The sequence below is a fragment of the Rhodoferax sp. U2-2l genome (assembly GCF_020594515.1).
Classification (GTDB): Bacteria; Pseudomonadota; Gammaproteobacteria; order Burkholderiales; family Burkholderiaceae_C; genus Rhodoferax.
The window spans coordinates 113,938-171,608 of record NZ_JAJCTH010000008.1; the positions used below are offsets into that span (position 1 = coordinate 113,938).

General features: G+C 60.0%; 53 protein-coding genes, 1 pseudogene and 1 riboswitch (1 of these 55 running past the window's edge). Of the genes and pseudogenes, 24 read left to right on the forward strand and 30 right to left on the reverse strand.

Translation table 11 applies throughout. The features are described 5' to 3' along the window. Positions 1–13: 13 nt before the first annotated feature. The 19 genes and pseudogenes from LHU53_RS09305 to LHU53_RS09400 form a co-directional block, all read right to left on the reverse strand. Positions 14–466: a DUF2147 domain-containing protein gene (locus tag LHU53_RS09305; RefSeq protein ID WP_227332365.1), complete on the reverse strand. Its 453-nt coding sequence runs from the start codon at positions 464–466 to the stop codon at positions 14–16. A 97-nt stretch (positions 467–563) separates the two neighbouring features. Beyond that, complete coding sequence (locus tag LHU53_RS09310) at positions 564–2,360, reverse strand: acyl-CoA dehydrogenase C-terminal domain-containing protein (protein ID WP_227332366.1); 1,797 nt, start codon at positions 2,358–2,360, stop codon at positions 564–566. Between the two features lie 19 nt (positions 2,361–2,379). Next, on the reverse strand, positions 2,380–3,054 hold the full coding sequence (locus tag LHU53_RS09315; protein ID WP_227332367.1) for a TetR/AcrR family transcriptional regulator: 675 nt from the start codon (positions 3,052–3,054) through the stop codon (positions 2,380–2,382). Between the two features lie 226 nt (positions 3,055–3,280). Beyond that, a complete protein-coding gene (gene argB / locus LHU53_RS09320; RefSeq protein WP_227332368.1) occupies positions 3,281–4,171 on the reverse strand; it encodes an acetylglutamate kinase in 891 nt (296 codons plus the stop codon). 66 nt (positions 4,172–4,237) lie between these two features. Further along, positions 4,238–6,112 carry a nucleoside-diphosphate sugar epimerase/dehydratase gene (locus LHU53_RS09325; protein ID WP_227332369.1) on the reverse strand — a complete coding sequence of 625 codons (1,875 nt, stop codon included), beginning with the start codon at positions 6,110–6,112 and terminating at the stop codon, positions 4,238–4,240. Positions 6,113–6,163: 51 nt separating this feature from the next. Further along, positions 6,164–6,478: an H-NS family nucleoid-associated regulatory protein gene (locus tag LHU53_RS09330; RefSeq protein ID WP_227332370.1), complete on the reverse strand. Its 315-nt coding sequence runs from the start codon at positions 6,476–6,478 to the stop codon at positions 6,164–6,166. 56 nt (positions 6,479–6,534) lie between these two features. Further along, entirely contained in the window at positions 6,535–7,095 is a 561-nt protein-coding gene (locus tag LHU53_RS09335) for a sugar transferase (RefSeq protein WP_227332371.1), read from the reverse strand. Continuing rightward, positions 7,092–8,048: an SDR family oxidoreductase gene (locus LHU53_RS09340; RefSeq protein WP_227332425.1), complete on the reverse strand. Its 957-nt coding sequence runs from the start codon at positions 8,046–8,048 to the stop codon at positions 7,092–7,094. The genes LHU53_RS09335 and LHU53_RS09340 overlap by 4 nt, the downstream gene beginning before the upstream one ends. Then, positions 8,045–8,977 (reverse strand): glycosyltransferase, encoded by a 933-nt coding sequence (locus LHU53_RS09345; protein ID WP_227332372.1) that lies wholly within the window; start codon positions 8,975–8,977, stop codon positions 8,045–8,047. The genes LHU53_RS09340 and LHU53_RS09345 overlap by 4 nt, the downstream gene beginning before the upstream one ends. A 4-nt stretch (positions 8,978–8,981) precedes the next feature. Continuing rightward, positions 8,982–9,983, reverse strand: coding sequence for a hypothetical protein (locus LHU53_RS09350; RefSeq protein ID WP_227332373.1), 1,002 nt, complete (start codon positions 9,981–9,983; stop codon positions 8,982–8,984). 9 nt (positions 9,984–9,992) lie between these two features. Further along, positions 9,993–11,297: an oligosaccharide repeat unit polymerase gene (wzy, locus tag LHU53_RS09355; protein WP_370632265.1), complete on the reverse strand. Its 1,305-nt coding sequence runs from the start codon at positions 11,295–11,297 to the stop codon at positions 9,993–9,995. Then, a complete protein-coding gene (locus LHU53_RS09360) occupies positions 11,290–12,345 on the reverse strand; it encodes a glycosyltransferase family 4 protein (RefSeq protein ID WP_227332375.1) in 1,056 nt (351 codons plus the stop codon). The genes wzy and LHU53_RS09360 overlap by 8 nt, the downstream gene beginning before the upstream one ends. A 5-nt stretch (positions 12,346–12,350) precedes the next feature. Continuing rightward, a complete protein-coding gene (locus tag LHU53_RS09365) occupies positions 12,351–13,328 on the reverse strand; it encodes a hypothetical protein (protein WP_227332376.1) in 978 nt (325 codons plus the stop codon). A gap of 190 nt (positions 13,329–13,518) precedes the next feature. Next, positions 13,519–15,051, reverse strand: coding sequence for a lipopolysaccharide biosynthesis protein (locus LHU53_RS09370; protein WP_227332377.1), 1,533 nt, complete (start codon positions 15,049–15,051; stop codon positions 13,519–13,521). A 10-nt stretch (positions 15,052–15,061) separates the two neighbouring features. Beyond that, the gene (locus LHU53_RS09375; RefSeq protein WP_227332378.1) at positions 15,062–15,631 is read right to left on the reverse strand and encodes an acyltransferase; all 570 of its coding nucleotides are present in this window, start codon (positions 15,629–15,631) and stop codon (positions 15,062–15,064) included. Positions 15,632–15,633: 2 nt separating this feature from the next. Then, on the reverse strand, positions 15,634–16,740 hold the full coding sequence (vioA, locus tag LHU53_RS09380) for a dTDP-4-amino-4,6-dideoxy-D-glucose aminotransferase VioA (RefSeq protein WP_227332379.1): 1,107 nt from the start codon (positions 16,738–16,740) through the stop codon (positions 15,634–15,636). A gap of 64 nt (positions 16,741–16,804) precedes the next feature. Next, positions 16,805–17,008, reverse strand: a pseudogene (locus tag LHU53_RS09385) (GDP-mannose 4,6-dehydratase); the annotation flags it as partial. A 252-nt stretch (positions 17,009–17,260) separates the two neighbouring features. Further along, a complete protein-coding gene (locus tag LHU53_RS09395) occupies positions 17,261–18,124 on the reverse strand; it encodes a hypothetical protein (protein WP_227332380.1) in 864 nt (287 codons plus the stop codon). A gap of 120 nt (positions 18,125–18,244) precedes the next feature. Continuing rightward, complete coding sequence (locus tag LHU53_RS09400; RefSeq protein WP_227332381.1) at positions 18,245–20,242, reverse strand: SDR family oxidoreductase; 1,998 nt, start codon at positions 20,240–20,242, stop codon at positions 18,245–18,247. Between the two features lie 284 nt (positions 20,243–20,526). Between LHU53_RS09400 and LHU53_RS09405 the strand changes: the two genes are divergently transcribed. Genes LHU53_RS09405 through LHU53_RS09420 form a run of 4 tightly spaced genes read left to right on the forward strand, consistent with a single transcriptional unit; the run spans position 20,527 to position 23,961 of the window. Beyond that, positions 20,527–21,228: a phasin family protein gene (locus LHU53_RS09405; RefSeq protein WP_227332382.1), complete on the forward strand. Its 702-nt coding sequence runs from the start codon at positions 20,527–20,529 to the stop codon at positions 21,226–21,228. A 32-nt stretch (positions 21,229–21,260) separates the two neighbouring features. Then, complete coding sequence (locus LHU53_RS09410) at positions 21,261–22,508, forward strand: patatin-like phospholipase family protein (RefSeq protein ID WP_227332383.1); 1,248 nt, start codon at positions 21,261–21,263, stop codon at positions 22,506–22,508. Continuing rightward, on the forward strand, positions 22,502–23,158 hold the full coding sequence (locus LHU53_RS09415) for a TetR/AcrR family transcriptional regulator (RefSeq protein ID WP_227332384.1): 657 nt from the start codon (positions 22,502–22,504) through the stop codon (positions 23,156–23,158). Before LHU53_RS09410 ends, LHU53_RS09415 begins: the two co-directional genes overlap by 7 nt. 29 nt (positions 23,159–23,187) lie before the next feature. Continuing rightward, complete coding sequence (locus tag LHU53_RS09420) at positions 23,188–23,961, forward strand: hypothetical protein (RefSeq protein ID WP_227332385.1); 774 nt, start codon at positions 23,188–23,190, stop codon at positions 23,959–23,961. Between the two features lies 1 nt (position 23,962). On the opposite strand, the gene LHU53_RS09425 is transcribed toward LHU53_RS09420, so the two are convergent. Continuing rightward, on the reverse strand, positions 23,963–25,453 hold the full coding sequence (locus LHU53_RS09425; protein WP_227332386.1) for a wax ester/triacylglycerol synthase family O-acyltransferase: 1,491 nt from the start codon (positions 25,451–25,453) through the stop codon (positions 23,963–23,965). A gap of 109 nt (positions 25,454–25,562) precedes the next feature. Between LHU53_RS09425 and LHU53_RS09430 the strand changes: the two genes are divergently transcribed. Then, a complete protein-coding gene (locus LHU53_RS09430) occupies positions 25,563–25,817 on the forward strand; it encodes an acyl-CoA-binding protein (protein ID WP_227332387.1) in 255 nt (84 codons plus the stop codon). Between the two features lies 1 nt (position 25,818). Here LHU53_RS09430 and LHU53_RS09435 read toward each other — a convergent pair whose 3' ends face one another. Together LHU53_RS09435 and LHU53_RS09440 are read right to left on the reverse strand one after the other, a co-directional pair. Continuing rightward, positions 25,819–26,142, reverse strand: a complete 324-nt coding sequence (locus tag LHU53_RS09435; RefSeq protein WP_227332388.1) for a polyhydroxyalkanoic acid system family protein — start codon at positions 26,140–26,142, stop codon at positions 25,819–25,821. Positions 26,143–26,196: 54 nt separating this feature from the next. Continuing rightward, positions 26,197–27,342 carry an aminopeptidase gene (locus LHU53_RS09440; protein WP_227332389.1) on the reverse strand — a complete coding sequence of 382 codons (1,146 nt, stop codon included), beginning with the start codon at positions 27,340–27,342 and terminating at the stop codon, positions 26,197–26,199. 92 nt (positions 27,343–27,434) lie between these two features. On the opposite strand from LHU53_RS09440, the gene LHU53_RS09445 reads away from it, so the two are divergent. After that, complete coding sequence (locus LHU53_RS09445; RefSeq protein ID WP_227332390.1) at positions 27,435–27,770, forward strand: DUF1840 domain-containing protein; 336 nt, start codon at positions 27,435–27,437, stop codon at positions 27,768–27,770. Here the strand turns inward: LHU53_RS09445 and LHU53_RS09450 are convergent, their stop codons facing one another. The 7 genes from LHU53_RS09450 to LHU53_RS09480 form a co-directional block, all read right to left on the reverse strand. Then, entirely contained in the window at positions 27,771–29,027 is a 1,257-nt protein-coding gene (locus LHU53_RS09450; RefSeq protein WP_227332391.1) for a phenylacetate--CoA ligase family protein, read from the reverse strand. It lies immediately after the preceding gene. A gap of 234 nt (positions 29,028–29,261) precedes the next feature. Further along, a complete protein-coding gene (locus LHU53_RS09455) occupies positions 29,262–30,071 on the reverse strand; it encodes an ABC transporter ATP-binding protein (RefSeq protein ID WP_227332392.1) in 810 nt (269 codons plus the stop codon). A 245-nt stretch (positions 30,072–30,316) separates the two neighbouring features. Next, positions 30,317–31,642, reverse strand: coding sequence for an ABC transporter substrate-binding protein (locus tag LHU53_RS09460; RefSeq protein ID WP_227332393.1), 1,326 nt, complete (start codon positions 31,640–31,642; stop codon positions 30,317–30,319). A gap of 59 nt (positions 31,643–31,701) precedes the next feature. After that, complete coding sequence (locus LHU53_RS09465) at positions 31,702–32,778, reverse strand: branched-chain amino acid ABC transporter permease (RefSeq protein WP_227332394.1); 1,077 nt, start codon at positions 32,776–32,778, stop codon at positions 31,702–31,704. A 12-nt stretch (positions 32,779–32,790) separates the two neighbouring features. After that, on the reverse strand, positions 32,791–33,720 hold the full coding sequence (locus LHU53_RS09470) for a branched-chain amino acid ABC transporter permease (RefSeq protein ID WP_227332395.1): 930 nt from the start codon (positions 33,718–33,720) through the stop codon (positions 32,791–32,793). A gap of 184 nt (positions 33,721–33,904) precedes the next feature. Next, the gene (locus LHU53_RS09475) at positions 33,905–34,690 is read right to left on the reverse strand and encodes an ABC transporter ATP-binding protein (RefSeq protein WP_227332396.1); all 786 of its coding nucleotides are present in this window, start codon (positions 34,688–34,690) and stop codon (positions 33,905–33,907) included. Between the two features lie 14 nt (positions 34,691–34,704). Beyond that, the gene (locus LHU53_RS09480) at positions 34,705–36,651 is read right to left on the reverse strand and encodes a long-chain fatty acid--CoA ligase (protein WP_227332397.1); all 1,947 of its coding nucleotides are present in this window, start codon (positions 36,649–36,651) and stop codon (positions 34,705–34,707) included. A 191-nt stretch (positions 36,652–36,842) separates the two neighbouring features. On the opposite strand from LHU53_RS09480, the gene LHU53_RS09485 reads away from it, so the two are divergent. From LHU53_RS09485 to LHU53_RS09545, 13 genes are all read left to right on the forward strand, one after another. Beyond that, a complete protein-coding gene (locus LHU53_RS09485; protein ID WP_227332398.1) occupies positions 36,843–37,550 on the forward strand; it encodes a Crp/Fnr family transcriptional regulator in 708 nt (235 codons plus the stop codon). A 160-nt stretch (positions 37,551–37,710) separates the two neighbouring features. Beyond that, on the forward strand, positions 37,711–38,109 hold the full coding sequence (locus LHU53_RS09490) for a DUF305 domain-containing protein (RefSeq protein WP_227332399.1): 399 nt from the start codon (positions 37,711–37,713) through the stop codon (positions 38,107–38,109). A 93-nt stretch (positions 38,110–38,202) separates the two neighbouring features. Next, positions 38,203–39,180, forward strand: coding sequence for a pseudouridine synthase (locus LHU53_RS09495; RefSeq protein WP_255631973.1), 978 nt, complete (start codon positions 38,203–38,205; stop codon positions 39,178–39,180). Between the two features lie 326 nt (positions 39,181–39,506). Then, complete coding sequence (locus LHU53_RS09500) at positions 39,507–39,920, forward strand: TRAP transporter small permease (RefSeq protein WP_370632268.1); 414 nt, start codon at positions 39,507–39,509, stop codon at positions 39,918–39,920. Next, a complete protein-coding gene (locus tag LHU53_RS09505; protein ID WP_227332401.1) occupies positions 39,917–41,215 on the forward strand; it encodes a TRAP transporter large permease in 1,299 nt (432 codons plus the stop codon). The genes LHU53_RS09500 and LHU53_RS09505 overlap by 4 nt, the downstream gene beginning before the upstream one ends. 33 nt (positions 41,216–41,248) lie before the next feature. Further along, positions 41,249–42,286, forward strand: coding sequence for a DctP family TRAP transporter solute-binding subunit (locus tag LHU53_RS09510; protein WP_227332402.1), 1,038 nt, complete (start codon positions 41,249–41,251; stop codon positions 42,284–42,286). Positions 42,287–42,342: 56 nt separating this feature from the next. Then, positions 42,343–42,567 (forward strand): zinc ribbon domain-containing protein, encoded by a 225-nt coding sequence (locus LHU53_RS09515; protein WP_227332403.1) that lies wholly within the window; start codon positions 42,343–42,345, stop codon positions 42,565–42,567. A gap of 90 nt (positions 42,568–42,657) precedes the next feature. Continuing rightward, complete coding sequence (locus tag LHU53_RS09520) at positions 42,658–43,656, forward strand: Gfo/Idh/MocA family protein (RefSeq protein ID WP_227332404.1); 999 nt, start codon at positions 42,658–42,660, stop codon at positions 43,654–43,656. Positions 43,657–43,742: 86 nt separating this feature from the next. Continuing rightward, a riboswitch (S-adenosyl-L-homocysteine riboswitch) is annotated at positions 43,743–43,813 on the forward strand. Positions 43,814–43,838: 25 nt separating this feature from the next. Continuing rightward, entirely contained in the window at positions 43,839–46,652 is a 2,814-nt protein-coding gene (gene metH, locus LHU53_RS09525; protein ID WP_227332405.1) for a methionine synthase, read from the forward strand. 159 nt (positions 46,653–46,811) lie between these two features. Then, positions 46,812–48,002: an ABC transporter substrate-binding protein gene (locus LHU53_RS09530; protein ID WP_227332406.1), complete on the forward strand. Its 1,191-nt coding sequence runs from the start codon at positions 46,812–46,814 to the stop codon at positions 48,000–48,002. A 138-nt stretch (positions 48,003–48,140) separates the two neighbouring features. Further along, the gene (locus tag LHU53_RS19815; RefSeq protein ID WP_227332407.1) at positions 48,141–49,751 is read left to right on the forward strand and encodes an ABC transporter permease; all 1,611 of its coding nucleotides are present in this window, start codon (positions 48,141–48,143) and stop codon (positions 49,749–49,751) included. Position 49,752: 1 nt separating this feature from the next. Further along, the gene (locus LHU53_RS09540; RefSeq protein WP_227332408.1) at positions 49,753–50,397 is read left to right on the forward strand and encodes an ATP-binding cassette domain-containing protein; all 645 of its coding nucleotides are present in this window, start codon (positions 49,753–49,755) and stop codon (positions 50,395–50,397) included. Then, entirely contained in the window at positions 50,390–51,001 is a 612-nt protein-coding gene (locus tag LHU53_RS09545) for a CDP-alcohol phosphatidyltransferase family protein (RefSeq protein WP_227332409.1), read from the forward strand. The genes LHU53_RS09540 and LHU53_RS09545 overlap by 8 nt, the downstream gene beginning before the upstream one ends. Here LHU53_RS09545 and LHU53_RS09550 read toward each other — a convergent pair. Beyond that, on the reverse strand, positions 50,993–52,528 hold the full coding sequence (locus LHU53_RS09550; RefSeq protein ID WP_227332410.1) for a YifB family Mg chelatase-like AAA ATPase: 1,536 nt from the start codon (positions 52,526–52,528) through the stop codon (positions 50,993–50,995). The genes LHU53_RS09545 and LHU53_RS09550 overlap by 9 nt on opposite strands. Positions 52,529–52,780: 252 nt before the next feature. Here LHU53_RS09550 and glnK point away from each other — a divergent pair, with 252 nt between their 5' ends. The 5 genes from glnK to glcE form a co-directional block, all read left to right on the forward strand. Further along, positions 52,781–53,119, forward strand: a complete 339-nt coding sequence (glnK, locus tag LHU53_RS09555) for a P-II family nitrogen regulator (protein WP_227332411.1) — start codon at positions 52,781–52,783, stop codon at positions 53,117–53,119. 30 nt (positions 53,120–53,149) lie between these two features. After that, a complete protein-coding gene (gene amt / locus LHU53_RS09560; RefSeq protein ID WP_227332412.1) occupies positions 53,150–54,730 on the forward strand; it encodes an ammonium transporter in 1,581 nt (526 codons plus the stop codon). Positions 54,731–54,943: 213 nt separating this feature from the next. Further along, positions 54,944–55,441: a hypothetical protein gene (locus tag LHU53_RS09565; protein ID WP_227332413.1), complete on the forward strand. Its 498-nt coding sequence runs from the start codon at positions 54,944–54,946 to the stop codon at positions 55,439–55,441. A gap of 105 nt (positions 55,442–55,546) precedes the next feature. After that, entirely contained in the window at positions 55,547–56,497 is a 951-nt protein-coding gene (locus LHU53_RS09570; protein ID WP_227332414.1) for an SMP-30/gluconolactonase/LRE family protein, read from the forward strand. A gap of 122 nt (positions 56,498–56,619) precedes the next feature. Beyond that, on the forward strand, positions 56,620–57,671 hold the 5' portion of the coding sequence (gene glcE, locus LHU53_RS09575; protein ID WP_227332415.1) for a glycolate oxidase subunit GlcE. Its footprint extends 76 nt past the window's final position; the window shows 1,052 of its 1,128 coding nt (coding positions 1–1,052); it begins with the start codon at positions 56,620–56,622; its stop codon lies off the right edge, out of view.

Here is a 57,671-nt window from a genome sequence, read left to right on the forward strand (position 1 = left end):
TGTTTCCCTGAAATTACTGAACACGTTGCCAGGTCTGGGTGCGACCAATGAACAACACCGAACCGCGCACTTCGAGCTTTTTACCCTCTTCAATGGGCGTGAGCTTGAGCGTGTACTCCTTGCCGTTTTCGGGGTCAAGGATCTTGCCGCCTTCCCACACGTCTTTGCCCTCGACCTTTTTGGCCCCGCGGATGATTTCCATGCCCAGCACGGGTTTGTCTTTGCGGTCGTCGGTGCATTCGGTGCAGAGTTTTTTGGGGTCGGCATTTTTGCGCAGCAGTTGTTCGATACGACCGCTCAATGCGCCGCCACTCTCCGTGATGACGATCAAACTTTTGAGTTCGCCCGTTTTTTCATCAAAGCTGTGCCAACTGCCTACAGGGCTCATCTGGGCGTGGGCCAGACTGGCGCCCAGCAAAATCGCCGCGCCCAGCAATTGACGGGCGAATGTTCTGATATGTGCCATCTGTTGTCTCCTCATCAGTTGATGTTGTTGTGAAAAATCAAGGCATAACGCCATGGTTCAGGGTGCGGGGTGGCTGGGCCATGACCGCTGGGCACTTTCACGCCAACGCCGCATCGGTATCCATCAGCACCTTGCTACCAGTGCGCGCAGTGCGCATCAATGTCGCGGTTTCGGGGAACAGTTTGGCGAAGTAAAACCGTGCTGTTTGCAACTTGGCTGTGTAAAACGGGTCGGTGCTACCAGCGGCAATTTGCCTCAACGCCACTTGCGCCATGCGCGCCCAGAAGTAGCCAAACACCAGGTGCCCGGCCACACGCAGGTAGTCCACCGCGGCAGCGCCCACTTCGTCGGGGTTCTGGAAACCCTTGAAACCGATCTCGGTGGTGAACTTGGTCATCTGATCACCCAGGATGGCGATGGGCGTGATGAATTCGGCCATCTTTTCGTTGACACCTTCTTCAGCCACCAGCGCGCCGATAAGTTTGCCGAACTTCTTCAGCGTGGCGCCCTGGTTGCCCAGCACCTTGCGGCCCAGCAGGTCCAGGCTCTGGATGGTGTTGGTGCCCTCATAGATCATGTTGATGCGGTTGTCGCGCACAAACTGCTCCATGCCGTTGTCGCGAATAAAACCGTGCCCGCCAAACACCTGCATGCAGGCGTTGGTGGCGATGTGGCCGTTGTCGGTGATAAAGGCTTTGACGATGGGGGTGAGCAGCGCCAGCAATTCGCCAGACTCCTTGCGGACCTTTTCATCGGGGTGGTTATGCTCTTTTTCAAGGAGCATGGAGCTGAAGCACATCAAGGCACGTCCACCTTCGGCATAGGCTCGTGCCGTGAGCAGCATCTTGCGCACATCGGGGTGCACGATGATCGGGTCGGCGGCCTGGTCTTTGGCTTTGACGCCGCTCAGGCTGCGCATCTGGATGCGCTCCTTGGCGTAGATGAGCGCATTCTGGAAGGCCACCTCGGTCAGGCCCAGGCTCTGGTTACCCACCCCCAGGCGGGCGGCGTTCATCATCACAAACATGGCTTGCATGCCCTTGTTGGGCTGGCCAACCAGGGTGCCCACGGCGCCTTCCAACTCGATCTGCGCGGTGGCGCTGGCCTTGATGCCCATCTTGTGCTCCAGCCGGGAAGCAAAAACGCTGTTGCGCGCGCCCAGGCTGCCGTCTGCGTTCACCAGGAATTTGGGCACGATGAACAAGCTCACGCCTTTGATGCCGGGGGGCGCATCGGGCAGGCGCGCCAGCACCAGGTGGACGATGTTGTCGCTCAGGTCGTGTTCGCCGGCGCTGATGAAAATTTTGGTGCCGGTGATCTTGTAGCTGCCATCGGCCTGCGGCTCGGCCTTGCTGCGCATCAGGCCCAAGTCGGTGCCGCAATGGGGTTCGGTCAGGCACATGGTGCCGGTCCACTCGCCGCTGGTCATTTTGGGCAAATACGTGGCTTGCTGCTCGGGCGTGCCGTGGGCGTGTAACGCGGCGTAGGCACCATGCGTCAGGCCGGGGTACATGGCCCAAGCCTGGTTGGTGGAGTTCATCATCTCGTAGAAGCACTGGTTGACGATCAACGGCAGGCCCTGGCCGCCAAACTCGGCGTCACAGGCCAGCGCGGCCCAGCCAGCGGCCACATACTGCTGGTAAGCGGCCTTGAAACCAGTGGGGGTGGTGACCTCATGGGTGCTGGTGTTGAGCACGCAGTGCTCCTCATCGCCGCTGCGGTTGATGGGTAGCAGCACCTCAGCGGCGAACTTGCCACCTTCTTCCAGCACGGCGTTGATGGTGTCAGCGTCCATGTCGGCGTGTTTCGGGATCTGCTGCAGATCGGCGGTGACGTTGAGCACTTCGTGCATGACAAACTGCATGTCACGCAGGGGTGGGGTGTAGATGGTCATGAGGGGTCTCCTGGAAAAATTAGCGTGATGGGGTGGCCGACTGGCCGTAGCGCAACAAAATGTTCTCGAACCCGGTATGGGCGCGCTCGATGGCACCAGGGTTTTTCAAAAAACGGGCTTCGTAGTGCAACGACAGGATCAGGCCGTGGATTTCAAAGCACATCTGCGCCGCATCGGCATCAGCGGCCAGGTGGCCGCCATCACGCGCCTGCAGCACAGCGCGTTGCAGCGCGTTGAGCCAGGTTTGCACCGAGTTGGCCAGCGCATCACGCACCGGGCCGGGGCGGTCATCAAAAGCCACCGCGCCGCTGATGAAGATGCAGCCCGACTGCAGCTCGATGGCCACGCGCTGCATCCAGTTATCAAACAAGGCCCGCAGGCGCGGCAGGCCGCGCGGCGCGTTCATGGCCGGGGAAAACACTTCATCTGTAAAGCGGCGGTGGTATTCGCGCACCACCGAGATCTGCAGCTCCTCGCGCGAGCCAAAGTGGGCAAACACGCCCGACTTGCTCATGCGGGTGATCTCGGCCAGCACGCCAATGCTCAAGCCTTCTAACCCGATCTGCTGCGCCAGCCCGAGCGCGGCGTCGATGATCAGTTGCTTGGTCTGCTGCCCCTTCTGCAGGGCACGCTCACCCCGCGTTTTGCCTGCGGCGGCTACCGACAAGGGTTTGACAGGGGAAAGTGAAGGCATGGTGCTGCGTAAAAAGAACGATCGTTCTATTTTGCAGCATTTCGATGAACCGTGTGCCAAGCCCTTGGCGCCAGAGACTTTTCTAGGGGCTAGTTTCTAAGTTACGCGCGGGTTAACCCGATGCGGATGGGGCGGTATTACCCCCTCTCCCTCAGGGAGAGGGGATAAGTCCATGCCTCCCCGAATTCATGAATCCCGGGTCAAGCCCGGGATGACAGGCACCTTCTCAGTGCGATCGGATCATGGTCCCAAAAGCCTGATCCGTGAGGATTTCGAGCAGCAGCACATGCGGCACCCGGCCGTCCACGATGTGCACCGCGTTGACACCGCTCTTGGCAGCATCCAGCGCGCCCGCAATCTTGGGCAACATGCCGCCGGAAATGGTGCCGTCGGCAAATAACTCGTCGATGCGCCGCATGGTCAGGTCGGTGAGCAAGGTACCGGCCTTGTCGAGCACGCCGCTGATGTTGGTGAGCATCAGCAGCTTTTCAGCTTTCAGCACCGTGGCCAGCTTGGCAGCGACCACGTCGGCGTTGATGTTGTAGCTCTCGTTGGCTTCGCCAAAACCGATCGGGCTGATGACCGGGATGAACGCGTCGTCTTGCAGCGCCTTGACCACGCTGGGGTCGATGCTGACGATGTCGCCCACCTGGCCCACGTCGTGCTCCTTGCTGGGGTCGGCGTTGTCGAGCATCTTGAGCTTTTGCGCGCGGATCATGGCGCCGTCGCGCCCGGTCAGGCCCACGGCCTTGCCACCGGCCTGGTTGATCAGGCCGACGATGTCCTGCTGCACCTCCCCCCCCAGCACCCACTCGACCACTTCCATGGTCTCAGCATCCGTCACGCGCATACCCTGGATGAATTCGCCTTTTTTACCCAGACGCTTGAGCAGGCCTTCAATCTGCGGGCCGCCGCCGTGCACCACCACCGGGTTGATGCCCACCAGCTTCAACAGCACCACGTCTTCGGCAAAGGCTTTTTGCAAAGCCGGGTCGGTCATGGCGTTGCCACCATATTTGATGACCATGGTTTTGCCGTGGTACTTGCGGATGTAAGGTAGGGCCTGCGCCAGGATCTGCGCCTGCGCGGGAGGGGTGACGGGTGAGGTTTCGGTCATGGATGGCTCGGTAGGAAGAAGTTGGAGAGCGTTGACCAACAAATTGTGCCGCATGTCGGCATAGGTTCAGTGCGTCACCCCTGATGGTGTGGTGTAGCCATGCACGCAGGTCTGAAGCACCGCCTTGATGGCAGGCACATCACCCGCTTCGGCGGCCTGTTGCAAGGTTTGCAGGTACGGCGCCAGCGTGGGCCAATCCAGGTAGTCTTCATGCGCTTTCATGATGCGCGGGTGGTCGGTGGGGGCGGGGTTGTCGCCAATCAACAATTCTTCATAGAGCTTTTCACCCGGGCGCAGGCCGGTGATGACGATCTCGATGTCCCCATCGGGATGCGTGGCATCACGCACGCGCAGGCCGGAGAGCTCCACCATGCGCCGCGCCAGGTCCACAATTTTGACCGGCTGACCCATGTCCAGCAAAAACACGTCGCCGCCCTGCCCCATGGCCCCGGCTTGCAACACCAACTGCGCCGCCTCGGGGATGGTCATGAAATAACGGGTGACCTCGGCGTGGGTGACCGTCAGCGGGCCACCAGCGGCCAACTGCCGGCGAAACAGCGGCACCACGCTGCCGCTGGAGCCCAGCACGTTGCCAAAACGCACCATGCAAAAGGTGGTGGCCGGGTTTTGCGCGGCCAGTGCCTGCAACACCAGTTCGGCCATGCGTTTGGTGGCGCCCATGATGTTGGTGGGGCGCACCGCCTTGTCGGTGCTGATCAACACAAAACGCCGTGCACCACTGCTAGCGGCAGCCTGCGCTGCGGTGAGCGTGCCCAGCACGTTGTTGCGCACGCCCTCGCCCGGGTTGTCTTCCACCATCGGCACATGTTTGTAGGCGGCCGCGTGGTACACCGTGGCGGGGCGATAGCTCTCACACACCGCCTGCAGGCGCTGCGCGTTGGTCACACTGCCCAGCAGCGGCACCAGCTCCACCGGCAGGCTGGCGGCGCAGCAAATGGCTTGCAGCTCCTGGTGGATGGTGTACAGGCCAAACTCGTTGTGGTCCAGCAGCAGCAGCTGGCGCGGGCGCTGTAAAACAATTTGCCGCGTCAACTCGCTGCCAATGCTGCCGCCCGCGCCTGTCACCAGCACCACCTGGCCTGCCAGGTCACGCGCCAACAAATTTTGGTCGGGGGGTACAGGCTCGCGGCCAAGTAGGTCTTCAATGTCGAGCTCGCGAAAGTCTTGCACGCTGATGCGGCCACTGGCTAGGTCAGACAAGCCGGGTAGCGTGCGCACATGCACCGGTAGATTGCGCAGGCTTTCCAGAATGCCGTTACGCCGGTCGCGGGAAACACTGGGGAGGGCCAGCAGAATGTCAGTGACACCGCGCGCCGAGACCACTTGCGGCACCTCGGCCGAGGCGTAAACGGGTATGCCATTGATACTACGGCCAGCTTTGGCAGCGTCATCGTCCACAAACCCGATCAACGCGTATTGTTGTGACAGCCGCAAAGCCTCTGCCGTCTGCACCCCAGACGTACCTGCTCCATAAATCAACAAATGGCCTTCTATCCTGGCTTGGGCGCTGCGCAAATCAGCCAGCCAAAACCGCGCCACAGCACGGCTTGACCCCACAAGAAAGAGAAACACCAAGGGCTGCAAAACACCCATGCTGCGCGGCACGCCAGGCCAGCGCATCCAAAGCAAAATGGCGGTCAAAAGGCAAGCGTAAATCAAAACGGCCATGCCTGTAGCGTGCAAGGCCGCCTGCCCGGAATACCTGAAAATAGCCCGGTACAACCCAAACCTGATGAAGATGGGAACAGCCAGCACGGGCGCCAAAATGAACACCGTCCACTGTGCCCCTACAGGCCAATAGAAGCTATCCAACCGCAAGGCAAACGCCGCCCAGGTGGCCAGCAGCGCTAGCACAACATCCAGCGCCACCACCACCAGCCGCTTCACGGCCAGCGGCCACCCCAAAACCCGGCTTTGCATCACACCCCCTTATTCCACTTGGCGTGTTGAACAGCGCGGTTTTGAGCTGGTTTAAACAGCAAACGACTCCTTTGCCTGGCCCTCCGCCACCTTGGCGGCGAGCCAACGCGGCATCAGGCCACGGCCCGTCCAGGTTTCGCCATTGGGGCCACGGTATTTGATGGGCGCCGGGTTGCCTGATTTGGCAGCTGCAGCAGGCTTGCGAGAACGACCCTTGGCACGGTCCAGGTCATCTACTGTGATACCAAAGGCTTCCATCTTGGCCAGAATATCGGCAATGGTGGCAGCCAATTCGGCAGATTTGATTTCTTCAGCCTGCTTTTGCAGCAGGGCAATCTGGTTCTGGATTTCAATCAATGAAGACATGGTAAACACCTATTAAATAAAAAATTGACACCCCTGAACACACGTTGACCGTGTTTTTAGTGGGTGACATTATCCCTTGCCAACACCTTCCACGCTGTCAGGAAAATAATTTTTATATCAAAAATAAGCGATTGGCGGTGCATGTATTCAATATCCAGCGCCACTTTTTGGGGAATGGGCAACTCATCACGCCCATTGATCTGTGCCCAACCCGTCAGGCCTGGTGTCAAGCGGTGTACCCCCGCGCGTGTGCGCAAGTCCATCAAGTCATTCTGGTTGAACAAAGCTGGCCGCGGGCCGACAAAACTCATATCGCCTTTGAGAATGCTCCATAACTGGGGCAATTCATCCAGGCTGGACTTGCGCAGAAAGCTACCCACCGGCGTCAACCAGGCATCCGGGTTGCTGAGCAAATGCGTGGCCACGGCCGGTGTGCCCACCTGCATACTGCGAAACTTGGGCATCTTGAATATCTGGTTATTGCGGCCCACACGGTCTGACCAATACAGGATGGGACCTTTGGAAGTGAAGCGAACCAACGCAGCAGTCAGCATGACTGGAATCAACAATATAACGGCAGCTAAAACCGCCACCACCAAATCAAATATCCGCTTCATGGTTGAGCACTCCCCAGCATGACCCGCCGCAACCCCTCTTGTACAGATACTTTAGGCTCCCAGCCAAGAAGATCCCTGGCCTTGCTGCTATCAATCTGCAGGTTTCCACACAAACGCTGAATGGCGTCTCCCTTGCCCACCAATCGTCCTGCCCATTCCAACACCCACACGGGTACTGGCAGCAATCGCGCAGGCACCTCGGCTGCTTGCGCCATACGACGCACCAACTCAGTGGTGGACAGGTCTTGCCCGTCGCTGATCAGAAAGGTCTGATTGGCTGCTTTAGGGTGGGTGACGCAGGTGATGATGAAATCGACCAGGTTGTCTAAAGCGATTAGGCTGCGCTGGTTGTGAATAGCACCAAGAGGCAAAGGCCAGCCGCGCTGCACCGCGCGCATGAGTGCGGCAAAGTTGGCCTTGACGCCCGGGCCATAGACCAAGGGCGGGCGGATGATGACCACCTCCATGCCGGTTTGCGCGGCCAACTCGCGCAGGCCCTGCTCAGCCTCCATCTTGGACACGCCGTAGGCATCCATCGGTGCCGGGGCATCGTCTGGCTTGAAAGCGGTGCCCGGTTGCGTTGCTTCGCCGTTGACTTTGACAGAGCTGATGAATACAAAGCGACGCACGCCGGAAGCAGCGGCCTGCCGCGCCAAGTTCAGGGTGCCTTGGACATTGACTCGGCGAAAATCGGTCAGCGGGTCGGCAGTGGTTTCTTGCATCACATGTACGCGAGCGGCGAGGTGGACAACCACGCTACAGCCAGTCAGTGCAGTGCACCAATCTGTCCTGCCGTCAATGCTGGAAACGACAACGCCCTCAACTCCTTTTGGCAGATCACAGGGTGTGCGGGTAGCACCTTGAACAGCAAATCTGGGCAAGATAGCTTCGACACTCAAAGCGCGTCCGACAAAACCATTGGCACCGGTCACCAGCATTTGAAGCTGCCTCATCGACGACTGCGCCACGTCACACTCAACACCAAAGACGACAAACCGAAGATAAATTTGTCTCTACTACGTCGTCGGCATTGCCCGGCTTGCAGGGCCAGATACAGCAGTCCCAACCGCCTACCGCCAGCCCAACGCGATACAAAGGGATCGTCGTTTAACCCCACTAAGCGCGCAATCAATGCCGACTGCGCCAACCCCCACCCGCTCAAAACCTTATCGGCCCGATGCATAAAAGCACGCCACCCAGCATTTACACCCACCTGGTTGCTTTCATGTTGGCGATACAGCATGCTAGAAACATCATCAATAAACCATTTGCAACCATTGGCACGGGCGAATGCATAAATAAACCAGTCATGCAAGCCAACATCTTGCATCTCATCCCAACGACTTCTCACTACATCCTGAACAGCACAAGCTAACTCCTTGCGCATCACATAGGTGCAACCAGGCCCGGCAGCTTCAAACAAGAAATCCCATTGAACTTGCTGATGAGACTTTTCAATTAGCGCCATACGCCCATCCAGCCAAAAGGCTGTGACGTTACTTGAATAGGCATCTGCACCGGTGCTTGACAACATCTCATGCGCTCGCAATAACTTGTGTGGCAACCAAATATCGTCTTGGTCCGCAAAGCTAACGTAATCATATTCAGAGAAATCTACTTCTCGCACAATTCGAAAGAAATTTCGAGAGGCTCCGCCGAACCGTTCTCCGTGTGGAAGCAAGACAATACGACTATCGGAATGGGCACGCTTGTCACACCACAGTTCTGTTCCATCAGTTGAACGATCAACGCTAACAAACACGGTAACGTTCACTCCCATTTGCTTCAAAATAGAATTCATTTGCTCCGGCAACCAGACAACACCGTTGTAAGCTGCGAGACAAATAGCTATGTTGGGTTGCCTTTGCAATTCATGATTCATTAAACTATCCTGCAACGACTGACTGTGCTTGCAAGTAGACGACAGTTTCGCGATAAGCGGTCACCATCGAAACTGGCGGAGTATATGTAACGGCTTCTACTTTTCCAGCCGTCTGAATTTCTACCATTTTTTTGATCAAGGTGTTGACATCCGGGAAAAACTGGGCTGCCCCCTCAAAGAACTCACGAAAGACAGGCCGCTCTATCAGGAGGCACGGCACTCCCGCAGAGAGGGCTGCCGCAATCGGTCTACCAAATCCTTCGTGGTCAGCAACCGAAGCTATTAAATCGATTTGACTGAAAAAAGTATCCAGGGAACAGTGGTCGCTCTCAACTAATCGTTCATTAATATCTGGAAACTGGTGAACTAGGTCATGGTAGTACTGAGTATGGTGACCGTACAAAAGAAAGTCGATAGAACCATTATTATTCGTCGCTAGCGTCGCGGCAAAAAGCGTGGGGTAGTTCTTCTTTATAGAATCAGTACCCATCAAACCGACCGTTATACGGGACATTTGATCAAGCCTATTTTCAGGAATGGACCGGTGGGCTACTGGGAATTTGTTTGGGGCAAATATCTGTCGGGATGCTGTTACACCCAGACTTTGGATAAAAGGTTGCGCGTCGCATTTATTAATATAACCGACCTTGCATTGTGACGTAAAGAGGGACATGCGCAATAAAAACCTTTTCAATCGTCCAAGACGGCCAAGAAACGGAAAAACATCGTGAACGACCACCATCTGTTTTGACAGGAAAGGCATTGGATGTGAGGAAGGCGCATACACGAAATCGTCCTGCAATGCAGCCTGCACCACCTCAAGGGCAAGACGCCACGGGTTACATACCACCACCTCTACAGCAGGGAAAAGCTGTTCCACAGCGGTCCTCAAACTCGAACGCACAAGTACTTTACGAATATTCTTTTGGCTATCAATAAGATAATCAACTCCGTAATAGAAAAGACCATTTGTATTTTTCAAATGATAAAAGTTGGCAACAATCATTTTCGACTCTCAAGTTGAACGCGACCACACCGGCTTCGACACAGTCCATCGGATCCGTGACATGTTCCTTGCAAGTGTATGAAATAAATAAAAAATAATTAATGAATGAATGAATAACACAAATGAACCCAGCCAACCAGGCACAAGATAAAGTAAACAGGCAAACCAAAGCATATCAAAGGCACAAACGCCTCCTCCCATGCGTTTGACAAGCCAAATTACAACAAAAATTTGTACAAATGTATACGCCAAATAAATTGGCGAGAGTAACGGTTGTAAAAAAAACCAGCTAGCATACCCAGGGTTTGCGTTCCAATTCACATCGCTTTGAAACGGGTCAATAAGGTTCGCCAAGCTAACCCCAATATTTTGCATAGGCTGCAACTGAAAAATTCTCTCATACGCAATACCATGAATCCCCTCCATCCAAAAGGGAGTAATCACATCCGCAGATAAACCTGCAGCAAGTTCAGTAGAATTTTGGTAAACAACGATTTGACTAGATACGAGTTGCAAACGCTCAAATATTTGCAAGAAAGAAATCCATAGTAAATCCAGATAGCCCCGATATCCAAAATCAGAAATATTGAAAAATATTAGATCAAAAAAAACGGGCTCCGCACCAGAACCAGAGAATGAACTCCGCACTTGCAACTTAATGATATAAATTAATGGGTACAAAATAACAATAAAAAATAAACCTATCCCGATTTTCAAAAAAGATATCCGTTTGGCACGAACCAACCGAGCAGACTCCATCAATATTATTAACATAAAAATTCCAGACCATCCTCTCAACATATTCGAAACAATTGCGACCCCAAGATTAATGAGAAAAAATCTGCTTTCACGAAAAAACCCATAATAGATAAAGAATAATGTATCAACATTAATCAAAACCCAGAAGATCGACCAAATGCTTTCTGAGCGCGAAAGTGAACCAGCAACAAATAACCCCGTAGATGTGAAAAAATAGATGAAAACTAGTTGGAGAAACAGCAAGGCTAGCCCAAAATTATCATGACCGATCCGAATAAGCAATGGCACAGGCCGCACCTTAATCCGACAAAACAAGGGGAAGACAAATCCCAGAATCATAATATAAGATGAGATGACGACGATCGTCATCGGAACAACCATATCGAACGCTTCCAATGCAACACCAGCGGTGTCACCTAAGAGTCGCCTATCGACTAATATAACAATCATACAGATCAGATTGATCAGTATAAAAATTGATGCCCAGACGATTCGCGGATTGAAAGATTTTTTGGATACTTGCACGTGATCCATAGTTCTCGCTCGGTTACCCATGTATTCTGTAAACCAAAGCCTCGATAGAACTAAAACGTGATGCTTGTGTTGATTTGTCAGAGCAGAAAGACGGACAATGACCACGCGTCAATTTAAGTGTTTTCAGGATTTCCTGCAGACCGTTGACAGAATCAAATCTTTGTTGTCGATGTGTGACACCCCGCACACCAATAATATCGCGCGCAATAACCCTTATTCCGCGTAGATTTGATTCTCTTATTACGAGTGGTTCACCTTCCAAAAGACTATTCAAGATAAGCACATCGTTCCCATCAATGACGCGATCTTGCTCTTTCGCAGCCAACCATCCCAAGAAAGTCACTTTTACATGCTTCATAGTTGCGGCCACTTCCTCAATAATCGCCCGTTGTGGCCCGTCACCAATGACGATAATTTCTTTAAAGGGGTTGCTGGGGAAATCTATCCATCGCAACAGCTCATCGACCCGTTTTTGGCTATCCAGTCTGCCAATAAAAAGTAATTTCCCGTTACGCAGAACTGGTGCAACTGGCACAGGTCGTATGACATTTGGAATAATGACAGTCTTAACTCCTGTCATATTCTTTATTACCTTCGCCTGTATTCTATTAATCGTGATTATCTGATCGTACAGTCGGCAGAAACGTGCAAGAACCGCATTATATAAGTGGCCAACTTTTCCCCAGATTAGAATACGGTCGAAGAAAAATGGCAAGTACATACTGAGATGAGCTGTACCACGAAGTGCTATAGACACAGCAATCCCGGCCTCAACAGCGCCGGCACAAACCACTATTTGGTTGTAGCCACGGATGATTTTCCGGAGCTCATGTCTCTTGCGCAACCCATTCCACACGTAGCTGGGTAGTTTCCCGGGTTGCAACAATTGCTGCGGCAACGAAATGACCTTGGCACCTAATTCGAGGAAGATGGGTTGATGCTCGTCTCTATTTACGTAGACGGTGACATCCGCGAATTGCATTAAGTCACGAACCAGTTCGCCTGATTGATACTCATGGCCGCCAATAACATTGCTGCAAATGAGCACAGCGATTTTTGACTGTTCCATATTTATCAAGTCTTGGAGCTGTTAAGCCATCTCGCCCTAAGACTGGAGAGTTCGTGGTAAATGCCGAGGAATCGAGAGATCCGGGTCAGTAATCCACCGTTATAGAAGTCCGTAGCCTCCTTGCGGTATCGTTGCGCTTGGGCCGACTCGGTGTTAAAGTTAAAAATCCTTTTTTTAGAATTATCCAAAACCACATCGTATTTATCGGTCGTCAAGCCACTGCTTTGTCCAGATCCATCCTGCCCAATATTTCGAATTTTCGAAACAACCGGGACCACGGTCCTCATTCCGGCTAAAAACATTTCGGTGCAAAGAACGGCATCAGGAAAATATTTTTGCATGTCGTGGTCTCGCTTTAAGCTATCAGACACATAGAGCCCCCCCGCTCTATTTTGTGCACGAATCTTACCCGACTTGCGCAAAATGGGGTAGTTATTGACAAGTGGGTGAAACTTATCGTACTTAGCTTTCCACACCGCGTAACCCCATGACATGTTCCACGGGTAGAACCATATATCCGAATCATCACAAATTAAAGAATCCTGAATGGGTGGACAATACCCAGAAATTGAATAAATTGTCGAATCACCCTCAAAATACTGGAGTCCGCCATTCATAAAATCAAGATAATTTCTTGATGATATATTGTCATCTTCCATGTTTATTATTTTCCCATGGTCACCTATAATAGCCTTCTCAGCCATCGGCAGGCTTAACTTCAAACCAAGGTTCTTATTACGATATATTCGGACAATTTCCCTGAACCCAGTGAGATCATCGACATAATCGCGGATACGCTGTACGTCGATCTTATGCGCATCTACTTTAGGTGCATCGGAAACCACATAAAGAACGGAATTCGGAGCCAGAAAATTGTTCTTCAACGAATCCAGCGTTTGAACCAGATGGTCGTATCTGGTATGCGTGTAAACCGCAACTGGCGCTAGACGGTTTAAATCAAGGGTTAATTCATTAATTTTCATTGCAAAAGTCAAGAATATATAACCAATTTTTAATCCCCTGCTTTGTCAAAGGGGGAAAAAATTTTTATTTATTTTCACCGTTGGTGATTTCACTTTATGACAACAGTCATAAGTGTCAAGTTTTTTAAACTACAGTCATGGCTCAAGTGGGTCATTACGAACACAGTCGCATTTCGATCCAAGACCGCTGTTATCTTTCCAGAAGATCAGATGTTTTACCCCTAAATCGCATGCGCCATCTGTCACTTATTTTCGCCCTTATAGCTGCAGAGCCTGTTGCAGCTATCGTCAGAAGCGATAAACCAATTATCGCAATCTGAATTGCTACAAGTACCCGTTCCTGTGGCCAGTTCGCTAAATAATGTACCAGTGCCGCGCTAATGACCGACAAAATCGCTGGCATGCCCACATCACGCAGCAGCCACTGAACATGCAATCCTTTCATAAAGCGGCGATGCACTTTGGGTACCCAAACCAAAAAATACACTACATTCGCGCTTAGCCAAGCCCAGCCTGCGCCAATGAAACCGTATTGCATAGTGGCCCAAATCAGCCCCGGAATCAGTAGCACTACAAACATCGCATTGCCGATCAAATGCAGTCTCAAATCGCCTTTTGCATATTGCAGGTAATAAGGAAAGGCACCGAAGGCGAGGATGCCATTGCCCAATGCGTAGAGCGTTAGCACCGGGGCTGCAGCGCGGGTGATTTCCGCGTCGCCAGTCCACGCCCACAACACTTGCTCTGCAAAGCAGGCCAGCATTATGGCAACGGGTATGGCTATCACGCCCACCAGTTGTGTCGCGCTACGGTATAGGCGGATTACGCCAGCCTCATCGCCCTCTGCTGAGAGTTTGGTCAAACGTGGCAGTATTGCGCCGCTAATCGGACCGCTGACGATCATCACGCCACTCGCTAGGATTACAGCCAAGGTGAAGTACGCATAATCGGCCAGCGGCAGCAGTTTAGACAACACCAACTTATCAGTTTGAGTGACCAGTACCCATACCGAACTGGTAAAAGCAATGCTTAGCGAGAACTTGAGCACCCCACGCAGCGGCGCCCATTGCCATGGCGTGCGTTGACTGGCTTTTACCTTGGGTAATAGGCGGTAGGTTTGCACAGCCAACACCGCCAGCTCAATGACCGCCACCACCATTTGATAGCCAAAAAATTCAGTCGGACTGGTGCCCACGTATATAAAGAGCGGAATAACCAGCACAAAGCGCGCTGTCGCTATGGCGATGTTGAAACCACTAAGCCACACCAGTCGCTCAAAGCCATTGATGGCACCGCGATACAGACCACATACCCAGCGTAACGCAATGATCACGGCCATCAGCATGATGGCGTGTTGTACTTCGACCAACGGCAACTGCTGCACCTTGAGCCAACTGCTGGCGATAGCGCCAGAACCGGCCATCATGGCCGCGCCGCCCAGCAAGGCGATGCCAACAAAGATGCCTTCCAGCGCCCTCAACAGGCGACGCAGACTGAGCGCATCACTTGCACCGCCATTGAAGCGCGCTGTCTCCCGCGCCATGGTGGGTGTGAGCCCCATGTCCAGCAACTGGAACCAAGCTTGCAGCATGGCAAAGAAACCAACCAAGCCATAGGCTTCGACTCCCATGTATTTGACGTACAGGGGCACCATCACGATGCCGATCAACGCCACATAGATTTGGCTAACGTAGCTGGCGAGAATGTTTCGCTTGAGTGACATGCAGCCTTGCCTATTTGGAATTAGCCGCAATGAGGCGCTGCTCAAGTTCCAGCAAATCGCGTTGACGCTCCTTGACGCGACGCGCGGGGTTGCCCGCATAGATGCCAAATGCCTTGCAGTCACGATTAACGAGGCTAAGTGCGCCAACGGCTGCCCCCTCCTGCAACGTTACGCCTGGCAAGATGACGCTGCCACTGCCCACAATAACGTGCTTACCAAGGAAGACATCCGCATGCACAACACCGGTGTATTCGTGAGGAACTGTGGGATTGGTCATGGTCGCACCAGAGTAATCGTCGCTGCTGGAGTAAACCGATACACGCGATGACAGTCCGCTGAAATCGGACAACGTTATTCTTCCACCTCCAATTAGCGTTGAGCACACAGCGATATGGACGTAGTCACCAATCTCAATTCCACCAACCCCCGCAGCCAATACGCAAAAATCATCTACTCGCACGTTGTTGCCAATCGAGATTGCGGCGCAGTTATAAAACGAGGCGCGGTTCGAGATCAAGACGTTTTGCCCTACAGCGGCAAAACCCATACCTTCTATGGCTTCACGGCTCAGTTGAGCCATGGTCAGTGCTCCGCAATGCGGTCGATTACACGCTGCTGGTCAGCTTGCGTGAGTGCCGGGTAAATTGGCAGGCATATGACTTTTTGCGCGGCAACGGTCGCCACAGGAAGGTTGTCCCGGTGCGCCGATGGCAGGCCACGGTACATGGGAAAGTCAGTAATCAACGGATAAAAGTATCGGCGGGCAAAAATACCGTGGTCCTTGAGCTTTTGATATAGGTCGTCTCGGCTAAGCGGGTAATCAGCCTCTACCAGAATTGGAAAGTACGAATAGTTGGCGACTTTTTCACCAGCGTCTTTCAGACAGCGAATGCCTTTGATGCCTTGTAACTGTTCGCGGTAAGTAGCGTCAATTTCTTTGCGGCGCGCCAGTGCGGCGTCGATGTGTTTTAGCTGGAGCATGCCAAAGGCGGCATTGATTTCGCTCATCTTGCCGTTGATGCCTGGGGCCACCACGGTGGTTTCATCCACGAAGCCAAAGTTTTTGAGTTGGTCAATGCGCAGTTTGGTTTTAGCGTCGGGGCAGATGATGGCTCCGCCTTCAAAGGTATTGAACACCTTGGTCGCATGAAAGCTCAACACCGACAAATCACCATGGTTCAACACACTGCCGCAGTGGCACTGCACGCCAAAAGCGTGTGCTGCGTCGTAAATAACTCGCAGGTTGTAGTTGTCGGCTATTTTCTGGATGGCGTCCACGTCGCAGGGGTGGCCATAGCAGTGCACCGGCATGATGGCCGTGGTCTGCGGGGTAATGGCAGTTTCAATCTTTGCCGGGTCAAGGTTCAGGGTGTTGGGGTCTACGTCCACAAACACGGGTTTAATGCCGTTCCATAGCAGAGAATGGGCCGTGGCCACAAATGAATAGGGCGTGGTGATGACTTCGCCGGTGATACGCAAGGCTTGCAGCGCGGTGACCAACGCGATGGTGCCATTGGTGAACAGGCAGATGTGCTTGACACCGAGGTAATCGCACAGCGCTTGTTCAAGTTGCTGGTGAAACGGGCCGCCGTTGGTCAGTATTTTGTTGGCCCAGATTTCTTCCAAGTAGGGCATGAATTCTTCCAGCGGTGGAAGATAGGGTTGGGTGACGTAAATAGGGTTTTTCATGAATAGAACTCACTATCTCTTTGATAGCATTTTGCGCTTACTAGGTATTGGCTAGAGGCTAATTTTATTGAATGATGACGTTGTAGCCGTGCTGCTTCAGCAGGGCATGTTGCTTGGCCTGCGCCAGATCGGTTGCCACCATTTCAGCGCACATTTGCTGTGCAGTGATCTCAGGCACCCAGCCCAGTTTTTGTTTGGCCTTGGTGGGGTCGCCCAGCAAGGTTTCAACTTCGGTGGGGCGGAAGTAGCGGGGGTCGATGCGGACTACCGGGACGGGGTCATGCATTGCCGCGTCGCCTTTGGCTCCTCGCAATGACGAGTCAGGGGGCATGGATTGCCGCGCTTCGCTCGAAATGACACCCGAACGGCGCGCCGTGACGTCTGGAACGTCATTGCGAGGAGCGCCAGCGACGTGGCAATCCATGGCTTGCAGCGCACGCACGATGGCGGAGCCGACCATGCCGCGGTGGCCGGCTACATAGATTTTGGGTGCTGTAGTGCTCATGCTGAATGACAATAACTAGTGGATCTTCAAGCCCAAAGCGCGCCTGAGCTGGTTTTGCTTCAATGCAGCTTCAGGATCTGCAGCCGCATTTTTCCAAGCTTGGCGCATGAACACAAACAGCAACAGCGCAAAACCGGAGCCCAGCGCCGCCAACACAGCCATCAGGCTCTTTTTAGGTGCGACGGGCTCAGTGGGCAGGGTTGGAGGTTGTTTGACCACGTCGCGCGACAGGCCTTGCAGGGCGCGCGGGATGGCAATCACTTCTGACAGATAACGCGCTTGCAACTCACCCACGGCCACCAAACTGGTGCCAGCTTCACCCCGCGTGAGCGGTTGCGCCAAGCTGACGACACCGTCAACCGACAGGCGCTCAATCAGCGACGTGACTGATTTCAGGCCGTTTTGGGCGAATTCGAGACGTTTTTCAAGGTCTTGACGTTCTTGCACCCCCGGGACTGTGCTTTTGAGCCAGCCATCGATCACAGCGTTAGCCAGCACTTGAGCCTGGACGGCCGACGTGTCGGTCACGTCCAGCCGCAGCAACCCGTCTTTACCCACGGTGGCTTTGACTTGTTTGGCTAGCGCTTCGCGGGCGGCCTGGATGGGTTTGCCGTCGCTCAGCTGGTGGGTTTCGATGATGGGGTCCAGCACCAAAGGCGAGACCATCATGGCGGCAGCCTGCTGTGGCGTTGGGGTAGCTGTGGGCCAGGCCAAAATAGCTTGGCTGACAAAGCTTTGCGGCAGCGTGAAGCCGATGCCCAGCGCCACCAAACCAACCAGCAGTGGCCCCAAAATCAACAATTTGATGTTTTCAGCCACCACCAGCAGCAAATCCATCAGGCTGATTTCCGACTCCTGCGGTTCTCGTTCAATGTCCAAGCTTAACCCCCCGTTTAAGCTGCGATTGTAGGCGGGTCGGTTTGTCACGTCAGTGCTTTGACCTTGGTCGCTTGTGCAGCACTGTTCAACCTGGTGTTTGGCCGGTGGTACGCTGTCGGGCTAAAAATGAATCCCCCGCATCATCTCCTGCAACGCCACCGCCTCTGCAGACAACTTGGGTTTGCCCGACTTGTCCCCCACCTTCGCCCCCTTGGCGGCTGACGAGTCCGGGAACATCCGAAACGTGGTGTTCATCACAATTTGCGCCACGCGCGGCACCAGGGCGTGCAGCACCTGGCCGAAGATACCCAGCCGGGTGGCGATGCGCACCGGTTTGAAGATGCAGGCCTGGGCGATCATGTCGGCGGCCTCTTCGGGGGCCAGCGTCGGCACGTTGTTGTAGATGCCGGTGGGCGCAATCATGGGGGTGCGCACCAGCGGCATGTTGATGGTGGTAAAGGTCACGCCCTGGTCGGCGAATTCGCTGCTGGCGCAGCGTGTCCAGGCATCCAGCGCGGCCTTGCTGGCCACATAGGCGGAAAACCGTGGCGCATTGGTCAACACGCCGATGCTGCTGATGTTGACCACATGGCCCTTGTGTTTGGCCACCATGCCCGGCAAAAAGCCGGTGGTGACACGCAAGGACCCAAAGTAGTTGAGCTGCATGGTGCGCTCGTAATCGTGAAAACGGTCGTAACTGGACTCGATGGCGCGGCGGATGGAGCGCCCGGCGTTGTTGATCAAAAAATCCACGCCGCCATGCTCGGCCATCACCTGCTGCACAAAGGCCTCGCAGGCGGCCTGCTCGGCAATGTCTACCGCGTAGGCAACAAATTGGTAACCATTGTCAACGGCCTCGGCGCAGGCGGCATCCAATTTGTCCTGATCGCGCCCACAGATCAATGTGATTGCACCCGCCTCTGCAAACTTGTGCGCGGCAGCCAGCCCAATGCCTGACGAGCCGCCAGTGACCAGCACCACTTTGCCACCCACGGTGCCGCGCAGGCTGCGGTCAATGTGCAGGTCGGGGTCCAGATGGCGCTCCCAGTAGTCCCACAGCCGCCAGGCGTAGTCTTTCAGGTTCGGGCAGGCCACGCCACTGCCTTTGAGCGCGGCTTGTGTCTCGCGGCAGTCAAAACGTGTGGGGTAGTTGACAAAGGTCAGCATGTCCTCGGGCAGGCCCAGGTCGGTCATGATGGCATTGCGAACGCGGCGCACCGGGGCCAGCGCCATCAGGCCCTTGGTGACGCTGCGCGGAATGAAGCCCAGCAGCGCAGCATTAACAAACAGGTTCATCTTGGGCGCGTGCGCGGCCTTGCTGAAGATGTCGAGCACGTCGCCCACGCGGTAACCCACCGGGTCCACCAGGTGGTAACACTTGCCAGCCGTGTCTTTCTGGTGGCTGATGGTGGCCAGCGCGTCCACCACAAAGTCCACCGGCACGATGTTGATGCGCCCGCCCTCCAGGCCCACCGACGGCATCCACGGCGGCAGCAACTGGCGCATGCGCTGGATGAGTTTGAAAAAATAATACGGGCCGTCAATCTTGTCCATCTCACCCGTCTGGCTGTCGCCCACCACCATGGCTGGGCGGTAGACGGACCAGGGCACCCTGCACTCGGTTCGCACGATCTTTTCAGACTCGTGTTTGGTCATGAAATACGGGTGTTCGTAGTTTTCGGCCTCCTCAAACATGTCTTCGCGGAACACGCCTTCGTACAGGCCGGCGGCAGCAATCGACGATACGTGATGAAAGTGCGCGGCCTCAACAGCTTGGGCCAGCGCCACCGTGTTGCGGGTGCCGTCGATGTTCACGGCGATCTGGTTCTCAGCGTCTGCAGCCAAGTCATAAATGGCGGCCAGGTGGTAGAAGTGGTCGATCTGGCCCTTGAGCTGCTTCAAGTCAACGGAGGACACGCCAAGCTTGGGCGTCGTCAAATCGCCCACCACCGGAATCAGCCGGGTGGCGCTGGCGTTGCAAAACTCGCGCAGGTCCTTGACCTTGTCGCTGCTGCCCGGGCGCACCAGGCAATACACCACCGCGCCTTTGCGCTGCAGCAGTTTTTTAACCAACCGCTTGCCTATAAAACCGGTTGCCCCTGTGACGAAATAGCGCATGAATGTCTCCTGGATAGACGCCCATTTTTGTCTGAAAGCACGGTGGTTGGCTTCAGCGTAAACCCGGGGACATGACTCTGCGGCTGTCACAAGCGGACCACGATCCGAGGTGCGGGATGCCAGCGTTGCCATGACAGCCAAGGGCGTTGCAACGGCCAGCAAATTAGGAAGCGATGCCTACACCTCGAACGCATTGCGCCCTACAGTGCCACCCATGCAACGGTGGATCACCGTGCACCTTTTATTGACGCTTTTCTTTACTTTTGTCTTACCTGGAGAACCCGATGGTCACCAAACTCGCCAAAGCCGCCCCCGCCAAGAAACCTGCCGCCGCCAAAAAAGCTTCTGCTGGCAAAAAAGGAGTCGCCAAGAAAAAAGGCAGCCCACTGAGCAACTCGGTCAAGGATTCGGCACAGCAGATCTGGCAGGCCGGTCTGGGCGCCTTCACCAAGGCGCAGACCGAAGGTACCAAGGCCTTTGAGGCGCTGGTGAAAGAAGGCGTCAGCTTCCAGCGCAAGACCCAATCCGCCGCCGAGGACAAGATCAACGAAGCCACCCAGCGCATGACCAGCATGGCCACCGACATCTCCAGCAAGGCCTCGGGCCAATGGGACAAGCTGGAAAGCATTTTTGAAGACCGCGTGGCCAAGGTGCTCAACAAGATGGGCGTGCCCTCGGCCAAAGACATCAACGCGCTGATTGCCCGCATTGATGCGCTGAACGCCAGCGTGCAAAAACTCACGCCGGCCAAAGCCAAGGCCCCTGCCAAAGCCGCCGCCCAGCCTGCTGAAACGGCCAAACCCGTGGTCAAACCGGCTGCCAAGCCAGCAGTCAAAGCCGCAGCCAAAGCCGCGGCAAAACCAGCAGAAGCTCCCGCGCCCAAAGCACCCGCCAAAAAAGCCGCCCCGCGCAAAGCCGCTGCGCCCGCACCGGCAGCCCCCGCACCGGCCACGGAAGAAGCGCCAGGACAGGTAAACCCTGACTGAAAATAGCACGACCGGTCGTAAACTGACGGCCCATGAAACGCACCACCACGCCATCTCCTCGCATCGCTCTGGCGATGGCGGGCGGCGGGCCGCTCGGGGCCATTTATGAAATCGGCGCCCTGTGCGCGCTGCAGGAGTCGCTGAACGGCATCCACTTCAACCGCCTGCAGCACTATGTGGGCGTATCAGCGGGCGGCTTCATTGCCGCCGGGCTGGCCAACGGCATCACCCCGATGCAGCTGTTTGGCCTGTTCATCGAAGACCGCAAACGCCAGACAGAGGCGTTTGACCCGGCCTGGCTGCTGCAGCCAGCGTTTGCCGAATTTTTTTCGCGCTCGCTGCTATTGCCTGAGTTGCTGCTGCGAGGTGCCTGGAACAGCACGCTGGGGCGCAAGTCCTTGATGCGTGCGCTGGAGCGGCTGAGCCCCAGCCTGCCGACCGGCATTTTTTCCAACGCGCAGATCGACGTGGAGCTCAGGCGGCTGTTCTCGCGCCCCGGGCGCAGCAACGATTTTCGCCAGCTCAAAAACCGCCTGACACTGGTGGCCACCCATCTGGACAGCAGCACCGCGGTGGCCTTTGGCCGCCCCGGCTGGGACCACATCCCCATCTCCAAAGCGGTGCAGGCCAGCGCCGCGCTGCCGGGGCTGTTTCCGCCGGTGGAGATTGAAGGCCAGCATTTTGTGGATGGCGCGTTGATCAAGACCATGCACGCCTCGATCGCGCTGGACGAAGGTGTGGACCTGATGCTGTGCCTAAACCCGCTGGTGCCGTTTGACGCCTCTGACCCGGTGTTGTCCAGCGAATCGGCCACGCCCTGGGCGGCCCCTGAGCCGATACCACGCATTGCCGATGGCGGCCTGCCTGCGGTGCTGAGCCAGACCTTTCGCTCACTGATCCACTCGCGGCTGCTGCTGGGCCTGAAAAGTTATGAGCAGGCCTACCCGAACACCGACATCGTGCTGATCGAGCCCGACCACCGTGACCCCGAGCTGTACCTGGCCAACACCTTCAGCTACAGCCAGCGCCGCCACCTGGCCGAACACGCCTACCAGCAAACCCGCCAGTTGCTGCGCTCGCGCCAGAACCTGGCAGGCAAGCTGCACTACCACGGCATCACGCTGAACCATGCCGCGCTGGACGATGAGCGCCGCCACCTGTGCCCGCCCCGCCGCCCTGCGGCCCGCGTGGGCCGGGCGCTGACCAAGCTGCACCACCTGATGGACGATCTGACCCAAATCATTCAAAGCCCCGAACGCCAGGGCCGCACCACATGGTGAAAAAAGCGCCGCGGCGCACCGCAGAGCGCATTCTGGAGGTGACGCTGGCGCTGTTCAACCGCTTTGGCGAGCCCAATGTCTCGACCACACTGATCTCGGCCGAACTCAACATCAGCCCCGGCAACCTGTATTACCACTACCCGGCCAAGGACGAACTCATCAACGCGCTGTTCGACCGTTTTGAGCGCGCGCTCAACGACCTGCTGAACGCGGGCGACGATGTGCGCAACGTGGAAGACGCCTGGTTTTTCATGCACACGCTGTTTGAGCTGATCTGGGAATACCGTTTTTTGTACCGCGACCTCAACGACCTGCTGAGTAAAAACCGCCGCCTGGAAACACACTTCCAGTCGATCCTGAAAAACAAAACCCGCGCTGCGCGCGCCATGCTGGATGGCATGCGCCGGGGCGGTGCGCTGCAGATCGACTCGCGCGAGCTCGAGGTCACGGCCACCAGCATGGTGGTGGTGCTGACCTACTGGCTGAGTTTTGAGTACGTGCGTGACCCGCGCAACGCGCTGGAGCCCAGCAACGCCCAAGCCGCCCTGCTGCGCGGCGCCCAACACGTGCTGAACCTGATGACACCCTACCTGGAGGCCAGCCAAAGAGCGCATTTGCTGAAATTGTCGGATGCCTACAATAAGGAATAGCAACAAATATAAGGTTCGAGGAGACCGACATGGCCAAATGGACCGCTTTTCCCTACGCAGGCGACTACCGATTTGACGCCGCCAGCGTCATCAAAAGCTGGGACCGATTACACGCTGGCGACCTGGAGCCCTTGCCCCAGGATGCGGAAGTGATTCGCTCCTGGGTGCATTTTCACAATGGTGATTTTCAGAAAGCCGCCACCCTGGGCCAGAGCCTGGGCTGTGCAGGCACCTGCGTGGCCAGCAAAGCCACCTGTGTGTACGCCACCTACCTTGAAAAGCACGAGCCCAGCCGCCTGGACCTGTTCCTGTCGGTGGCCAACCAGGCTGGCGCGCTGGCCCAACGCGACCCCGCCAACCTCAACGCGCGGTATTGGCGGGCCTACGCGTTGGGCCGCTACAGCCAGGGCATCAGCGTGGCCAAGGCGCTGGCGCAAGGGCTGGGCACCAAGGTCAAAGCTGATCTGGAATACGTGATTCGCCATGCGCCGCAGCACGCCGATGCCCATGTGGCGCTGGGCAGCTTTCACGCCGAAGTCATTGACAAGGTCGGCTCACTCATCGGTGCCATGGCGTATGGCGCCAACAAAGACATCGGCCTGCAATTGTTTGAGCAGGCCATCACCCTGCACGACACGTCGCCTTATGGTTTGCTGGAATACGCCCATGCCGTGTTGATGCTGGGTGGCGAAGACATGACGGGCGAGGCCAACCAGCTTTACCAGCGCGCCGCACGAACCAGCCCCGTGGACGCCGCCGAGCGGCTGGACGTCGAGATGGCCAAAACCCAGTTGACCGACTGAGCTACCCTTCGCCCCAGGGCAGCATCAGGGTCAGCAGCTTGAGCTTTTCAAACTCGGGCGCAAACTGATCGATGATGGCTTGCGGATCAGGGCACAGCATGCTGTCGCTGATGATGCCAAATTGCACGCCCCCGCCGTAACTCAGGATCGACACACCCAGGCCCACCGAGCCCGACTGTGGCACCCAGAACAGCGCCTGCTCCAGCGTGGCGCCGCAAAAGTGCAGTTTCTCGCGCGGACCCGGCACATTGGTCATGACCGCCGTGGTCTTTTTGGAAAACAGGCTGAGCATCGCGTCTTGCACCGGCTTGACCAGAATGCCTGCCACCGCCAGCAGCCCGAACGCCAGCAGCGGCTGCAGGCTGCCTTTGAGCTCACTCATGCGCCGACGTACCTCGAACACCCGTTCGATGGGGTTGTCCAGACCTAGGGGCAGCACCACGGGCGCCAGGCCAAACTTGTTGCCCAGCTTGTAGGCCTCGGTCATCGGGCGCAGGTTGACCGGCACCATGGCGCGGATTTCCTGGTCGGTCACATCATCACCCGCGTTTTTCAGATACTGGCCCACGGCACCGGCCACGCACGACAGCAGCACGTCGTTGATGGAGCAGCGCAGCGCCTTGCTCACCGCACGCACCTCATCCAGAGGAATCGGTTGGCACCAGGCCACGCGTTTGGCATGACCGGGGGTGCCTTTCAGCCGGGTCGGCGAGTCGTCGGTCATCAGGGCCAGTGCGGCACCGTCGCGCAGCACCTGGTAGGCCAGGCGCGCCGCCTCGGAGGACCCTTCACGGCTTTTGTTCAGACCCAGCGTCAGCCACTTGTCCAGCACATGGCGCGGATCAGCCACCGCCTCAAAGGCTTGCGCAGCGCCATCGCCCGCGGCTTCCAACGCCTTCACGGCGGCGACGGTCAGCGGCTCGATCAGCGCGTGGCTCATCCACTCTTCAGCCGCTTCCAGGCCATGCAGCGATGCGGTGGCTGCGGCGCGCTGGGGCGGGTCCATGCCGCCGTCCACCATCGATTGGATCACCGACAGCAGCGCCAGGCCATCGGCAATGCAGTGGTGAATGCGCACGATCAGCACCGAGCCGCCGTCAAAGTGCTCCACCAGCCGGTAGTCCCACAGCGGGTAACGCCGGTCAAGTGGCTGCATGGCCAGCTCGGCCAGGCGCGCTTGCAGGGCCTGCATCGGGTGCTTTTTGCTGGCGGCCGGCAGTTTTTCCAGGCGCACATGGCGGGTGATATCAAAGCGGGTGTCGGTGACCCAGCTGGCGCCGGTGGCGTCCATCTGCACACGCTGCGAAAAGCGCGGGTATTTCAGCAGCCGCTCGGCCAGGCGGTCGCGCACGTCCGCGTAGCGCACGGCGGGCTTGAGGATCCACACCCCCAGGATCATCATCAGGTTGCTCGGGCTGTCCATGCGCAGCCAGGCGGTGTCCACCTTGCTCATGCGCTCAACGATGTGGGGGAGGGAAGATGCGGTCACCATGGCTGAAAAGTATTGGAGGGCGGACCCTATTCTGGCGGCAAATCGGCCCGTAAGATAGTCTGGTTGTACCCTGATTCAACGCTCTCAAAACTTATCGGAGACCTATTTCATGTCAGCCCTGCAAAAACAATTTGAAGCCGCCGTTGCCAACTCCAAAAACTTGAGTGAGCGCCCCGACAACATGACCCTGCTGAAGCTCTACGCGCTGTACAAACAAGCCAGCGTGGGCGACAACACGGAGAAAAAACCCGGCTTCACCGACATGGTGGGCCGCGCCAAATGGGACGCCTGGAACACCCTCAAAGGCACCGACAGCACCGATGCGATGCAGCAGTACATCGACCTGGTCGAATCGCTGAGCTGATTCAATCCACTTTCTTGGCGGCGCGCTTTTTCACCGGCGCGGACAGCAAGGTGTCGAGGTTTTTCACGATCTCGGCTTCGATGTGGTGCTTGAACGCCCCCACCAAAAAACCGAGGTGGGCGTGCAACTCAAAGCGGGTGGCGTCCACATCAAGCTTGCCCTTGACGCCAGAGCGCGAAAAGCGCACCTCATCCACGGCCTCGCCCTCGGTGTAGGCGCAGTCCATGCCAAATTCGGCCTCGGCCTGTTCGGCCCATTTGAAGGCAATCTTGCGGGCCTTGGCCAGGCCCAGAGTGTGTTCACGAACGATGTGTAAATCTGCCATGGTATTTTGAAGTGGATAGATGGGCCGTAAGGTGAAATACGAACTGACAAGGATTTACTCCGTCTCCCGCGGGGAGAGGGTCACGGTGAGGGCAGCGGTGCGGCTTGGCGCCACTGCCGCATCAGTCAGCAGGGCTTGAAGCTGCTGCAAGCGTTCTGCTTCGGGGTTGCGCGCCAACTGTTTGGCGGCGGCGTAAAACCGGGGCCAGTGGCGCCCTTCACGGGCAAACAGGGCATCAAAGGCGGGTACCCAATCGTCATACGCGGCCTGGGCGCCAAAGGCGGCATTGTTGGCCTGCGCCACCCAAGTGTCATAACCGGCGTAGCCACCCCAGCTGTGTTTGAGCACCGCGTAACGGGCTCTGAAATCTTGCATGACGGCTGCTTTTTGGGTCACCAACCCCTGATGGTCCGGGGATGACGGGTCATGGTCCTGGTAAATGTGCGCCAATTGCAGGCGTGTGCTGCGCGTCAGCGCGCGAAACTGCTGGCGGCGCACATCCAACGCGGCAAAGGCTTCCCGGGCCTGCGGCGTGGCCTGGGTGGTCAGCCAGTGCGCGCCACCCAGGCGCTCCACCGCGGTGGCAAAGGATTCGTTGAACGCCGTGTCACCGGGCACATACAGCACCTGATGCGCCAGTTCATGAAACATCAACCGCGCCAGCTCACCGTCTGGCAGGTGAACAAAGGTGCTGAGCAGCGGGTCGCCACCCAGCCAGTTCATCCAGCCCAGCGTGGAATAGGCCGGCACGCCGTACACGCTGGCTTCCAGCCCTTGGGCACGCAGCTCGGCCGCGTGCGCCTGGGCATCGGCCTCGGCAAAATAACCCCGGTAACCGACACAACCCGCCACCGGGAAACACCAGGTTTTGAGCTCCAACGACCACTCGGGCGCGGCCACCACGTTCCACACCACGTAACGGCGTGGCAGGCTGGCAAAGCGGGTGTAGCTGGCGTTGTCGGGCAGGTGCAGCGCCGTCACCGAAAAACGGCGCAGCGCCTGGGCCAGGCTGAGGCGCTGGCGCAAGGCATCCGGGGTTTGGGGGTCGGCCAGCCAGTCGTCGATGGGGCGCGCTGCCGCCAGCAACTGCAGGTGACCACCCGCTGACTGTGCGGCATACCGGGTGTCGGCACAACCAGCCAGCACAGCGGCCAGCAGCCCCCCCAGCAGCAGGCCAAGCCAGCGCTCAGGTTGCCTCACACCCGCCCCCAAAGCCGGGCCGCGTTGTCACCGCACCCCGAATAGGGCTACCATGACTGTCAGCCAGATTGATCAATTCAGAAGGACGCACCATGCTCTACAAGTTCAAATCCAAAACCACCGGGGATGTGATTATGTTGCAGCCCAACGGCCAGCGTGTGCTGGAGATCATTGGCAAGCACAGCGCGGACGACCCCAGCGTGAAGGGCATTTTGCTGCCCGAGCAGATGCCGCACGCCCTGGCCGCGCTGGAGTCTGCCATCGCCCACGAAGAAGCAGCGCGGGCCGAAGCCGTGGCCCTGGCCAAAGCGGACCACGCACCACCACCCCAGTTTGACGTGGTCAGCCTGCGCCAACGCGCCCTGCCCTTCATGGACATGGTGCGCCATTGCCTGCAGGCCGATGAGCCGATCGTCTGGGGTGTTTAGCTATTTGTAACTGCGGGCGTCTTCGATGACCTTGCCGTCGTTGGGCAAGGTGCCCGGCGCCAGCACCTCGACCTGACCGCGCAGCTTGGTCACATCGCGGATGGCTTCCATCAGCTTGTGTGACAGGTTGTCGGGGCCGCTGCAGGCGGTCTCGACCTTGAGCGTCATGACATCGTTGGCCATCTCGCCGCTGACCACCAGCCGCGCGCGGGTGACTTCGGGGAAACGTTTGGCGATCTGGTCCACCTGACCCGGGTGCACAAACATGCCGCGGATTTTGGTGGTCTGGTCGGCGCGGCCCATCCAGCCCTTGATGCGGGTGTTGCTGCGCCCGGTGGGGCAGGCACCCGGCAGCACGGCGGACAAATCACCGGTGCCAAAGCGGATCAGCGGGTAGGTGGTGTTCAGCGTGGTGACCACCACCTCACCCACCTCACCCGGCGCCACCGGGTCGCCGGTGCCGGGACGCACAATTTCAAGGAACACGCCTTCGTCCACCACCAGGCCCTCGCGGGAGGCGGTCTCGTACGCGATGGAGCCCAGATCGGCCGTGGCGTAACACTGGTAGCCCGCCACGCCCTGCGCGGTGAACCAGTCGCGCAAGGACGGCGGGTAGGCCTCGCCGCCAAACATGGCCTTGGTCACGCTGGGTAGCGCCACGCCCATCTCAGCCGCTTTTTCCAGGATGATTTTCAGAAAACTCGGTGTCCCGATGTAGCCCGCGGGCTGCAATTCGGCCATGGCTTGCACCTGCTGCTCGGTCTGGCCGGTGCCACCCGGGAACACGGTGCAACCCAGCGCGTGGGCGCCGGTTTCCATCATCGACCCGGCGGGCACAAAGTGGTAGCTGAAGCTGTTGTGGATCAGCTCGCCCGGCCGGAAACCCGCCGCAAAGATGGCGCGGGCCATGCGCCAATAGTCACGCGCGGTGCCCTCGGGTTCGTAAATCGGGCCGGGGCTGGCAAACACGCGGGGCATGTGGCTGCCAAAAGCTGCCGCGCTGAAGCCACCAAACACGCTGCCACCGTGCTTGCGGCTGGCCAACTGCAGCGCCAGCAGCTCGTGTTTGCGGGTCACCGGCAGAGTGGCCAGCGCCGCGCGGCTGGTGATGTCCACCGGGTTCACGTCTTTGAGGATCTCGGCAAAGGCGCTAGAGGCCAGCTTGGCATGGGCCACCTGGAGCGGCAGCAGGCGCAGCATGTCGGCTTCACGCTGGGCCGGGTCACGCGTTTCCAGCGCGTCATAAAAATCGGTCATGTTCCATATCTCCTAATTCGATCAACGCTCAGGTGGCGATGCGCAGCGAGCTACCCTTCCAGAAACACCGCAGAACCGGCTTTGCCGGGCTGCTGGTGTTGCCCCCTGCAAGGGGCTGAGGCCAGCGGCTCCGAACCTGCCTGCGCAGGTTTGGACTGGCCGAAGGGCCCCGCCTCCGGCGGCTGGCACGTGGTATAGCCACACGAAGTGGGCAAGCCGGGGGGGTGCCGAACATCAGGCCAGCCAGCGCTTGCGGCGCTTGTAGCTCTTCACGTCTTTGAAGCTCTTGCGCTCGCCACCACCCATGCCAAGATAAAACTCTTTCACGTCTTCGTTGTTGGCCAAATCACTGGCGGCGCCGTCCATCACCACGCGGCCGCTTTCCATGATGTAGCCATAGTCGGCGTACTTCAGGGCCATGTTGGTGTTTTGCTCAGCCAGCAAAAAGGTCACCTTTTCCTTGTGGTTCAGGTCTTTGACGATGTTGAACACCTCTTCCACAATCTGCGGCGCCAGGCCCATGGAGGGCTCGTCGAGCAGCACCATGCTGGGGTTGGTCATGAGCGCGCGGCCAATCGCACACATCTGCTGCTCGCCACCGCTGGTGTACGCCGCCTGGCTGGTGCGGCGGGTTTTGAGGCGCGGGAAGTAGGTGTAGACCTTGTCGAGGTTGGCTGCGATTTCGCCTTTATCCTTGCGGGTGTAGCTGCCGGTGAGCAGGTTTTCCTCGATGGTCAGGTGGGCAAAGCAGTGGCGGCCCTCCATCACCTGCACCACGCCCCGGTTCACCAGATCGGCGGGCGACAGGTTTTCGATGCGTTCGCCGCGCAGCTCGATGCTGCCCTTGGTGACCTCACCGCGCTCACCCTGCAGCAAGTTCGAGATGGCGCGCAGCGTGGTCGTTTTGCCCGCCCCGTTGCCGCCCAGAATGGCGACGATCTTGCCCTCAGGAACATTCAGCGACACGCCCTTCAAGACCAGAATGACGTGGTTGTAAATGACCTCGATGCCGTTGACGTTGAGAACGATTGTGTTGGGTTCCATGTTTCCTTACCTTTATCTGTGCGGCAACCAATTGGCAGCACTGCACGCAATGCTGGCTGTTGGGGTGTGGTTGCAAGCGCTGGCTTTGGTGTTGACGTGGCCTTCTGGGCTGTCATTGCGGACCCGATCCGCAATCCATGTATGCCGGATCAAGTCCGGCATGACAGCCCGGGACAGTTCACCGAGCCAACGCCAACATTTGCAACAACAGACCTTGCATCGCCGACGCAAGGTCTCTCAACCGATCAAGACTGGCAATCTGCCGAGGTCCGCGGTGTCAGCTTTTTCTCGGCTGCGTACTTGGCAGCGGTAGTCTTGACCAGCGGCTTGATGATCTGCTCGTCAGCCTGCAGCCAGTCAGAGGTGAACTTCCAGGCGGCGCCATCCCAGGTGTGGATACGTGCCCAGGCCGAGCCCATGTGGTCAAAACACGAGGTGCTGACCGGGCGCATCACCCCGGCAAACCCCAGCGCATCGAGCTTGGCCTGGGTCAGGTTCAGGTTTTCCAGGCCCCAGCGGATTTGCTCGCCAGTCATGACCTTGCCTTTGCCAAAACGCTCTTGGGCGGAGCGCACGCCTTCAATGCCGAGCATGGCGCTCATGGCACCGCGCATGTAGAGCACCTGGCCCACTTCTTCCTTGGGGCCGGTGCCCTGGCCCTTGGCGTGCAACATGTCCAACACATCTTTCACCAGCTTGGACTGCGGCTCGGCACCATGCTGCATGGTCACCGCGTTGTAGCCCTTGGCGCCGTCGGCCACGTCTTTGACGTCAGGCTCGGCACCAGCCCACCACACGCCGTACATCTTGTCGCGCGGATAGCCGGTGGCTTGCGCTTCCTTGATGGCAGTGGAGTTCATCACGCCCCAGCCCCACAGCACCACATAAGCTGGGCGCGCCTGGCGCACCTGCAGCCAGGTGGCTTTTTGCTCGACACCGGGGGCGGTCACCGGCAACAGTTGCAACTCAAAGCCGTGCATCTTGGCGCGCTCTTGCAGCAGCGGAATGGGTTCTTTGCCGAACGGGCTGTCGTGGTAGACCAGCGCGAGCTTTTTGCCTTTGAGCTTGTCCAGGCCACCCTCTTTTTTGGCAATCGCCTGGATGATGGCATCCGCCGCCACCCAGTAAGTGCCAGCGATCGGGAAATTCCACTTGAACACCGAGCCGTCCGAGCTTTCGCTGCGGCCATAACCAATGGTCACCACCGGAATCTTGTCGACGGGCGCTTTCTCGGTCAGGGCAAAGGTGGCACCGGTCGACAGCGGCTGCACAAAGCTGGCGCCCTTGCTTTTCAGGCGCTCATAACACTCCACGCTGCGGGCGGTGTCGTAAGCGGTTTCACATTCTTCAAACGAGATCTTGACGCCATTGATGCCGCCACGGGCGTTCACCAGCTTGAGGTAGTCCACATAACCGTTGGCCCATGGCACGCCGTTGGGCGCATACGGCCCGGTGCGGTAGGAGAGCACCGGTACAAACTGCTCTTTGGCCTGGGCAAAGGCACTGGTCGACACGACCGAAGCACCCACTGCCAGCGCCGCCACAGCCACCATCACGTTACGAACTTTCATTGTTGTCTCCTGAAGAATAAAAAGATCAAGGCACCGGAAAAATTCACACCACCAACCGCTCAATGCGGGAACGGCCACAGCCGCAGCTTCTGCTTCATGGTGGCCCACAGCTTGGCCAGCCCATGCGGCTCGACAATCAAAAACCAGACGATCAGGCCACCGAAGATCATCAGTTCGGCATGTGCCACGCCAGCCGTGGAGATCTCGATGCCCACCAGGCCCAGCACCAGCGGCAGAAACTGGTTCAAAAAGATCGGCAGGATGACGATGAACGCAGCGCCAAAAAACCCGCCCATGATTGAGCCCAGACCGCCAATGATCACCATGAACAGCAGCCGGAACGACAGGTCCACCGAGAACGCCGCCGGCTCCCACGAGCCCAGGTAAATGAACGCCCACAAGGCCCCGGCCACACCGACGATGAACGAGCTGACGGCAAACGCGGTGAGCTTGGCGTACATCGGGCGGATGCCAATCACGCTGGCGGCCACGTCCATGTCACGAATCGCCATCCACTCGCGGCCTATGGCCGAGCGCACCAGGTTTTTGGCCAGCAGCGCCAGCACCGTCAGCATGGCCACACAAAACAGGTACTTGCTCACCGGGCTGTCAATCGGCAGGCCCAACACCTGCAGGTTCGACACCGACACCGAGCCCGAGGGCGTGTCCATGGTGAACCACTTGATACGCAAAAACATCCAGTCGGCAAAAAACTGCGCCGCCAGCGTGGCCACCGCCAGGTACAGGCCTTTCACCCGCAAGCTCGGCAGGCCGAACAGAATGCCGAAAAACGTGGCGCACAAGCCGCCCAGAATCAGCGTCGGAATCAGCGGCATGCCCGGAATGCGCACAAAGAAGTTGTAGGCCCCGTAAGCCCCCACCGCCATGAACGCGCCCGAGCCCAGCGAGATCTGGCCACAGTAGCCCACCAGAATGTTCACCCCCAGGGCGGCCAGCGCCATGATCACAAACGGGATCAGAATCGCCTGGAACAGGTAGTCGCTGGCCAGCAGCGGCACCGCCACAAACGCCACCGCAAGGATGAGCCCCATGGCGACGCGGTCTTGCGCGATGGGCAGAATCTGCTGGTCTGCCCGGTAGCTGGTTTTGAATTGGCCGTTTTCTCTGTAAAACATTTTTTGTTTCTCTTAAACGCGATCAATGATCTTCTCGCCAAACAACCCCTGCGGGCGGATCAGCAAAAAGCCCAGCGCCAGCACATAGGCAAACCAGATCTCAATCCCGCCACCCACATACGGCCCGAGGTACACCTCGGACAACTTTTCGCCCACCCCAATGATCAGCCCGCCAATGATGGCGCCCGGCACCGAGGTCAGGCCGCCCAGAATCACCACCGGCAAGGCGCGCATGGCAACCGTGGCCAGCGAGAACTGCACCCCCAGCTTGCTGCCCCAGATCATCCCGGCCACCAGCGCCACCACCCCGGCTACACACCAGACAATGACCCAGATGCGGTTCAGTGGGATACCAATACTTTGCGCGGCCTGGTGGTCATCGGCCACAGCGCGCAAGGCCCGGCCGGTCGACGTTTTCTGGAAAAACACACTGAGTGCCGCCACCAGCACCGCGGCAATGACGGCGGCGTAAAGGTCTTCCTTGTTGATCAGGATGCCGCCTTCAAACACCGAGTCCAGCCAGAACACCGGGTCTTTGGGCATGCCGATGTCGATCTTGTAAATGCTGCCGCCAAACAGCGTCTGCCCCAGTCCTTCCAGAAAGTAGGCAATGCCCAGCGTGGCCATCAGCAGCGTGGTGCCTTCCTGGTTGACCAGATGCCGCAGCGCCAGGCGCTCGATCAGCCAGGCCACCACAAACATCACGCCACCCGCGCCCACAAAGCCAATCAGGTTGGCCAGAAACAGCTGGTCGCCGCCCAGCCAGACACCGGCCCACTCCGAGAAGCGCGCCATGGCCAGTGCGGCAAACAGCACCATCGCGCCCTGGGCAAAGTTGAAGACGCCGCTGGCCTTGTAGATCAGCACAAAGCCCAGCGCCACCAGCGAATACAGCATGCCCGCCATCAGGCCGCCGAACAGAGTTTCAAGAAAAAAAGCCATGTTGTTGTTCCTTAGCCTGCAATAAGCCTGCGGCACGGGCCGCCCTCATCCCCACCTTCCCCCAGCGGGGGAAGGGGTAACAGCCGGACCGCAGTTTTCACCCTCTCCCGCTGGAAGAGGGCTGGGGTGAGGGCGCGGCGGTTTGCCAAACTGAGAATTCGATGTAACGGCATGTCCATGAGCATCAATGCCCCGTACCCAAATACGCGCTGATGACTTCTTCGTTGGTGCGCACCTCGTCCGGCGTGCCGTCGCCAATCTTCTTGCCGTAGTCCAGCACCACCACGCGGTCGCTGATGTCCATCACCACGCCCATGTCGTGCTCGATCAGGACGATGGTGGTGCCAAATTCCTCGTTCACATCGAGCACAAAACGGCTCATGTCCTGCTTTTCTTCCACGTTCATGCCGGCCATGGGTTCGTCCAACAGCAGCAACTGCGGCTCCATCGCCAGCGCGCGACCCAGGTCGACGCGTTTTTGCAGGCCGTATGGCAACTGGCCCACCGGGGTTTTGCGGAACGCCTGAATTTCCAGAAAGTCGATGATGTGTTCGACAAACTCGCGGTGTTTCTCCTCCTCACGCTGGGCCGGGCCGATGCGTAATGCCTGCAAAAACAGGTTGCTTTTGATCTTCAGGTTGCGCCCGGTCATGATGTTGTCGATGACGCTCATGCCCTTGAACAGCGCCAGATTCTGGAAGGTGCGCCCGATGCCCATGCTGGCCACCTGGTAGCTGTCCATGTGGCTGAAGGTTTTACCTCTGAAAGTGATAGCACCTTCGGTAGGCCGGTAAACGCCGTTGATGCAATTAAGCATGGAGCTTTTACCTGCGCCGTTGGGGCCGATGATGGCGCGCACCTCGTGTTCACGCACGTCAAAGCTGATGTCGGTCAGCGCTTTCACGCCGCCGAATCGCAGGGAGATGTTCTTGACGTCCAGAATGACGTCACCGATGAGTTTGGTTGCCATGGGGTGAACTTCTTTCAGGCGGCGGCCTTGACGGGCGCAAAGGTCTTGGTGTCGTCAATACGCAGTGTGGCGCTGACCTTGCCGGTGCGGCCGTCTTCAAACTTGACCTGGGTTTCAATGAACTGGGTGGTTTTGCCGCCGTAAAGCGCGTCAATCAACACGTCGTATTTGTCGGCAATGAAGCCCCGGCGAACCTTGTTGGTGCGGGTCAGCTCACCGTCGTCGGCATCAAGCTCCTTGTGCAGCACCAGGAAACGGCTGACTTGGGAACCGGCCAGCAGCGTGTCCACACTCAGGTCGGCGTTGACTTTTTCGACACATTCCTTGATGAGCTGGTACACCTCGGGCTTTTGCGCCAGGTCGGTGTAGCCCGCATACGGCAGGTTGCGCCGCTCGGCCCAGTTGCCCACGGCTTCAAAGTCGATGTTGATCATGACGCAGACTTTGTCGCGGCCGTCGCCGTAGGCCACCACTTCCTTGATGTGCTGGAAGAATTTCAGCTTGTTTTCCACATACTTGGGCGCAAACATGGCGCCGTCGTTGGCACCGCCCTGGATGCGGCCCACGTCTTTGACGCGGTCGATGATCTTGAGGTGGCCATGCGCGTCCAGAAAACCCGCGTCGCTGGTGTGGTACCAGCCATCGGCGGTCAGCACTTCAGCCGTGGCTTCGGGGTTCTTGAAGTAGCCTTTGAGTAGGCCTGGCGACTTGACCAGGATCTCGCCGTTGTCGGCCACCTTGATTTCCACGCCCGCGCAAGGCACGCCCACGGTATCGGCACGGGCTTCGTGGTCGGGCTGCAGGCAGACAAACACGGCGGTCTCAGTTGAGCCATAGAGTTGTTTCAGATTCACGCCAATGGAGCGGTAAAAGCTGAACAGGTCTGGCCCAATCGCCTCACCTGCCGTGTAGGCCACCCGCACGCGGGAAAAACCCAGGGTGTTGCGCAGCGGGCCATATACCAGAAAGTCGCCGATGGCGTACAGCAGCCGGTCACCCGAGCCGACCGATTTGCCGTCCATCAACGTGGGGCCAACGCGTTTGGCCACGTCCATGAAGTAGTGAAACATCTTGCGCTTGAGCGTGCCCGCGTCTTCCATGCGGATCATCACGCTGGTCAGCAAGCCTTCAAACACGCGTGGCGGCGCAAAGTAATAGGTGGGCCCAACTTCTTTCAGGTCGATGGTCACCGTAGCGGCGGACTCGGGGCAGTTCACCACGTAACCGCAGCTCAGCCACTGCGCGTAAGAAAAGATGTTTTGCCCGATCCAGGCCGGCGGCAGGTAGGCCAGCACGTCTTCCTTGTGGGTCAGCTTGTCAAAGTCAGCCCCGGCGCGGGCGCGGTTCAGGAGCGTGTCGTGCGTGTGCACCACACCCTTGGGGTTGCCGGTGGTGCCGCTGGTGAAAAACATGGCGGCCACGTCGTCGGGCTGCACCGTGGCGACCTGTTCCTTGAAGAAGTCGGTGTGGATGGCGGCAAAGGCTTTGCCAGCGGCAATCAGCTCGTCGAGTGCGGCCAGACCAGGCTCGTCGTAATTGCGCAGGCCACGCGGATCGTCAAACCAGATGTGTTGGAGCTGCGGGCATTGCTCGCGGATTTCCAGCAGTTTGTCGACCTGCTCCTGGTCTTCGGCAAAGGCAAAACTCACCTCGGCGTTGTTGATGGGGAACACACACTCCATCGCCGCGGCGTCCTGGTACAGCGCGATCGGCACCGCACCCAGGCTCTGCACCGCCAGCATGGTGGCATACAGGCGCGGGCGGTTGGCACCGATGACGATCATGTGGTCATGCTGGCGCAAGCCCGCCTGATGCAGGCCGCAGGCCAGGTGCGACACCAGCGCGGCCATGTCGGCCCAGCTGATGGCCTGCCAGATGCCGTACTCTTTCTCGCGCATGGCCGTGTCCTGGGGCCGGGCGCTGGCGTGGTTCAGCAGTAGTTGCGGGAAAGTCGTTTGCATGGCTCGCCTTGTCTCCGGGGCTGTGTCGTTACTCAAAACGGGCTGAATACCGCGTTTGGTGTGGCGCAATGATAGGGTTCGATTTGACGCTAAGTTGTCGTTTGGACGACAATTCAGCGGATTCTCGGTAGGTGTTTTCCCTGCGTGCGTCTGCCCCTTCATCTCTCCTTTTTGCGAAAGGATGCCGTCACATGAGCACCGAAGCCAGCTTGTTGCAGCGCCGCCGCCCACTGACCGCCGCCGAGTTGGGCGTGATCCCGTGGCTGACCGTGTTGCAGCCTGACGAACGTGAACGCGCGGTGGCAGACCTCAAGATCACCGACGCCAAGCCGGGTGATTTCGTCTGCCGCACCGGCCGCCCCGTGACCTATTGGTTTGGCCTGGTGGACGGCCTGTTGAAGATGAGCGCCGACAACATCGACGGCCAGACCATGACCTTCACCGGCGTACCACCTGGCGGCTGGTTTGGCGAGGGCACCGCCCTGAAACGCGAGGTGTACCGCTACAACATCCAGGCGCTGCGCAAAAGTCTGGTGGCCGGGCTGCACGTGGACACCTTTCACTGGCTGCTGGACCACTCCATTGGCTTCAACCGCTTTGTCATGCGCCAGCTCAACGAACGGCTGGGCCAGTTCATCGCCGCGCGCGAGATCGACCGCATGGGTAACCCCAACATCCGCGTGGCGCGCAGTCTGGCCGCGCTGTTCAACCCGGTGCTCTACCCCGGTTTGGGCGCCGTGCTGCGCATCACACAACAAGAGATGGCGTACCTGGTCGGCCTGTCACGCCAGCGGGTCAACGAAGCCCTGACCAAGCTGGCTTCTGAGGGCGCGATTGCGGTGGAATACGGCGGCTTGCGGGTGCTGAATTTGCAGGCGCTGAGGACGGGGATGTTTTGAGCATGACGTCGTTGGCATCAGCGGCGGTGTTGGATGACCGAGGCCCGCGGGTCGTGTGGTTTTAGACGGCTCCGGTAGCATCTTGCGCAGCCTTTGCGTGCGATGGGCGTTGGCGCTGAGGTCGCTGGTTTTTCAACATTTTTCGAAGGAAGAACATCCCATGACACTGAACTTTTCACACCTTGCCAAGTTGGGTGCGGCCCTGGCACTGGGCGCATGCCTGTCGGGTGCGGCCTTGGCCCAGACGGCTGACCCGCATGCGGGCCACAGCATGGCGATGCCTGCCAGCACGGGCACATCGGCGTCGAACGCCGCCTTTGAGCAGGCCAACGCCAAAATGCACAAGGACATGGCGGTGCCGCTCACGGGCGACGCCGACCGTGACTTTCTGGCCGGCATGATCCCGCACCACCAGGGCGCCATTGACATGGCGAATGTGGTGCTCAAGTACGGCAAAGACCCCAAGGTGAAGCAACTGGCGCAAGACATCATTGCCGCGCAAAAGCAGGAAATTGCCATGATGCAGGCCTGGCTGAAGGAAAAACAGGTCGTCAAGTAGACCGCAGCCAGCGGGTCACCGCTGCTGGAGATCCATGTAAAATCGTGCTTTAGCCCTTGATTTATAAAGGCTAACAGCTATATTTTTTATACCATGACCACACCCTCCACGCCTCCGGTCTTCCGCCGTGCCGCGCCGCCACCCGCCAAAGCGCCCCTTCCTGCGGGGCAAAGCAACACCGCCGCCCATGGCGCGGGCGGCACCTTGCGGCTGAACAAACGCATGGCCGAGCTGGGTCTCGCCTCGCGCCGCGAAGCGGATGAATGGATCAGCAAAGGCTGGGTCAAGGTCAATGGTCGGGTGGCCGAGATGGGCCAGCAGGTCACGCCCGATGTGAAGATCGAGATCGACAAGCAAGCCAAAGGCGCGCAGGCCAAACAGGTCACCATCCTGATCAACAAGCCACTTGGCCTGGTGAGTGGCCAGGCCGAGGACGGTCACCAGCCCGCCATCACCCTGGTGCAGCCGCAAAACCGCTGGACCGAGGACAACGCACGCTTTTTCTTCCACCCGAGCCAGCTCAAAAGTCTGGTGCCCGCCGGGCGCCTGGACATCGATTCCACCGGCCTGCTGGTGCTCACCCAGGACGGTCGGGTGGCGCGCCAGCTGATTGGCGAAGACGCCACCATGGAGAAGGAATACCTGGTGCGGGTGATTTACACCGGGATTGAAAACACGCTGGCCGCCACCTCGGCCGCAGCCACCTACGCGGCCCGACCAGCAGTCCGCGCGCCGTTGCCTGCGGGCGCCACCCAGCAGCTCAGCCGCATCGACGATGACGACCCGATCACAGAAGATGTGCAGTCGGTTTTTCCGGCTGCCAAACTGGCGCTCTTACGCCACGGCCTGAGCCTGGATGGCCAGCCTTTGAGGCCCGCCCGCGTAGAGTGGCAAAATGCGCAGCAGCTTCGCTTCGTCCTGACCGAGGGCAAAAAGCGCCAGATCCGGCGCATGTGCGAGCAGGTTGGCTTGAAAGTGGTGGGTTTGAAACGTGTGCGTATTGGCCGGGTGATGCTGGGAAACCTGCCCGTTGGTCAATGGCGCTACCTGGCACCCCACGAGCAGTTCTGAGCCTGGCGCAAGCTGGGCACAACTGGTTTGGCAGGCTTTGGTTGTACCCCGAAAGCTGCCGTCCACGTTCCTACGCCAATCCATGTTGCGCGCTGTTGCGCGACAAGAACACACGTCGTTTTCTCAAGGAACATGCATGACCGTTTTTGCCCGCACCGTCACTGGTTGGCTGTGCCATGCCGCCTTGCCTGACGACCAACCCTTTTTAAACCATGCATTTACCCCACGAACCCACCCACCTGCCCCTTGAGGTGCACGACCCCAGCGAGCCAGAAGAAAAAACGCGGGTGACGCTGAAAATTGAAGACTGGCTCACCGTGATCGTGATGGCGCTGCTGGCACTGGTCACCTTCAGCAATGTGCTGGTGCGTTACTTCACCAACGAGTCGTTTGCCTGGACCGAAGAGTTTTCGGTGTTCCTGATGATTGTGCTGGCGCTGGTGGCGGGCTCGGCCTCGGTGGCGCGCAACCGGCAGATCCGCATCGAGTACTTTGCCGACAGCGGCCCGCTCTCAAGGCAAAAGGCGCTGGCACGTTTTGGCGCGCTGATGATGGCGCTGCTGTTTGCGCTGATTGCCGTTTTGAGCGTGCGCACCGTGTACGACGACTTCCAGTACGGCGAAACCTCGCCCGGCATCGGCGTTCCGCAGTGGTGGTACACGATGTGGCTCCCCATCCTGTCCTGCGCCATTTCGCTGCGCGCCTTGGGTCTGTTTATCCGCCGAGGCAAACAGCCATGATCGCCACATTGTTGTTTGTGGTGTTTCTGGGCATGATGATTCTGGGCGTGCCGATTGGGGCGGCGCTGGGCCTGGCTGGGGCGGCAGCCATTGCGCTGGCCAACGCGGATGCCCAGTGGTTTGGCCTGCTGGCGGTACCGCAGAATTTTTACGCCGGGCTGGGCAAATACCCGCTGCTGGCGATCCCGATGTTCGTGCTGGTAGGCTCGATCTTTGACCGCTCCGGCGTGGCGCTGCGCTTGGTCAACTTTGCCGTGGCAATAGTCGGGCGTGGCCCGGGCATGCTGCCCCTGGTGGCCATTGTGGTGGCCATGTTCCTCGGTGGCATTTCGGGCTCTGGCCCGGCCAATGCAGCCGCTGTGGGCGCGGTGATGATTGCCGCCATGTCGCGTGCGGGTTACCCGGCAGCGTTTTCGGCGAGCGTGGTGGGCGCTGCGGCGGCCACCGACATCCTGATCCCGCCGTCCATTGCCTTCATCGTTTATTCGATTCTGGTGCCGGGTGCGTCGGTGCCCGCGCTGTTTGCAGCAGGCATGATTCCGGGCATTCTGGCGGGTATCGCCCTGATCGTGCCCACTGTCTGGCTGGCGCGCAAACACCACATGGGCGCACTGGAGGCCACCCTGCCCCGGCCGCCGTTCTGGGCCAGTTTGCGTGACGCCGCCTGGGGTCTGACGGCACCGGTGCTGATTTTGGGCGGCATGCGCGCGGGCTGGTTCACCCCCACCGAGGCAGCGGTGGTGGCGGTGTTTTACGGCCTGTTTGTGGGTATGGTGATCCACCGAACGATCAAGGTGCGTGACCTGTATGACATCCTGCGCGAATCGGGCGAGTTGTCGGCGGTGATCCTGCTGGTGGTGGCGCTGGCGGGCATTTTTGCGTTTTCGCTGTCCACCCTGGGGGTGATTGACCCGGTGACCACGGCCATCGTCAACTCCGGGCTGGGTGAATACGGCGTGCTGGCGCTGCTGATCGTGTTGCTGATCACCGTGGGCATGTTTCTGGACGGCATCTCGATCTTTTTGATTTTTGTGCCGCTGCTGTGGCCCATCGTGCAACACTACCAGTGGGACCCGGTCTGGTTTGGGGTGATCCTGACACTCAAGGTCGCTTTGGGGCAGTTCACCCCGCCGCTGGCGGTGAACCTGATGGTGTCGTGCCGCATTGCCGGTGTGCGCATGGAAGCCACGGTACGCTGGGTTGGCTGGATGCTGTTGTCGATGTTTTTGGTGATGGTGGCGGTGATCGCCTGGCCAGAACTGGCCTTGTGGTTACCCCGGCAATTGGGATATTGAGGCTTTTATTTAACAAAAAGGAGATGGACGATGATGAAATTGCGAAGAACCCTGGTGAGCTTGGTGGCGGCTGTGGCGGCACTGGGCGCGTTGCCCGCGGCGGCAGTGGCACAAACGCCGTACAAATCGGAATACCGCATGTCACTGGTGCTGGGCACGGCTTTCCCCTGGGGCAAGGGTGGCCAGATCTGGGCGGATCTGGTGAAAGAGCGCACCAAAGGCCGCATCAACATCAAGCTGTACCCCGGCGTGTCGCTGATCCAGGGTGACCAGACGCGTGAATTCAGCGCGCTGCGCCAGGGTGTGATCGACATGGCGGTGGGCTCCACCATCAACTGGTCGCCCCAGGTGCGCCAGCTCAATTTGTTCTCGATGCCGTTCCTGATGCCCGACTACGCCGCCGTTGATGCACTCACGCAAGGCGAGGTGGGCAAACAACTCTTCACCACGCTGGACAAAGCCGGTGTGGTGCCGCTGGCCTGGGGCGAAAACGGCTACCGCGAACTGAGCAACTCCAAACGTGCGGTGCGCACCCCGGCTGACCTCAAAGGCATGAAGATCCGTGTGGTCGGCTCACCGCTGTTCCTGGACACCTTCACCGCACTGGGCGCCAACCCCACACAAATGAGCTGGGCCGATGCGCAGCCCGCTTTTGCCAGCGGCGCGGTCGACGGGCAGGAAAACCCGCTGTCGATCTTCACCGCTGCCAAGTTGCACAACGTGGCACAAAAACACATCACCCTGTGGGGTTATGTGGCCGACCCGCTGATTTTTGTGGTCAACAAGGAGGTCTGGGCCTCCTGGACCCCGGCTGACCAGGCCATCGTGCGCCAGGCCGCCGTGGATGCGGGCAAACAGGAGATCGACATCGCGCGCAAGGGTCTGGTGGAGCCCGGCCAACCGCTGCTCAAAGACATTGCCGCGCTGGGTGTGACGGTGACACAACTCACCCCGGCCGAGCGCGACGCGTTTGTCAAGGCGACTCGCCCGGTGTACGAGAAATGGAAAAAAACCATCGGCGCCGATCTGGTGACCACGGCTGAGCAGGCAATTGCCGCCCGCAAGAAGTGATGCCCCCGCGCGCTGGACGCTGGCGTCTGGCGCGGTGATTCAACCCAGGAGCTGTCATGCCCATTTACGAATACGCCTGCAGCGATTGCGGTCACCCATTTGAAGCGTTGGTGCGCGCCAGCACGGTGCCGACCTGTCCCAACTGCCACTCCACCACGCTGGACAAGCTGTTGTCCGTCTTCGCCACCACGGCCTCAACCGCGGCCATGGCGCCCATGCCGCCCAGCCCCTGCAGTTCGTGCCCGAACTCGGGCGGGCCTGGGGCGTGTGCGATCCAGTGACGTTCAGGGCGATCACCAGCGCCCTGCATCACCCACCCGGGTTTGCGCCCACATCCTCCAAGAGAGCGCCAGAGAAGGCGACCATCACCCATGAAAAAAGTTAATTGGGGCATTCTGAGCACCGCCAAAATCGGCCGCGAAAAAGTCATCCCCGCCCTGCAAAAAGGCCAGCACAGCCAGGTGAGCGCGATTGCCTCGCGCTCGCTGGCGTCGGCCCAAAAAGTGGCCACCGAGCTGGGCATCCCCAAGGCCTATGGCTCGTATGAAGAACTGCTGGCCGACCCCGAGATCGAGGCCATCTACAACCCGCTGCCCAACGACCAGCATGTGGCCTGGACACTGGCCGCTGCGCGCGCAGGCAAACACGTCTTGTGTGAAAAGCCGTTCTCGATGAATGCACAGGAAGCCGAACAGCTGCGCGAAGTGGCGGGCCAAGTACACATCATGGAGGCCTTCATGGTGCGTTTTCACCCGCAGTGGCAGCGTGCGCGCGAGCTGGTGCGCAGTGGCGCCTTGGGGGAGCTGCGCACGGTGCAGGCCTTTTTTTCGTACTTCAACCGCCAGAGCGACAACATCCGCAACCGCGCCGATGTGGGCGGTGGCGCACTCTACGACATTGGGTGTTACGCCATCGTGGCCGGGCGTTTCCTGTTTGAGGCAGAGCCGCTGCGGGTGATCACGCTGATGGACCGCGACCCGGATTTCCAGACCGACCGCACCACCAGCGCGCTGCTCGACTTTGGCGGTGGGCGGCGGCTGGACTTCACGGTGTCGACCCAATCGGTGCCGTTCCAGCGTATCCAGGCGATTGGGACAAAACAGCGCCTGGAGCTGGTGATCCCTTTCAACGCACCTTTGGGTGGCACCACCGACCTGCTGCTCGACAACGGCAGCGTGATTGGTGGGGTATCGGCGCTGCGCGAGACCACTGCGGCCTGTGACATGTACACCCTGCAAGGCGACGCGTTCTCACAGGCGGTACGTGGCGAGATTGCCCTGCCCTACGGACTGGACGACGCCATCTGCAACATGCGCATCATCGACGCCTTGTTCAAGTCGGACCAGAGCGGGCAGTGGGAAGCGGTGTGAGACGCTGAAGGGCCGGCCCCGCCCCTACTCTGGCACCGTATCAGCCCGCTGCGGGCGGCGCCTGGGTAGCGCCGCTAAAATCGGCGCCTTCCAAGGAGCGTTGCAGCGGGCCACACGACCCGTCAGGCTTGGATTTACACAACGACGCTCACCTGCTTTTTTGAATTTCACAGGTGAGTTGCATGTCCGATTTTGTTGTCCCCCCCCTCAAACTGTCCGGCCTGGAGCCTCTGACCATTGGCATCGCCGCAGCGGCTGACGCCGCGCCAAGCGCCACCTTTGTCAACGTCGGTGAGCGCACCAACGTGACGGGCTCCAAGGCTTTTGCCCGCATGATCCTCAACGGCCAATTCGACCAGGCCCTGAGTGTGGCGCGCCAGCAGGTGGAAAACGGCGCCCAGATCATCGACATCAACATGGACGAGGCCATGCTCGACAGCCAGGCGGCCATGGTGAAGTTCCTGAATTTGATAGCATCTGAGCCAGATATATCAAGGGTTCCGGTCATGATTGACTCCAGCAAATGGAGTGTCATCGAGGCCGGGCTGCGCTGTGTGCAGGGCAAGGCGGTGGTCAACTCGATCAGCATGAAAGAGGGTGTGGACGCGTTTAAACACCATGCCAAATTGCTGCGTCGTTATGGTGCCGCCGCCGTGGTGATGGCGTTTGATGAACAGGGCCAGGCCGACACCTATGAGCGCAAGATCCAGATTTGCGAACGCGCTTACCGCATTCTGGTCGACGAAGTTGGGTTCCCGCCGGAAGACATCATTTTTGACCCGAACATCTTCGCTATTGCTACCGGCATTGAGGAGCACAACAACTACGCGGTTGACTTCATCAACGCCACGCGCTGGATCAAACAAAACCTGCCGGGCGCCAAGGTCAGCGGCGGCGTGTCGAATGTGAGCTTTTCCTTCCGGGGCAATGACCCGGTGCGTGAAGCGATCCACACCGTGTTCCTGTACCACGCGATCCAGGCTGGCATGGACATGGGCATCGTCAACGCGGGCATGGTCGGTGTTTATGACGACCTGGAACCCACCCTGCGCGAACGTGTTGAAGACGTGGTGCTGAACCGCCGCGCCGACGCCGGTGAGCGACTGGTCGAGATAGCGGAGACCGCCAAGAGCGGCGCCAAAGACGAGAGCAAAAAGCTCGAATGGCGCGGCACCCCCGAGCACCCGGTGGCGGTGGAGCAGCGCCTGAGCCACGCCATGGTGCACGGCATCACCGACTTCATCGTGGTTGATACCGAAGAGGCTTACCAGCAGATCGTCGCCAAGGGTGGGCGCCCGCTGCATGTGATTGAAGGCCCGCTGATGGCGGGCATGAGCATCGTGGGTGACCTGTTTGGCCAGGGCAAGATGTTCCTGCCGCAGGTGGTCAAGTCGGCCCGGGTTATGAAATCTGCGGTGGCGCACCTGATTCCGTACATCGAAGAAGAAAAGCTGCGCGATGAAGCTGCCGGGCGCGACGTGCAAACCAAAGGCAAGATCGTCATTGCCACCGTCAAGGGCGACGTGCACGACATCGGCAAAAACATCGTCACCGTGGTGCTGCAGTGCAACAACTTTGATGTGGTCAACATGGGTGTGATGGTGCCCTGCCACGAGATCCTGGCACGCGCCAAGGCCGAGGGGGCCGACATCATTGGCCTGAGCGGCCTGATCACACCGAGTCTGGAAGAAATGCAGTACCTGGCCGGTGAAATGCAAAAGGACGACTATTTCCGCATCAAAAAAATCCCGCTGCTGATTGGCGGCGCCACCACCAGCCGGGTGCACACCGCAGTGAAAATTTCGCCGCATTACGAAGGCCCGGTGGTCTATGTACCCGACGCATCCCGCAGCGTGGGTGTGGCGCAAAGCCTGCTCGGTGAACAAGCCAGTGCCTTTGTGGCCGAGTTGCAGACCGACTATGACAAGGTGCGCCAGCAGCACGCCAACAAAAAACAGGTCCCATTGTGGCCGCTGGCCAAGGCACGTGCCAACAAAACCCCGATTGACTGGGCCACCTACCAGCCAACAAAACCGAAGTTCATTGGCCGACGTGAGTTCAAAAACTTCGACCTGGCGGAAATCGCCCGCTACATCGACTGGGGCCCGTTCTTCCAGACCTGGGACCTGGCCGGGCCGTTCCCGGCGATTCTGGACGACGAGGTGGTCGGAGTTGAGGCCAAAAAGGTCTACGCCGACGGCCAAGCCATGCTCAAGAAAATCATCGAAGGCCGCTGGCTCAGCGCCAACGGCGTCATCGGCCTGTACCCCGCCAACGCGGTGGGTGACGACATCGTGCTTTACACCGACGAGAGCCGCAGCAGCGTGGCCCTAACCTGGTACGGCCTGCGCCAGCAAGCTGCCCGCGAAGTGGAAGACGATGGCAGTTACCTGCCCAACCGCTGCTTGGCCGATTTTGTGGCCCCCAAGCAGGTGACGGCTCACCAAGCAGCACTTGGCCAGGCCAGCGTGCCAGCCGCTCCGACCGGTCTGCAGGATTACGTCGGGCTGTTTGCGGTAACCACGGGTCTGGGTGTGGAAAAGAAAGAAGCCCAGTTCCTGGCCGCCCACGACGACTACAGCGCCATCCTGTTCAAGGCGATGGCAGACCGGTTGGCCGAAGCGTTTGCCGAATGCCTGCACCACAAGGTGCGCACCGACCTGTGGGGCTACGCGGCCAACGAACACCTGAATCCGCCCGAACTGATTGCCGAGAAGTACCAAGGCATTCGTCCCGCTCCCGGCTACCCGGCCTGCCCGGACCACAGCGCCAAAACCGCCCTGTTTGCGTTGCTGCAATGCGCCGACATCGGCATGACACTGACCGAGAGCCTGGCCATGGCCCCCGCTGCAAGTGTCAGCGGTTTTTATCTGGCGCATCCGCAGGCCAGCTACTTCAGCGTCGGCAAGATCGGGCAAGACCAGGTTCAAGACATGGCCGAGCGGCGTGGCATGGATGCCAAAGACTTGCAACGGCTGCTGGCGCCGAATTTGTAGGCGGCCAAATTCCCACTGCCGGGCTGGCCTGTGCAGCGGGTTGTAAGCTGTGAGCGTGTCGTCCGACCAAGACGGTGTGCCGCAGAACCCAGTCCTGGTCGGCGCACCTGTCCTGAGCTGTGTCAGACGCACGAATGCCACCCAACGGAGCCCCATTGCATGAATTTGTCCAAAATCACCACCACCCTGTCAGCGCTTGCCGTCAGCCTGAGCGCGGCCCTGACCGCCCAAGCGGCAGATTGGCCGCAAATTGAAGCCCAGGCCAAGGGCCAGACGGTTTATTTCAACGCCTGGGGCGGTGGCGAGGCCATCAATGCCTACCTGGCCTGGGCCGCCAAAGAGGTGCAAGGGCGTTACGGCGTCACAGTCAAACACGTCAAGATCACCGACGCGGCCGAGGTGGTGAAGCGGGTGCAGACCGAAGTGGCCGCCGGGCGCACCAACGACGGCTCGGTCGATCTGATGTGGGTCAACGGCGAGAACTTTCGCAACCTCAAAAACGGCGGCCTGCTGTTTGGCCCGTGGGCCGAAGCGCTGCCCAGCTGGGGGCTGGTGGACCTGAACAAGCCGGTGCGCAGCGATTTCTCCGTGCCCACCGACGGTTATGAAGCGCCCTGGGGCACGGCGCAGCTCACTTTCATCGCCAACAAGGCCACCACGCCTGCGCCACCGCGCTCGGCCGCCGACCTGTTGCGTTTTGCCCAAGCCAACCCGGGCCGCATCAGCTACCCCAAGCCGCCGGATTTTCATGGCACCACGTTCCTCAAGCAGTTGCTGCTTGAACTCACCCCCACGCCCGCGCTGCTGCAACAGCCGGTGAGCGCTGGGGCCTTGGCCAGCGCCACGCCCAAGCTGTGGGCCTATCTGGACGCCTTGCATCCGCACCTGTGGCGCGGCGGCAAAACCTTCCCGGCCAGTGCGGCGGCCATGCACCGCATGCTGGCCGATGGCGAGCTGAAACTCTCGCTCACCTTCAACCCCAACGAGGCCGCCAACCTGATCACCAGCCGCCAGCTGCCCGCCAGCGCCTACAGCTTTGGCTGGCCCGGTGGCACGATTGGCAACGTGCACTTTTTGGCCATCCCGGCCAACGCGCGTGCCAAAGCGGGTGCGCAGGTGTTTGTGAACTTTTTACTGTCCCCCGAAGCCCAGGCACGCAAGGCCGACACCCGCGTGTGGGGCGACGGCACCGTACTCGATGTGGCCAAACTGCCCCTGGATTTGCAGGCACGGATGCGCAACAAGGCACCCGGCGCGCTGACCGAGTCAGTTCCCACCTTGCCCGAGCCCCACGCCAGCTGGGTGGAGGCGCTGGAGGCCGAGTGGCTCCAACGCTACGGTGCGCGCTGATCACCCCATCACGTGAAAAAGCAGGACTGTCATGCCGGCCCCGGATCGAGCCCGGGGTTTCAGCACCCGGGATCCAGCAATTCGAGGCCTGGATGGTGGGTGGGTGCGCGCCATGACGGCCGTGATACAGGCGCCAGGGTGACGGCACAACCATGGCCGTCAGGTCGCATGCTGGCACTGGCACTGGTGGCCGTGGTGTTTGTGCCGCTGCTGCCGGGCCTGGTCTGGGCGCTGGGGCCCAGCCTGAGCGCGGCGGTGTGGCAAGCGTTGCTGGCGGACCCGCAATGGCCGCAGGCCTTGCGCGCCACGCTGGTGTCAGCGCTGCTGGGCACGCTGCTGGCGGGCCTGATCGCCGCGGCCTTGGCGACGCGCTTGTACCCCAGCCCGGCGTGGCAGCGGCTGCAACAGCGCTTGCCGCTGCTGCTGGCCATGCCGCACGCCGCATTTGCCGTCGGTTTGTTTTTTTTGATGGCGCCTTCGGGCTGGCTGGCCCGGGTTGCCGCGCATGGTTTGTCCTGGCCCAGCCCGCCCGACTGGGTGACGGTGCAAGACCCGTATGGCTTGAGCCTGGCGCTGGCGCTGGCGCTCAAGGAAAGCTGGTTTTTGCTCTGGGTGTTGGTGGCTGTGCTGGGCGAGCAGGCGGTGACGCGGCAGATGGCGGTGGCCCGCTCCCTGGGCTACAGCGCGGCACAGACCTGGCGGCTGATCCTGTGGCCGCAGCTGTTGCCACGGCTGGGTTGGCCGGTGGCGGCGGCTTTCGCCTACGGTCTGTCGGTGGTGGACATGGCGCTGGTTTTGGGGCCGGGCACCCCACCCACGCTGGCGGTGCTGACCTGGCACTGGCTCAGTGACCCGGATGCACGGGTGCAAGCGCAAGGCGGCACCGCCGCGCTGGTGCTGCTGGCGCTGTTCCTGAGCGTGACGGCGTTGGCCTTTGGCTTGTGGCAGGCGCAGCGGCGCTGGCGGGCCTACCCCACCGGGCGGCGCCGGACCGCCGCGCAGCCGTCCCGGTTTTGGCTGGTGCCGCTGTGGGGCATCGGCTACGCGGTGCTGGCGGTGCTGGGTGTCTGGTCGGTGGCCGAGAGCTGGTTTTTCCCGGCGCTGTGGCCGGATGCGCTGACTGGGGACAGCTGGCGCGCTGCCGACTGGGCGCCGTTCTGGACCACGCTGTGGTTGGCGCTCACCGTGAGCCTGCTGTGTTTGCCGCTGGCCCTGGTCTGGCTGGAGTGGGGGCCAGCGCAATTCAACACGGTGCTGTATCTGCCCTTGATCATCCCGACGCTGCCGCTGGTGGCCGCGCAGTACGCCGCGTTGTTGCGTCTGGGCCTGGACGCCACGCCGCTGGCGCTGGTGTGGAGCCACCTGCTCTGGGTGTTGCCCTACATGGTGCTGACGCTGGTGGGGGCCTACCGGGCGTTTGACGCGCGCCTGATGAGCAGCGCCCGTGCGCTGGGCAACACGCGTCTGCAGGCTTGCCTGCGCGTGAAGTGGCCGCTGCTGCTACGGCCCATCCTGGGTGCCTGGGCGGTGGGGTTTGCGGTGAGTGTGGCGCAATACCTGCCCACGCTGTTTGCCGGTGGCGGCCGGTTTGCCACCGTCACCACCGAAGCCGTGGCCTTGAGCGCTGGTGGCAGCCGCCAGATGCTGGCAGTGCAAGCGCTGCTGCAAGTGGCGCTGCCACTGGCGGCGTTTGCGCTGGCCACCGCGTTGGCGCGCGCCCGAAGCCACAACCGGCAAGGCCTGCGCTGACATGCTCAAGATCGACCACCTCACGCTGCGCCTGGGCGAAGCCGTCTTGTTATCCGACCTGCAACTGCGCATCGCCCCGGGCGAGATCGTGACGCTGACCGGCGCCTCCGGTTCGGGCAAATCCACCCTGCTCAACGGGCTGCTGGGTGACCTGCCCCCGGCGTTTTCCGCTGCAGGAGAGATCTGGCTGAATGATCGCCCGCTGCAAGACTTGTCCATTGAAGCGCGCCGTATCGGGATCTTGTACCAGGACGACCTGCTGTTTGCCCACCTGAGCGTGGGGCAAAACCTGGCGTTTGCGCTGCCCGCCACCGTGACAGGCGCCGAGCGGCGGCGACGCATTGCGCAGACCCTGGCCGACATCGGTCTGGACGGTTTTCACGACCGCGACCCGGCCACCCTGTCTGGCGGGCAGCGCGCGCGGGTCAGCCTGATGCGCGCCCTGCTGGCCCAGCCGCAGGCGCTGCTGCTCGATGAACCTTTCTCACGGCTGGATGCCGCGCTGCGGGTGCAATTTCGCGGCTTCGTGTTTGAGCAGATTGCGCGCCTGCGCATCCCGACCCTGCTGGTCACCCACGACCTGGCCGATGCGCCGCCGGGTGGGCGCGTGTTGGACATCAGCACCTGGCAGCCGCGCCATGTTTGACCGCGTCCTGAACAACGCCCTGCAACGCCCGCTGAAAAGTTTGGCGGGCGCGCTGGTGCGCCGTGGCTGGCGCGCCGACCAGGTGACCTGGGTGGGTTTTGCACTGGGCCTGTGCGCCGTGCCCTTGATTGCGCTGGGGCACACCCACTGGGCGCTGCTGGCCATGGCACTGAACCGCCTGGCTGACGGGCTGGACGGCAGCATCGCGCGCCTGACCCAGCCGACTGACCGCGGCGCTTTTCTGGACATCTCGTTGGACTTTCTGTTTTACGCCAGCATACCGCTGGCCTTTGCGCTGGCTGACCCACAAGCCAACGCGCTGCCCGCCGCGGTGCTGATTTACAGCTTTATTGGCACCGCAGGCACTTTTCTGGCCTTTGCGGTGCTGGCCGCCAAGCGCGGCTTGAGCAGCACCGCCTACCCCGGCAAAGGCTTTTATTACCTGGGTGGGCTCACCGAAAGTTTTGAGACCCTGCTGGTGTTCACACTGATGTGCCTGGTGCCGCACTGGTTCACTTACCTGACCTATGGTTTTGCCGGCTTGTGTGCTGTGACCACCGTGACGCGCATCGCGGCGGGCATCCAGGTGTTCAAGTCAGACTGACTTCAGCGCCCGGCGGTACTGCATGGCTTCGGCCACATGCGTCACCTGGGTGGTACGCGCAGCGGCCAGGTCGGCAATGGTGCGCGCCACCTTCAACGCCCGGTGGGTGCTGCGTGCCGACCAGCCCAGCCGGGTGGCGGCCACGTTCAAAAACTTGGCGGCGGCATCATCCAACAGCACAAACTGGTCAATTTCCTGGCCCTGCAGCGCCTGGTTGGGCTTGCCCTGGCGGGTGATGGCGCGCTCCCGCGCCGCCACACAGCGCGCCCGAATGGTGGCGCTGGCCTCGCCGGGCGGGGCTTGCATCAGTTCGGTGCTAGCCACGGCGGGAACCTCGACATGCAGGTCGATGCGGTCCACCAGCGGGCCGCTGAGCTTGCCCTGGTAACGCGCCACCTGGTCCGGCGTGCAGCGGCAGGCATTTTGTGCCGAGCCCAGGTAGCCGCACGGGCACGGGTTCATGGCGCCAATCAGCTGAAAGCGCGCCGGAAACTCGCTGCGTCGCGCCGCCCGTGAGATGGTGATGGTGCCGGTCTCCAGCGGCTCACGCAGCGCCTCCAAAGCGGCGCGTGGAAACTCGGGGAACTCGTCCAGAAACAGCACACCATGGTGCGCCAGCGAGATTTCGCCAGGGCGTGGCGGCGAACCACCGCCCACCAAGGCCACCGCGCTGGCGGTGTGATGTGGCTGGCAGGTGGGGCGGCGTGCCCACGATGCCAGCGAAAAACGCCCGCCCAGGCTGGCCACGGCAGCGCTTTGCAAGGCCTCGTTCGTGGTCATGGGCGGCAGCAGGCCGACAAAACGCTGCGCCAGCATCGACTTGCCCGAGCCGGGGGGCCCCACCAACAAGAGACTGTGGCCACCGGCCGCCGCAATCTCCAGCGCCCGCTTGGCGCCCAGCTGGCCTTTCACATCGGCCAGGTCAGGATAGTCTGCCGCCTGGACAAAAGGCGCCGCGTCGATGCGCGCCCAGCCTTCACCCGGACCCGCCGCGATGGTGTCTGACGCAACAGGTAAAAAATGCTGCACCACATCCAGCAGATGCCGGGCCCGGTACACCTGCGCGCCGGGCACCAGCGCCGCTTCTTCGGCGCTGCCAGGCGGCAGCACCAGTTGCGTGACGACACCGCTGCCATGCAGCGCCAAACTCATGGCCAGCGCACCGCGCACCGGGCGCAATTCGCCCGACAGCGACAACTCACCCGCAAACTCCCAGCCCGCCAACGCTGCAGCCTCAATCTGCCCGCTGGCGGCCAGAATGCCCAGCGCCATCGGCAAGTCAAAACGTCCGGAATCTTTTGGCAAATCTGCCGGTGCCAGGTTGACGACGATTTTTTTGTTGTTGGGAAACTCCAGGCCCGAGTTCTGGATGGCCGAACGCACCCGCTCGCGCGCCTCTTTCACCTCCACATCGGCCAACCCCACCAGCGTGAAGCTGGGCAGGCCGTTGGCCAGGTGAACCTCGACGGTGACAGCCGCCGCTTCCAGGCCCAGCAGGGCTCGACTTTGCACTAAAGACAGACTCATGAGACTCCCTAGCTAAAACGGTGCGCAAACCGCAAGCAGCGCCTGAAATCATGCACCGATTTGGTGCAAACTGGTTATTTGTACAGATATGTTAACCCACAGACTTCCGGTGGATTTGCCCTGTCCTGCGCCAGTCGGCGGCCGTTGCTGGCACGAACTCTGCTTTACCACCTTGTCAACCCACTTGTTGAAGAGGCCAATGACTCAGAACCCGCCGAGTGTGACCCACTCTTTCCAAGCCAAGGAGAACTCATGAAACTTGTCACCGCCATTGTTAAACCCTTCAAGCTCGATGAGGTGCGCGAAGCGCTCTCCTCCATCGGCGTGCAGGGCATCACCGTCACCGAAGTCAAAGGCTTCGGTCGTCAAAAAGGCCACACCGAACTGTATCGGGGTGCCGAGTATGTGGTCGACTTTCTGCCCAAAGTCAAGGTCGAGGCGGCCGTGTCCGACGAGATGCTTGACCAGGTGATTGAAGCCATTGAAGGTGCCGCGCGCACCGGCAAGATCGGTGACGGCAAGATTTTTGTCACACAGGTCGAACAAGTGATCCGCATCCGTACCGGCGAGACCGGCAAAGAAGCGCTTTAACTCACCGCCACTTCACACGAGATCACACTTATGAAAAAAATACTTGCATCCCTCGCGTTGGGAATCAGCCTACTGATGGGCGGCGGGGCCGTGTCGGCGCAGACACCGGCCGCCTCCGACGCCGCGCCAGCGGTCACCGCACCGGCCGAGGCGGCAGCGCCAGCCGCTGAAGCCACCGCACCCGCAGTCGTCGCGCCTGAGGCACCGGCTGCGGCCATGGCCCCCGCCGCACCTGCGGCAGCCGAGCCCGCCGCCGCTGAAGCGGCCCCAGCCCCGGTTCCCAACAAGGGCGACACCGCCTGGATGATGGTCTCCACCCTGCTGGTGATTTTGATGACCGTGCCCGGACTGGCGCTGTTCTACGGCGGCCTGGTCCGCTCCAAAAACATGCTGTCGGTGCTGATGCAGGTGATGGTCACCTTCTCGATGATCGTGGTGCTGTGGTTCATCTACGGCTACAGCCTGGCGTTCACCGAAGGCAACGCGTTCATTGGCGGCTTTGACCGGCTGTTCATGGCCGGTGTCTGGGACAACGTCGCAGGCACCTTTGCCAACGGCGCCACCTTCAGCAAGGGCGTGGTCATTCCTGAAATTGTGTTTGCCGCCTTCCAGGCCACCTTTGCCGGTATCACCGGTGCGCTGATAGTGGGTGCCTTTGCCGAACGGATGAAGTTCTCCGCCGTGCTGGCGTTCATGGTGCTGTGGTTCACCTTCTCCTATGCCCCGATTGCCCACATGGTGTGGTTCTGGATGGGCCCGGACGCCTACAGCAGCGCCGAAGTGGCGGCTGACATGACCAGCAAGGCCGGCATGATCTGGCAATGGGGTGCGCTGGACTTCGCTGGCGGCACCGTGGTGCACATCAACGCCGCTGTGGCGGGTCTGATTGGTGCCTACATGGTGGGCAAACGGGTGGGCTATGGCAAGGAATCGATGGCGCCTCACAGCCTGACGTTGACGATGGTCGGTGCGTCCCTGCTCTGGGTGGGCTGGTTTGGCTTCAACGCCGGTTCCGCCCTGGAAGCCAACGGCTTTGCAGCGCTGGCCTTCATCAACACCTTTGGTGCCACCGCAGCGGCCATCCTGGCCTGGTGCATCGGTGAATCGCTGATGAAGGGCAAGGCCTCCATGCTGGGTGCCGCTTCCGGCTGCGTGGCGGGTCTGGTGGCCATCACACCGGCTGCCGGTAACGTGGGCATCGGCGGTGCGCTGGTGATCGGTTTCCTGTCGGGATTTGCGGGTCTGTGGGGCGTGAATGGTCTGAAGCGCCTGCTCGGTGCAGACGACTCGCTGGACGTGTTCGGTGTGCACGGTGTCTGCGGCATCCTGGGTGCGATCCTGACCGGCGTGTTCAACAGCCCGGCCCTGGGCGGCCCCGGCTACGTGGCGGACTGGGTCACAGCCACCATGGTGACATCGGCCGACTACTCCATCGCAGCCCAAGTCTGGGTGCAAACCAAGGCGGTGCTGACCACGGTGATCTGGTCTGGCGTGGTGTCCTTCGTGGCTTACAAGATTGTGGACATGACGATTGGCCTGCGGGTGTCGGAAGAGTCCGAACGCGAAGGTCTGGACATCACCTCCCACGGCGAAACTGCCTACGGCAGGTAATCAGGGAGGTGACGGCAGGCCACGCGCCTGCCGTCTGGTTGAGTTGTTCTTGAGAGTTGACCCACCAGGGCCTTGCGGTCTTGGTGGGTTTTTTTTACGTCTGTGCCCTGCCTACACACCCTGACAGAAAACACCCTAAGCACACGTACTTATTCACAAGCCGCAGGCACCACGCTACGCTCCCCGGCCATGCCAAGCTTGGAAGGACAACCGGTGACAACAAAGAAAACAACCCACGCCTGCGGGCTGGCCGATCTGCGGTTTGCGTCGTGGATGGAGCTGGCCCATCTGGCCGCCAACCTGCGCTGGCAAGACCTGGGCACCCGGGTGGTGGTGCGCCTTTTGGACCTGCAGGGTAACCGCGCCTGGTGGGGCGTCACACTGAACAATCGCTTGCTGCGCGCGAGCAATGGTGCCATCACCATTTTTGACTCGCTGCTGGCGGCCGACCGATTTTTGCGTCTGCTCAAGGTGGACCGCTTCATGATTGGTGAACACTGTGAACACGCCCTCTTTATGGCCAGTCAGGCTCAAGAGGTCTACACGCTGGGCCAAGGATGTCCTGCCTGTGACCGCACCCAGTGTGGCGCCGCCATCAACCAGGATGTTTTTCAATGCCTGCACCTCACCCAGCAACGCCTGGCCATGAAGCCCGACACCCACAGCACGGCCGGTCAGTTGCAACACACACCCGCCCCGGTGTTGACATAGGAGGCTGTCCTTGCGCGGCGCGGGGTGAGTTGCTGGGCGCTGACGGCCGCCTGGTCACGTGGCAAGGCACAATGCGCAGCTGTTTTGACGCCAACCTGCACGCCCATGACACGCACCCTCAGCACCCTGGATACCCCCTGGCAAGTCGTCACCCCGCACCGCTGCCAGCTGGGTGAATCACCGTTCTGGCACCCGCAGGAGCAGATGCTGTACTGGGTGGACATCCCTGGCCAACAGGTGCTGCGTGCCAACATCTACATGGGCACGGTCGACACCTGGGATGTGCCCGCGGAGCCCGGCTGTATTGCCCCGGCCCGCAGCGGTGGCCTGGTGCTGGCGCTGCGCGACGGCATTTTTCGCGCCGCCGACTGGGGCGCGCCGCTGCAGCAGATCGCCCGGCTCGACATCAACCCCGCCACCACCCGCGCCAACGACGGCAAGTGCGATACCCAAGGCCGCTTCTGGGTCGGCACCATGGATGAAACCCGCCAGCTGAAAAATGCCGGGCTTTACTGCGTGGATGCCCACGCCCCCGGCCAGCCGCGGGTGGACTGCAAGGTCGCCCCCACATCAGGCATGACCACGGCCAACGCGTTGGCGTTCAGCCCGGACGACCGCACCCTGTATTGGGGTGACTCGGCCAGCCACACCGTCTGGGCCTGGGACTTTGACACGGCCACGGGTGAGATCCGTCACCAGCGACCCTTTATCAGCGTGCCGCCCAAACCCGCGGGCTGGCAGCCGCTGGACACCGGTTACGGCGGTCGCGCCGATGGTGCGGCGGTGGATGAACAGGGCAACTATTGGGTGGCCATGTACGAAGGCCAACGCGTCTGCCAGTTTGCACCCGACGGCACCCTGCTGCAAACACTGGCCACCCCGCTGCTGTGCCCGACCATGGTGTGCCTGGGCGGTGAAGACCTGAAAACCCTGTTTGTCACCAGCGCCGGCCTGCAGCGCAGCGCGACCGAGCAGGCGGCTTACCCCCTGTCAGGCTGCGTGTTGTCTACGCGGGTCGAGGTGGCCGGGCTGCCGGTGAACCCCTTTCGGGACTGACGTCCGGGAGCGCAGCCGAGCCTCACCGGGACTTTTTTGAACAACAGGTGATCGAAAAATTCAATCCGGCGTGATGGCTCAGGCCGTAACATGGCGGCCCGCCTACTGACCACGCAGCCACCATGACCGACACCCTGCAAGCCCTGATCGACCCCATTCGCGCCGCCGCTGCTTCCAAGACGCCGCTGCGCATCCGCGGCCAGGGCAGCAAGGACTTTTATGGTCAGCCCCCGAAGGGCGAGCTACTCGACACCACCGTGCACAGCGGCATCGTCAATTACGAGCCCACCGAACTCGTCATCACCGCCCGCGCCGGCACACCGCTGGCCGAGCTGGAAGCGGCGCTGGCCGAACACGGCCAATGCCTGGCGTTTGAGCCACCGCGTTTTGACGGGCGCGGCACCGTGGGCGGCATGGTGGCCGCCGGGTTGAGCGGCCCGGCGCGCGCCAGTGTGGGCGGCGTGCGCGACTATGTGATGGGCGTGCAGCTCATCAATGGCCGTGCCGAGCACCTCAGCTTTGGCGGCCAGGTCATGAAAAACGTGGCCGGGTATGACGTGACGCGCCTTCTGGTGGGCAGCCTGGGCGTGCTGGGTGTGCTGACCGAGGTGTCACTCAAAGTGCTGCCAGTGATGCCTCTTGAAGCCACGCTGGTGTTTGAGATTGACCAGGCGCACGCGCTGGACCAGCTCCACGCCTGGGGCGCGCAGCCGCTGCCGCTCAACGCCAGTTGCTGGGCGCAGGAGGACGCCGCCCCGGGCGAGGTCGGCAAACTTTATGTGCGCCTGCGCGGTGCCGCGGCTGCGGTGAACGCGGCCATCCCCAGGATGCTGCAAGACCTGCCTGGCGAGGTCATGGAGAATGCCCAGGCCGGGCCCGACTGGGCCGCCTGCCGCGACCAGACCCTGCCGTTTTTTACCGCAGCCGACCACCCCGGCGAGGCCCTGTGGCGCCTGAGCGTGCCGCAAACCGCCCCGGCGCTGAACCTGCCGTGGCCGCAACTGGTGGAGTGGCACGGCGGCCTGCGCTGGGTCTGGGCACCCGCGTCAGCCTTGCCCAAACTGCGCGATCTGACCCAGGCGGTGGACGGTTTCACCACGCTGTTCAGACTCGCCAGCCCCGGCGACGCGGGGGCGACCAACCGCTTTGAACCTTTGGAATCGCCGCACAAGCA

Coding starts and splice junctions, on each gene's coding strand:
- LHU53_RS09305 (WP_227332365.1), bottom strand. CDS start 466: ATGGCACATATCAGAACATTCGCCCGTCAATTGCTGGGCGCGGCGATT.
- LHU53_RS09310 (WP_227332366.1), bottom strand. CDS start 2,360: ATGACCATCTACACCCCACCCCTGCGTGACATGCAGTTTGTCATGCAC.
- LHU53_RS09315 (WP_227332367.1), bottom strand. CDS start 3,054: ATGCCTTCACTTTCCCCTGTCAAACCCTTGTCGGTAGCCGCCGCAGGC.
- argB (WP_227332368.1), bottom strand. CDS start 4,171: ATGACCGAAACCTCACCCGTCACCCCTCCCGCGCAGGCGCAGATCCTG.
- LHU53_RS09325 (WP_227332369.1), bottom strand. CDS start 6,112: ATGCAAAGCCGGGTTTTGGGGTGGCCGCTGGCCGTGAAGCGGCTGGTG.
- LHU53_RS09330 (WP_227332370.1), bottom strand. CDS start 6,478: ATGTCTTCATTGATTGAAATCCAGAACCAGATTGCCCTGCTGCAAAAG.
- LHU53_RS09335 (WP_227332371.1), bottom strand. CDS start 7,095: ATGAAGCGGATATTTGATTTGGTGGTGGCGGTTTTAGCTGCCGTTATA.
- LHU53_RS09340 (WP_227332425.1), bottom strand. CDS start 8,048: ATGAGGCAGCTTCAAATGCTGGTGACCGGTGCCAATGGTTTTGTCGGA.
- LHU53_RS09345 (WP_227332372.1), bottom strand. CDS start 8,977: ATGAATCATGAATTGCAAAGGCAACCCAACATAGCTATTTGTCTCGCA.
- LHU53_RS09350 (WP_227332373.1), bottom strand. CDS start 9,983: ATGATTGTTGCCAACTTTTATCATTTGAAAAATACAAATGGTCTTTTC.
- wzy (WP_370632265.1), bottom strand. CDS start 11,297: ATGGGTAACCGAGCGAGAACTATGGATCACGTGCAAGTATCCAAAAAA.
- LHU53_RS09360 (WP_227332375.1), bottom strand. CDS start 12,345: ATGGAACAGTCAAAAATCGCTGTGCTCATTTGCAGCAATGTTATTGGC.
- LHU53_RS09365 (WP_227332376.1), bottom strand. CDS start 13,328: ATGAAAATTAATGAATTAACCCTTGATTTAAACCGTCTAGCGCCAGTT.
- LHU53_RS09370 (WP_227332377.1), bottom strand. CDS start 15,051: ATGTCACTCAAGCGAAACATTCTCGCCAGCTACGTTAGCCAAATCTAT.
- LHU53_RS09375 (WP_227332378.1), bottom strand. CDS start 15,631: ATGGCTCAACTGAGCCGTGAAGCCATAGAAGGTATGGGTTTTGCCGCT.
- vioA (WP_227332379.1), bottom strand. CDS start 16,740: ATGAAAAACCCTATTTACGTCACCCAACCCTATCTTCCACCGCTGGAA.
- LHU53_RS09400 (WP_227332381.1), bottom strand. CDS start 20,242: ATGCGCTATTTCGTCACAGGGGCAACCGGTTTTATAGGCAAGCGGTTG.
- LHU53_RS09405 (WP_227332382.1), top strand. CDS start 20,527: ATGGTCACCAAACTCGCCAAAGCCGCCCCCGCCAAGAAACCTGCCGCC.
- LHU53_RS09410 (WP_227332383.1), top strand. CDS start 21,261: ATGAAACGCACCACCACGCCATCTCCTCGCATCGCTCTGGCGATGGCG.
- LHU53_RS09415 (WP_227332384.1), top strand. CDS start 22,502: ATGGTGAAAAAAGCGCCGCGGCGCACCGCAGAGCGCATTCTGGAGGTG.
- LHU53_RS09420 (WP_227332385.1), top strand. CDS start 23,188: ATGGCCAAATGGACCGCTTTTCCCTACGCAGGCGACTACCGATTTGAC.
- LHU53_RS09425 (WP_227332386.1), bottom strand. CDS start 25,453: ATGGTGACCGCATCTTCCCTCCCCCACATCGTTGAGCGCATGAGCAAG.
- LHU53_RS09430 (WP_227332387.1), top strand. CDS start 25,563: ATGTCAGCCCTGCAAAAACAATTTGAAGCCGCCGTTGCCAACTCCAAA.
- LHU53_RS09435 (WP_227332388.1), bottom strand. CDS start 26,142: ATGGCAGATTTACACATCGTTCGTGAACACACTCTGGGCCTGGCCAAG.
- LHU53_RS09445 (WP_227332390.1), top strand. CDS start 27,435: ATGCTCTACAAGTTCAAATCCAAAACCACCGGGGATGTGATTATGTTG.
- LHU53_RS09450 (WP_227332391.1), bottom strand. CDS start 29,027: ATGACCGATTTTTATGACGCGCTGGAAACGCGTGACCCGGCCCAGCGT.
- LHU53_RS09455 (WP_227332392.1), bottom strand. CDS start 30,071: ATGGAACCCAACACAATCGTTCTCAACGTCAACGGCATCGAGGTCATT.
- LHU53_RS09460 (WP_227332393.1), bottom strand. CDS start 31,642: ATGAAAGTTCGTAACGTGATGGTGGCTGTGGCGGCGCTGGCAGTGGGT.
- LHU53_RS09465 (WP_227332394.1), bottom strand. CDS start 32,778: ATGTTTTACAGAGAAAACGGCCAATTCAAAACCAGCTACCGGGCAGAC.
- LHU53_RS09470 (WP_227332395.1), bottom strand. CDS start 33,720: ATGGCTTTTTTTCTTGAAACTCTGTTCGGCGGCCTGATGGCGGGCATG.
- LHU53_RS09475 (WP_227332396.1), bottom strand. CDS start 34,690: ATGGCAACCAAACTCATCGGTGACGTCATTCTGGACGTCAAGAACATC.
- LHU53_RS09480 (WP_227332397.1), bottom strand. CDS start 36,651: ATGCAAACGACTTTCCCGCAACTACTGCTGAACCACGCCAGCGCCCGG.
- LHU53_RS09485 (WP_227332398.1), top strand. CDS start 36,843: ATGAGCACCGAAGCCAGCTTGTTGCAGCGCCGCCGCCCACTGACCGCC.
- LHU53_RS09490 (WP_227332399.1), top strand. CDS start 37,711: ATGACACTGAACTTTTCACACCTTGCCAAGTTGGGTGCGGCCCTGGCA.
- LHU53_RS09495 (WP_255631973.1), top strand. CDS start 38,203: ATGACCACACCCTCCACGCCTCCGGTCTTCCGCCGTGCCGCGCCGCCA.
- LHU53_RS09500 (WP_370632268.1), top strand. CDS start 39,507: ATGGCGCTGCTGGCACTGGTCACCTTCAGCAATGTGCTGGTGCGTTAC.
- LHU53_RS09505 (WP_227332401.1), top strand. CDS start 39,917: ATGATCGCCACATTGTTGTTTGTGGTGTTTCTGGGCATGATGATTCTG.
- LHU53_RS09510 (WP_227332402.1), top strand. CDS start 41,249: ATGAAATTGCGAAGAACCCTGGTGAGCTTGGTGGCGGCTGTGGCGGCA.
- LHU53_RS09515 (WP_227332403.1), top strand. CDS start 42,343: ATGCCCATTTACGAATACGCCTGCAGCGATTGCGGTCACCCATTTGAA.
- LHU53_RS09520 (WP_227332404.1), top strand. CDS start 42,658: ATGAAAAAAGTTAATTGGGGCATTCTGAGCACCGCCAAAATCGGCCGC.
- metH (WP_227332405.1), top strand. CDS start 43,839: ATGTCCGATTTTGTTGTCCCCCCCCTCAAACTGTCCGGCCTGGAGCCT.
- LHU53_RS09530 (WP_227332406.1), top strand. CDS start 46,812: ATGAATTTGTCCAAAATCACCACCACCCTGTCAGCGCTTGCCGTCAGC.
- LHU53_RS09540 (WP_227332408.1), top strand. CDS start 49,753: ATGCTCAAGATCGACCACCTCACGCTGCGCCTGGGCGAAGCCGTCTTG.
- LHU53_RS09545 (WP_227332409.1), top strand. CDS start 50,390: ATGTTTGACCGCGTCCTGAACAACGCCCTGCAACGCCCGCTGAAAAGT.
- LHU53_RS09550 (WP_227332410.1), bottom strand. CDS start 52,528: ATGAGTCTGTCTTTAGTGCAAAGTCGAGCCCTGCTGGGCCTGGAAGCG.
- glnK (WP_227332411.1), top strand. CDS start 52,781: ATGAAACTTGTCACCGCCATTGTTAAACCCTTCAAGCTCGATGAGGTG.
- amt (WP_227332412.1), top strand. CDS start 53,150: ATGAAAAAAATACTTGCATCCCTCGCGTTGGGAATCAGCCTACTGATG.
- LHU53_RS09570 (WP_227332414.1), top strand. CDS start 55,547: ATGACACGCACCCTCAGCACCCTGGATACCCCCTGGCAAGTCGTCACC.